This window comes from Bacillus sp. ES1-5 (assembly GCF_022487605.1).
In the GTDB taxonomy this organism is placed as follows: Bacteria; Bacillota; Bacilli; order Bacillales; family Bacillaceae_G; genus Bacillus_A; species Bacillus_A wiedmannii.
Genome location: NZ_JAKVPU010000015.1, coordinates 1 through 56,612 on the forward strand (window position 1 = coordinate 1; position 56,612 = coordinate 56,612).

Here is a 56,612-nt window from a genome sequence, read left to right on the forward strand (position 1 = left end):
CAAAGAACTACTTAGCCGCTCATTTGCGACTTCCTTATGTTAACATCTTCGTTTTTCGATGTCAACTAAGTTTTTCATTTTCTTTTTTGTCGTTTTCTGCGTTTCCGCATCAGCGACGCTTATTAATTTATCATATAATAACCATTAACGTCAACACTTTTTAATAAAAAGTTCTTTTCCTTACATAACGCATACATTCTTCTGCATTAGCGACTCTTCGAAACAAACAAAAAATGATTTTATATCTTTCTTCCATCGCCTTTTTTACAACGTCATGAATACGTTCATCTTCAAAATCAAATAAAAGTTCTTCTAACTCTCTCTTCAATATATATTCCATTTCTTTTTTCTCTTCTTTCGTTAACATAAACCCAAGCAAATCATCACCTCAATCATTTCTTACAAAGCAATAAACGTTCCGCTCATTTTCACTTATTAAAATCCTATCATTCATTATATCCACTGCTTACGATATTAATCCTTTGTTCTCTTTTTAATATATAAAGCATATATGTAACTGAAAAGGATTGGACAAAGGGGCGTAATATTATGTTTTTCTTTTTTATTACGAGTAAACGAGCTTTTAAACACATTAGCTTAATAGTGATACTTTCCTTATTTACAGCATGGCTTCTCTTTTTGAAAACATATTCACATGAATCTGCTTTTTCAACTGCGACAGGACCTAAAGTTATTTACAAAGGAGACATCTCTAAAAAACAAGTTGCATTCACGTTTGATATTAGTTGGGGAGACAAAAAAGCAATTCCAATCCTTGATACACTTAAAGAACGAGACATTAAGAATGCAACCTTCTTCCTTTCTGCTGCATGGGCAGAAAGACACCCTGATGTTGTTGAACGCATCATAAAAGATGGACATGAAATCGGTAGTATGGGTTATAATTACACGTCCTACACTTCTCTAGAGACAAATGAAATACGAAGAGATCTTTTACGAGCACAGGATGTTTTTACAAAACTCGGTGTGAAACAAGTCAAACTATTACGTCCACCTAGTGGAGACTTTAACAAAGCAACACTTAAAATAGCAGAATCACTCGGATACACCATCGTCCATTGGAGTAATAACTCAAACGACTGGAAAAACCCAGGTGTAAACAATATCGTTTCCAATGTCTCTACTAATTTAAAAGGTGGAGATATCGTCTTATTACATGCATCCGATTCTGCCCTCCAAACAAATAAAGCTTTACCACTGCTTCTGCAAAAATTAAAGAGTGACGGATATGAGCAAATATCGGTATCACAACTTATTTCTAACACAAGTACAAAAAGTGAAGATGTAAGGTAATTCTTTTCCCTCGTGCCTTCACACATAAAAAGCTCTACTACCTATCATTAAGGTAATAGAGCTTTTTTCATCCCGATATTTGCATTCGTACAACTACCCTCTGTATAAAAAAACCAAAACCTCTCTTACTTAAGCCGACTTACTCGTCTTTCCAATTAAACGATGTAATATAAGTAACTGATATGCATTACACAATAAAAGTGGTATCACCATTAAATACAACCAATCTGTATCATTAATACGAAGCGCTGGTACCCACTCAAGAATTGTTACAACAACCATAAAGAACAAAGCGGGCACAAATGCCTTTCTATTTGTTTCTTTGCTTTTTATGTAAGCAACAATCGCCCCAAACACAAATAACACACCAGCAACAAGTATGTTATTCCCTAATGAAACTTCCCCATTTGCAATCAATACGGATCTTAAATACACGAAATCAAATAAAACGAATGCAATAAAGAAGACCTGGACTGCATTCCATAAAGAAGGTGACCTGAACATCCCCAGTCCAAAACGATGGATTGTTAAATAGGCAAAGAACCCCATTTGACTTATAACACTAAAAATAAATCCTACACCCATCAACCAGAAGGAAACTGCTAAAATCTCCTTTCCGTCTAAATTTTGAAAAAATTTAGCGTACTTGTCCCACTCCAAAACAAATCCAATAATGACCGTGCTAATCCCACCAAGAAACAACGTCGTAAAAAACAGTCGTACCCACTTGCGGCTATTCACAACACATCCCCCATTATCCTTATATTTCTAATTAAATTGTATCAATGACAATTTCAAAAAGCTAGCCATGTTCATGTATAAATTCCTTAAAGATATTTATATTAAAAAGAGAGAACTGTGTTGAAAGGAGTTCCAACTTATGAAACGGATGCTGCTCGTTTTGACTTCTTCTTTTCTATTTCTTGTACTTGTAGCATGTGCACAAGGAAAAGAAGCAAAGTCCGAACTTGATTATGACCAAACGAAGAAAATGATTGTTGATATTTTAAAAACCGATCAAGGTAAGAAAGCCATTCAAGATGTGTTAACTGATGAAAAAATGAAACAAGCACTCATACTAGATGAAACAGTAGTAAAGAAAACGATTGAAGATGCAATGGTATCCGACAAAGGGCAACAATTCTGGGAAAAGCTCTTTAAAGACCCTGAGTTCTCATCGAAATTCGCTAAAAGTATGGGAAAAGAACAAACAACCTTAATGAAAACATTACTAAAAGACCCTGAATACCAAGCAGGCGTTATAGAAATTATGAAAAACCCTGAAGTAGAAAAAATGATGTTACAAACAATGAAGAGCAAAGAATACCGCCAATATTTACAACAAGTACTAACAGAAACTGCTGAAAGCCCACTCTTCCAAGCTAAGATGATTGATATTATTAGTAAAGGTGTACAAAAGGCCGAAAAAAGTGGATCTGATAAAAAAGAAGCAGGCGGTGAAGGTGGTTCCCAAGACGGTAAAAAGGAGCAACAGTAAAAATAATAATTATAATAATGAGTGGACAATATATATATCGTCCACTCATTATTATTTTATTTTTGCGTGACAGCTATTTTATCAATTACTGTCTCAGCTATCGTGCGATAAATAAGACCCGTCGTATGTGTATCTTCATATACTGAAGGCGCAAAGTCATCTTTATTCCAATCAGGTTGTTGAAGCGGGATTCGGCCAAGTACTTCTGTTTGAAGTTCTGTAGCTAATTTATCTCCTCCACCTCTTCCAAACACATATTCTTTTTCACCAGTTGTTTTACTTTCAAAATACGCCATATTTTCAACAACACCAAGAATACTATGTTCTGTACGTAAAGCCATGGCTCCAGCACGCGCTGCCACAAATGCCGCTGTTGGATGTGGCGTTGTTACAATAATCTCTTTACAAGCTGGCAACATTGAATGTAAGTCTAGCGCAACATCACCTGTACCCGGTGGTAAATCTAAAACTAAATAGTCTAAATCGCCCCACTCTACTTCTGTAAAGAAGTGATTTAACATTTTCCCAAGCATAGGGCCTCTCCAAATAACCGGTGCATTATCTTCTACAAAGAATCCCATTGAAATTACCTTTACACCTAGACGCTCCACTGGAATGATTCTATCCCCTCTTACAACAGGACGTTTTTCTATCCCCATCATATCCGGTACGCTAAAACCATAAATATCAGCATCAATGATACCAACCTTTTTACCTAGACGAGCTAAAGCAATAGCAAGGTTAACAGAAACTGTTGATTTTCCGACTCCACCTTTTCCACTCGCCACTGCTAAAAATGTTGTTTTTGAATTTGGTGACAATAAAGATTCATTTTGCTCTTCTTCCTGTTCCGGTGCAAACTGAGCTAATTCCTCTTCTGTAAATTCTGCAAAGCGAAGTCCTACTGTTGCTGCTCCTAGTTCTTTTACTAACTTTACAATTCCAGATTGCAATTGCATTTGTTCCGCTGTACCAGTTTTTACGATTGTAATTTTAACACTTACATGTTCCTTCTCAGGCTTAACTGTTACCTCTTTAATTGCACCTGTTTCTTTTAACGTTTTATGTAAAAACGGATCTACAATCCCTTCTAACGCTTCCACTACTTGCTCTTTCGTTACCATAGTTAGCCCAGCCCCCTGTATGAAAAATAACGTAATGTTAATTAAATGTATCTCTCTTTTTTTTTGAAATAAATGCGTTTACATTTCCAGTATAACATATTTTCGGAAAACTTCGTTAACGAGAGAAACTCAAAAAATCCTCCTTATTCTGGAGGATTCCCTTTTTCCGTGAAATAACGTAATATACCACGATATACTGCAGCCGCTACCTTTTGCTGATATTTCTCCGAATTTAACATATACCTTTCGTTTACATTCGATAAAAAGCCAGCTTCAATTAAAGCACCTGGTGTCTTCGCATACTTTAATAAATACACATGAGAAATTGTTTTAGCAGAACGATTCGTATTCTCTAAACTCGTTCTCAATTCAGCTTGTATAAATTTCGCAGCACGTTCATTTTCAACCGAAGAACGGTAGTAGAACGTTTGTGCGCCTTTCGATCCACTGCTAGTTAAAGCATTTAAATGAATACTCGCAAAAAAGTCTACATCAGGCTTATTAATAATCTCTACACGCTTTTTTAAATCCTCTGCTTTACGTCTACTATATGATTTTGTATCTTTCTGAGCTAAATCATAATCTCCCTCACGTGTTAAAATAACTAGTGCCCCTTGTTCTTGTAAATAATCTTGTACCTTCTTTGTAATCTCAAGCGTAATATCTTTTTCTATAATATCTTTTCCACCAACAGCCCCTCCGTCTGGCCCACCATGCCCAGCATCCAATACAATCACTTTCCCCGATAAGGGTAAATTCCAAGCTCGCCACGATTTTGTAATTTGAAATTCTTGTTTAACTAAAAAAAACAAAACAACCGCAGCGAGTGCAAAAGAGATAATTCGAATTCTCTTCATACCTTTCCTCCTCCAGCTAGTCCCTCTAATTACTTATATGGGACAAGAGGAAAGTTTATGCTTGTCTTAATGAAGCTTTAATCGATATCTTCTTTCACCTTTTTCATATCCTTCCTGCCACCATAAGCCTATAAACTGCTGGCAAGATTCAAAAAGTAATTCCTCATCTTGTAACTTAATTTCCCGCATAGTCATGCTCGTTAAAAATTGAAATAGTGTTTCCGTTAATTGTTGCTCTTCTTCTAAGGCTCTATATTTCACATCAAAGAATGATTCACCATAATAACCAAACTTACTGTATCTCGCTCCTAATAAATACGATTCTATCCCTAATTCAATACAGTAATCTTCATACTGACGATGAAGTTCCTGCATCTGAAAGGCATCCCTAATATTTGAACGTAATGTTTTTAATGATAATTCTCGCAGCATCTTCCGTTCATATTTCAACTGCTTTTCTTTTTGTTTTTCTTGTAAGCTGACAATGACATTCATAGTACTTATAAACCTCCCTAATACGTATTAGTCTAAACTTCTAAAGAAGAAGCATACGCGCGAGAATAGCACTAAAATATTCCAAACTACAAAAATTACAAAAGAGGAATGAAACATAAAAAAACCCCAACCAAAATGGTTGGGGTTTGTAGTTCGCAAAAATTAACGTTTTGAGAACTGAGGTGCACGACGTGCGCCTTTAAGACCGTATTTTTTACGCTCTTTCATACGTGCGTCACGAGTTAATAGACCTGCACGTTTTAGTGTTAGACGGTATTCTGGATCAGCTTTTAATAAAGCGCGAGAAATACCGTGACGAATAGCACCAGCTTGACCAGTGTATCCACCACCATTTACGTTTACAAGTACATCGTAGTTACCTAAAGTTTCTGTTGCAACTAGAGGTTGTTTCACTACTTCACGTAATGCAGCAAATGGGATATAGTTTTCAAAATCACGACCGTTAATGATAACGCGTCCTTCGCCTGGAACTAGGCGTACGCGCGCTACTGAACTCTTACGACGTCCAGTGCCATAGTATTGAACCTGTGCCAAAGTAAGCCCTCCTTTAATTGATTATCCGCGAAGTTCGTAAACTTCTGGTTTTTGTGCTTGGTGTGGATGCTCTGCTCCAGCATACACGTTTAATTTCTTAGATACTTGACGTCCTAAACGTCCTTTTGGAAGCATCCCTTTAATTGCAAGCTCTAACATTTGTACAGGGTAGTTTGTACGCATTTCTAGAGCTGTTCTTTGTTTAAGTCCACCTGGGTGGTTAGTGTGACGGTAGTAAATTTTATCGTTTAATTTATTACCTGTTAAATGAATTTTTTCAGCGTTAATAATAATTACATGATCACCCGTGTCAACGTGTGGTGTAAATGTAGGTTTGTTTTTACCGCGTAAAATAGATGCTACTTCAGTAGATAGGCGACCTAAAGTTTGACCTTCAGCATCAACCACATACCATTTACGCTCAACTTCGTTAGCTTTTGCCATAAAAGTCGTACGCATGTGTTTCCCTCCTCGTTATCTTTTCCATAGAAAAAATCTATTGTTTATCTTAAACACGATTTCCTTCCGGGGCTAATCGTGGTTTTAGAAACAATACCATATGTTATGATATACTTTTGAGTTTCTAATGTCAAGCAAATGTTACACCAGGATTAGTTGTTATAGTTTACCTGCCATAAGTAAAGTCCATGACCTGGAGCCATCTTTCCAGCAAACTGACGATTTTGTTTCGCTAAAATCTCTGGAATGCTATCAGGATCAAGCTTTCCTTGCCCTACGCTAAGTAACGTACCAACAATAATTCTGACCATATTATATAAAAATCCATTACCTACAAAACGAAAAATTAATTCATCGCTTTGCTCAATTAACTCAATTTCATAAATCGTTCGCACTTTATCTTTTTTGTCAGTTTTTGCCGAACAAAAAGAAGTGAAATCATGCGTTCCAATAAAATAAGGAATCGCTTTTCTTATAGAGCTTATTTCGAGCGGGTATGGATATTGATATACGTAATTTCTACGGAATACATCCGCAGTCTTTGATAATAATACACGATAACGATATTCTTTTCTCTCGACACCGTAACGCGCATGAAATTCTTCTGTTTTTTTCTCTACCTGTCTGATAACAATATCATCTGGCAACATTGTGTTTAATGCATTACTCCATTGCCACTCTTCAAGAGACAACGGTGTATCAAAGTGTATGACTTGTCCTTTAGCGTGAACGGTAGAATCCGTTCTGCCCGATGCCTGAACACGAACAAGTTCTCCTTTATGCAATTTCTGCAAAGCTTTCTCAATCTCTTGTTGAACAGTACGTTGCTGCGGCTGAATTTGATAACCACAAAAATGCATGCCATCATATGCAACCGTACATTTTATTCTATCCATTTCTCTATTCTCCATTACGATCGCACCCATGCCAAAATACAAGCTAAACAAAGTAAGCTTATAATTGTTACTGTATCGCTTGTTTTCCAGCGTAGTTGCCTAAATTTAGTACGTCCTTCGCCATTTTGATATCCACGTGCTTCCATAGCAATTGCTAAGTCCTCAGCACGCTTAAAAGCACTGATAAATAGAGGAACGAGTAGTGAGATAATAGCTTTTATCCTATCTTTTATCGGTCCTCCTGCGAAATCAATACCACGTGAAGCTTGTGCCTTCATTATTTTACTCGTTTCATCCATTAATGTCGGAATAAAACGAAGAGAAATTGACATCATTAATGCGATTTCATGAACAGGAACTTTTATACGTTTCAACGGCTTTAATAACGTCTCCAAACCATCTGTAATCTCAATGGGTGTCGTCGTTAACGTTAATAATGTCGTCATTAAAATAATAACGAAGAATCGTATAGAAATGTATATCCCTTGCTCTAATCCTTTTTCATGTATCGAAAACCAACCAAGCTGGAATAGTACTTCCCCTTCTTTATTTGTAAAAATATGCAGGAAAAATGTAAAAAGAAAAATCCATAGAATTGGTTTTAAGCCCGAAAGTACATAACGAATCGGCACTTTTGCAAAAAATAAAGCAATGAGTGCATATAAAAATAAAAATCCATATGAAATCGCATTATTTGCTAAGAAAACAACAAATACATATAAAAAGACAATCAGCAGCTTCGTACGTGGATCAAGTTGATGAATAAGAGACTTCCCTGGAATATACCTTCCAATAATCAACTGCTGCATGATTCATGACCACCTTTTCGTAACACCTGCACAACTTCATGAGTAAGATCCTCTAAAGATAAGGTAGCCTTTGGGATTGAAATGCCAAACTTCTCTTCAATTGCACGTTTATACTTTAAAGACATAGGAAGATCCACGCCGATTTTCTCTAGTTCATCAGCATGTGAAAATACTTCCTCTGCACTTCCTTGCAAAAAGACCGTTCCTTTATGCATGACTACAATCTGCTCCGCATACTTAGCAGCATCCTCCATATTATGTGTTACTAGGATAACTGTAAGACCTTTTTCCTTATGCAGCTTATAAAACATCTCCATAAGTTCATTCTGCCCTTTTGGATCTAGTCCTGCTGTAGGTTCATCTAATACAAGCACTTCGGGTTCCATCGCCAATACACCCGCTATCGCAACACGCCTCATTTGCCCACCACTTAACTCAAACGGTGAACGTGTTAACAGTTCTGGCTCTAATCCTACAAGTTCAATTGCCTCTCTTGCCTTTTGCTTCGCTTCTTCTACAGATACCCCAAAATTAGTAGGGCCGAAACAAATATCCTTCTCCACAGTCTCTTCAAACAACTGATGTTCTGGAAATTGAAAGACAACCCCTACCTTTTTACGTAGTGGCTTTAGCTTTTTTTCTTTCTTTCCTGCCGAAATGAAATGTTCACCAATTTGAACTGTGCCATTCGTCGGCTGCAATAAACCATTTAAATGTTGAATCATCGTCGACTTACCTGAACCAGTATGACCGATAATGGCATAATAGCCCCCACTTGGAAACGACACGTCTACATCATAAAGTGCGCGTCTTTCAAATGGAGTTTTATATTGATAACGATGTTCTACTTTTTGGAATGTAATCTCCAAAGTTCGTTCACCAAGCTTTCCATTGTAAGATGCGTATTTTGCAAGAGAATTTCATTTCTTTTTAATAATTCTGCTATTTTCACTGAAAATGGTACATCTAATCCAATTTCTTGGAGCATATGAGAGGACTTGAAGATTTGCTTTGGAGTCCCTTCCTCTAATATTTCTCCCTTATTTAAAATAATGACACGGTCTGATTGCGCCGCTTCTTCTAAATCGTGCGTAATTGATAACACGGTAATACCTTTTTGATTAACAAGTTGTCTAACCGTTTCTACTACTTCACGTCTCCCTTGAGGATCTAGCATTGACGTTGCTTCATCTAATATCAAAATAGATGGCTGAAGTGCTAAAACGCCTGCTATTGCCACTCGCTGCTTTTGCCCACCAGATAACGAATGAGGTTCATCATTAAGAAAATCTTCCATACGGACAAGTTTGAGGGCCTGATCTAATCTTTCTACCATTTTCTCTCTTGGCATTCCGATATTCTCTAAGCCAAAAACAACGTCGTCTTGCACTGTCGTTCCAACAAATTGATTATCTGGATTTTGAAATACCATCCCAATTTGTTTTCGAACATCCCATACCGTTTCCTCTGATAAAACCATTGTATCATTTACTGTAATAGTCCCTGCTTCCGGCAAAAACAAACCATTCAATAATTTTGCAAGTGTAGACTTCCCTGAACCGTTTTGTCCAATAACAGATACCCATTCTCCCTCATACAAGGAAAATGAAACATCTTTTAATGCATAAGTGGCTGCCCCAGGATATTGAAATGATATATTCTCTGTCCGAAGTTTCTCTTTTTTCAATACAAGGCACCCTTTCCTTCGCCAAGTTAGCCTATTTTTATATTTAAAAAAAAGGGCCATGACCAGTTTCTTGAAAAGAACTGTCCTGCCCTTTTAATTATCATTATACTAACTCGATAATTACCATTGGTGCTGCGTCTCCGCGACGTGGACCAATTTTTGCAATACGAGTGTATCCGCCTTGGCGCTCAGCATAGCGTGGAGCTACATCAGCGAATAATTTTTGAAGTGCATCTTGACCAGTCTCAGCGTTAGCTACTTCATTGCGAATGAAAGCTGCTGCTTGACGACGAGCGTGAAGATCTCCGCGTTTACCTAAAGTGATCATTTTTTCCACTACAGAACGAAGTTCTTTTGCACGAGTTTCTGTCGTTTGGATGCGCTCGTTGATAATTAAATCAGTAGCTAAATCACGTAACATAGCTTTACGTTGCGCACTTGTACGGCCTAATTTTCTGTATGCCATTCGTAGTTCCCTCCTTTGTTGATGGGTTTAAATCCTCAGTCGTCTTTACGTAAACCTAAACCTAATTCCTCAAGTTTGTGTTTAACTTCTTCTAAGGATTTACGTCCTAAGTTACGAACTTTCATCATATCTTCTTCTGTTTTGTTCGCAAGCTCTTGTACAGTATTAATTCCTGCACGTTTTAGGCAATTATAAGAACGAACAGAAAGATCTAGTTCTTCGATAGTCATCTCAAGAACTTTCTCTTTTTGATCTTCTTCCTTCTCGACCATAATCTCAGCATTTTGTGCTTCATCAGTTAAACCAACAAAGATATTTAAATGCTCAGTTAAGATTTTGGCACCTAAAGAGATAGCTTCTTTTGGCCCGATGCTTCCATCCGTCCATACATCAAGCGTAAGCTTATCATAATTAGCCACTTGTCCGACACGTGTCTTTTCCACTTGGTAAGTCACACGTGATACTGGAGTATAAATAGAATCAATAGGAATTACTCCTATTGGTTGATCTTCGCTTTTATTTGCATCAGCTGGCGTATACCCACGGCCACGCTTTGCAGTTAAACGCATGCGGAAATGCGCATTTTTTGCTAACGTTGCAATGTGTAAATCTGGATTTAAGATTTCTACATCACTATCATGAGTAATATCAGCAGCTGTGACAATACCTTCGCCCTGCACATCAATTTCCAACGTCTTCTCTTCTTCAGAGTAGATTTTAAGAGCTAACTTTTTCAAGTTTAAGATGATCGTCGTAACGTCTTCTACTACGCCCTCAACTGTTGAAAATTCATGTAATACGCCATCGATTTGGATAGCAGTAACAGCGGCACCAGGGAGTGAGGATAAAAGAATACGACGTAAGGAGTTACCCAAAGTAGTACCATATCCACGCTCAAGCGGTTCAATTACGAATTTACCATATTTAGCATCTTCGTTAAGTTCAACCGTTTCGATTTTCGGCTTTTCGATTTCAATCATTAACTAAACCCTCCTTCAAAACGTCGAAACCCCGGTTAAACAAAGGGATACCCCCTGTCTAACCGAAAGTCCCCCTTAGGCAGTTCCCGATTGTGCACAACAAGCGATGTTTCTGTACGAAATTTCTCGATAATGCATCATATCCATTATAGACAAAAGGGAAAATTCTATACAGAAAAATTACACACGACGACGTTTTGGTGGACGACATCCATTATGAGGAACTGGAGTAACATCTCTAATTGCTGTTACTTCTAGACCTGCAGCTTGAAGAGCACGAATTGCAGCTTCACGACCAGCACCAGGACCTTTAACAGTAACCTCTAAAGTTTTTAAACCGTGCTCCATTGCAACTTTAGCAGCAGCTTCAGCAGCCATTTGCGCAGCGAATGGAGTAGACTTACGAGATCCACGGAAACCAAGTGCACCAGCACTAGACCAAGAAAGTGCGTTACCATGAGTATCTGTAAGTGTTACGATTGTGTTGTTGAAAGTAGAACGAATATGAGCTATACCAGCTTCAATATTCTTTTTCACACGTTTTTTACGAGTGTTTGTTTTACGTGCCATTGTTAGTTCAACCTCCTTTACTTATTATTTCTTTTTATTTGCTACTGTACGACGTGGACCTTTACGTGTACGAGCATTGTTTTTAGAGTTTTGACCACGAACTGGTAAACCACGACGGTGACGAAGACCACGGTAAGAACCGATCTCCATTAGACGTTTAATGTTAAGAGATACTTCACGACGAAGGTCTCCCTCAACTTTAATACGATCGATGATATCACGGATACGTCCTAGTTCGTCTTCCGTTAAATCACGAACTCGTGTTTCTGAAGAAATACCAGCTTCTGTTAGAATTTTTTCAGCAGTTGTGCGACCAATGCCGAATACGTAAGTTAAAGAAATAACAACGCGTTTGTCTCGAGGAATATCTACACCTGCGATACGTGCCATTCTGAATGCACCTCCTTCTGATTAACCTTGTTTTTGTTTATGTTTAGGGTTTTCACAAATAACCATTACTTTTCCACGTCTACGAATAACTTTACATTTTTCGCAGATTGGTTTAACTGACGGTCTTACTTTCATGTCTCGAACCTCCTTAAAGATTACGGAGTGCTATATTATTTAAAACGGTACGTAATACGACCACGATTTAAATCGTACGGAGATAATTCTACCGTAACTTTGTCTCCTGGTAAAATACGAATGAAGTTCATACGGATTTTACCAGAAACGTGAGCCAATACGACATGCCCATTCTCTAATTCTACTTTGAACATAGCATTTGGCAACGTTTCAAGAACGGTACCTTCGACTTCAATTACATCATCTTTAGCCATTCAATAGTTCTCCCTTCTTCAAATCAGTAACATTTTACACTGCTCTGAAATCCCGGAGAGCCAGCTACTTATAAAGTGGTAAGGATTTCGTATCCTGCTTCTGTAAGAGCAATCGTGTGCTCAAAGTGTGCACACCATTTACCATCTACCGTTACCACTGTCCAGTCATCAGATAGTGTTTTTACATATCGTCTTCCTTGATTCACCATCGGTTCAACACAGATGACCATTCCCGGCTTTAATCTAGGGCCTCTATTTGGTGGACCATAGTGCGGGATTTGAGGGTCCTCATGTAAGTCTTGCCCGATTCCGTGACCAACATACTCCCTAACGATCGAGAACCCATTCTCTTCAGCATGGGTTTGAACCGCATGTGAGATATTTGATAATCTTTCGCCTGGTTTTACTTGTTCTAGACCAAGATACAACGATTTTTCTGTGACATCAAGTAGCTTTTGAACAGATTCAGAAATGTTTCCAACTGGATACGTCCATGCAGAATCTCCATGGTACCCATTGTATTTCGCACCAATATCGATACTGATGATATCGCCCTCTTCGAGCTTGCGCTTCCCTGGAATTCCGTGTACAAGCTCTTCATTTACAGAAGCACATATGCTCCCCGGAAATCCGTTGTATCCTTTAAAAGATGGCGTAGCACCATATTTTCGAATCGTCTTTTCCGCTATTTGATCGAGCTCTTTCGTTGTAATTCCTGGAGTAATATGCTGTTTCAACTCTTGATGAGTTAAAGCAACGATCCTGCCAGCTTCTCGCATGATTTCTATCTCGCGAGGAGTTTTGCAGATGATCATTACGCTAAGCCTCCGATGAGAACATCGATATCAGCAAATACTTTATTGATATCTTGCTCACCATTAATGCTTTGTAAGTAACCAAGCTCCTCGTAGAAATCAAGCAAAGGTTTTGTTTGCTTAATATTTACATCTAAACGATTTGCCACAGTTTCTTCATTGTCATCAGAGCGTTGATATAATTCGCCACCACATTTATCGCACACATCAGCTTTTGCTGGTGGATTGAATTCTAAGTGGTAAGTCGCACCGCACTCTTTACAAATGCGACGGCCTGTAAGGCGTGTTAATAACAACCCTGAATCCACATTAATGTTTAAAACATAGTCGATTTTTTTACCAAGATCTTTCATAATCTCTTCAAGAGCTGATGCTTGTGCAACAGTTCGTGGGAAACCGTCTAGTAAGAAACCTCTTACGCAGTCTTCTTGACTTAAACGTTCACGAACGATTCCGATTGTAACTTCATCTGGAACAAGTGCACCTTTATCAATAAAAGATTTTGCTTGTAGACCCATTTCAGTTTCAGCCTTCATAGCTGCACGGAACATATCTCCTGTTGAAATGTGAGGGATGTTATACTTGGCAACAATCTGTTCGGCTTGTGTACCTTTACCAGCACCAGGAAGCCCCATTAAAATTAAGTTCATCCTTGTTCCCCCTCAGAGTACATGAGCATGTAGGGAAGACAATTCTTCCCACTTACTCATTGCTTGATAAACCCTTTGTAATGGCGTTTTACCAGTTGGCTTTCTAGCTGCTTCATTGTTTCTAAAGCAACGCCGACAACGATTAACATACTCGTTCCACCAATCTGTGCAGATGGAGGAAGATTTCCCAATTTCGTAAAGATAACTGGTAAGATTGCAATCGCTGCTAGGAAAATTGATCCTACAAAGGTCAAACGATACAAGATTTTTGTTAGATATTGTTCCGTATTCTTACCCGGACGAATACCTGGAACATATCCACCTTGTTTGTTTAGATTCTCTGACATTTGCTCTGGATTAACCTGAACAAACGCATAGAAATATGTGAAGGCTACAATGAGCGCAACATATATGATCATTCCCACTGGGTGAGAATAGTTAAAGTTTGCAATGATCCACTGCGATACATCATGCTTCGGGAAGAACTGTGCAATAGTTGGAGGCGTAATTAAGAATGAAACAGCAAAAATGACTGGAATAACACCCGCACTATTTACCTTAAGCGGTAAATGTGTGTTTTGTGCTCCAGCATGATTCCCATTCCCTCCTGTTACACGCTTCGCATATTGAATTGGGATCTTTCTAACAGCCTGTTGAATGAAAATAACACCAACAATAACCGCTAGCACAGCTAGTAAGATCAATGCAACTTTAACGATACTCATGAACAATTGATCTCCGATATTTTGAAACTGTTGTTGATACACTTGAGATATAACACTTGGGATCGCTGCGGCAATACCGCCAAAGATAAGGATGGAAATACCATTACCTACACCTTTAGCTGTAATCTGTTCACCTAACCACATTAAAAATGCAGTACCAGCAGTCAGTACCGTAGCAATGTATAAATAAGTGCTCCAACCAGGATTCAAAATTAATTGCCCACCTACCATACCGTTAAAACCGATTGACATACCAAACCCCTGAATAAACGCAAGAACAATTGTAAAATAACGCGTGAATTGCGTTAGTTTACGACGGCCCATTTCACCTTGCTTCGACCATTCCGAAAATTTAGGAACAACATCCATCTGCAATAATTGCACGATGATGGATGCTGTAATATACGGCATGATTCCCATCGCGAAGATGGAGAAGTTTTTTAAGGCGCCACCGCCAAATGTATTTAGGATACCTAAGGCATTTAATTGATCTTGTGCTTTCAGTACGTCTCCATTTGTAAATGGCACTGGGATAAACGTGCCAATCCTGAATACGATTAACATCGCTAAAGTGAATAATATTTTACGTCTTATCTCAGCAACGCGCATAAAGTTGGAGATTGTACGAAACATTAGATCACCTCAACTGATCCGCCAGCTGCTTCAATTGCTTCTTTAGCACTTGAAGAGAACTTGTGCGCTTTAACAGTTAATTTTTTCTCTACTGCGCCGCTTGCAAGAATTTTAACACCGTCGTTTAACTTGCTGATAACGCCAGTTTCCAGCAATAATTCAGGTGTTACTTCTGTACCATCTTCAAAACGATTTAACGTTGATAAGTTTACAATAGTAAACTCTTTACGGTTAATGTTTGTGAAGCCGCGTTTTGGTAAACGACGGAATAATGGAGTTTGACCACCTTCGAAGCCAAGACGAACACCGCCACCAGAACGTGCGTTTTGTCCTTTATGACCTTTACCAGCAGTTTTACCGTTACCAGAACCGATACCACGACCGACACGGTTACGTACTTTACGAGAACCTTCTGCAGGTTTTAATTCATGAAGTTTCATTCCCAGGCACCTCCTTATATTAATGAGTTATCCTTAAGCTTCTTTTACAGTTATAAGGTGAGAAACTTTGTTGATCATACCAAGAATAGCAGGAGTTTCTTCCTTAACTACAGTTGAATTCAACTTTTTAAGACCTAAAGCTTCTACCGTCGCACGTTGATCTTGTGGACGACCAATTACACTACGAGTGAGGGTAATTTCTAACTTTTTCGCCATTTGTTTTCCCTCCTTAACCTAGTAGCTCTTCTACAGATTTACCGCGTAATTTTGCAACATCTTCAGCGCGCTTAAGTTCGCTTAATCCGTTCACAGTAGCGCGAATCATGTTGATTGGTGTGTTAGAACCAAGAGATTTCGAAAGAATATCTTGTACACCAGCTAATTCAAGTACCGCACGAACAGGTCCACCAGCAATAACACCAGTACCTTCAGCAGCAGGTTTTAAGAATACTTCACCAGCTCCAAAATGACCGTTGATTGTGTGTGGAATTGTTGTACCAACTAATGGTACAGCGATTAAGTTTTTCTTAGCGTCTTCGATAGCTTTGCGGATTGCGTCTGGTACCTCTTGTGCTTTACCAGTACCGAATCCAACATGACCGTTTTTATCGCCAACTACAACTAGTGCAGCAAAGCGGAAACGACGACCACCCTTAACAACTTTCGCGACACGATTTATCGTAACTACACGTTCTTCAAGTTCTAATTTACTTGGGTCAATGCGATGCATCAATTTTCCCTCCTTTGACCATTAAAATTGTAATCCAGCCTCACGAGCAGCCTCAGCTAGAGCTTTAACACGGCCATGGTATAAGTAACCACCGCGATCGAATACTACTTCTTTAACGCCTTTCTCTACAGCACGCTTAGCAACTGATTCTCCTACTTTCGTAGCAGCTTCAGTATTGCTAGTACCGTTAAGAGCAAGGTCTTTATCAAGAGTAGATGCACTTACTAACGTTACACCATTTACATCATCAATAACTTGAGCGTAAATATGTTGGTTAGAACGGAACACGTTTAAACGTGGACGTTCTGCAGTACCAGTAAGTTTAGCACGTACACGTGCATGTCTTTTCTTACGAGTCGCATTTTTATCAGCTTTAGTGATCATTCTTGTCACTCCTTTCTCTCACCTAACGGGTTTACTTAGCAGTTTTACCTTCTTTACGACGAACAACTTCGCCTTCGTAACGAATACCTTTACCTTTATAAGGCTCAGGAGCACGTACAGCACGGATGTTAGCAGCAAATTCGCCAACACGTTGCTTGTCGATACCTTTGATTACGATTTTAGTTGGTACAGGTACTTCAACTTCAAGACCTGCTTCCGGAGTCATTTCTACTGGATGAGAATAACCTACGCTTAATACAAGTTTATCTCCTTGTTTTTGAGCACGGTAACCAACACCGACTAATTCAAGTCCGCGTGCGAAACCTGTAGTTACACCTTCAACCATGTTTCCGATTAAAGCACGAGTTGTACCGTGTAATGCACGGTGTTCCTTCTGTTCAGAAGGACGCTCAACTGTTAGTGTATTTTCTTCAATTTTGATAGACATATCAGCATTGAATTTACGAGTTAATTCACCTTTAGGGCCTTTTACTGCTACAGTATTGTCTTCTGCAATTGTAATAGTAACACCTGCAGGGATTTCAAGAATCTTTTTACCAATACGAGACATGTGGTCACACCTCCGTTCGTTTTAAATATATATTACCAAACGTATGCTACTACTTCTCCACCAGTTTGTAATTGACGAGCGTCTTTGTCTGTCATTACTCCCTTAGATGTAGAAACAAGAGCGATACCTAATCCGTTAAGTACACGTGGTACTTCATCAGCTTTAGCGTAAACGCGTAAGCCAGGTTTACTGATACGTTTTAATCCAGTGATTACACGTTCATTGTTTGCACCATATTTCAGGAAAATACGAAGGATACCTTGTTTGTTATCCTCGATGTATTCTACATCACGAATGAAACCTTCACGTTTTAAAAGTTCAGCGATCTCTTTTTTGATTTTAGAAGCAGGAACCTCTAATTTCTCATGACGTACCATGTTCGCATTACGGATGCGAGTAAGCATGTCTGCAATTGGATCTGTCATCACCATGTGTTTTACCTCCTTCCCATTTGTGGGTTTTACCAACTAGCTTTTTTAACACCAGGAATTTGACCTTTATATGCAAGTTCACGGAAACAAATACGGCAAAGCTTAAATTTGCGGTATACAGAATGCGGACGACCGCAGCGTTCGCAACGTGTATACTCTTGTACTTTAAACTTAGGAGTACGCTTTTGTTTCGCTATCATAGATTTTTTAGCCACGTTTTCGCCTCCTCTACTTAGCGTTGGCTTCCATTATTTTTGGAATGGCATACCGAATTGTGTTAAAAGTTCACGAGCTTCTTCATCAGTTTTCGCTGTAGTAACGATTACGATGTCCATACCGCGGACTTTGCTTACTTTATCATAATCAATCTCAGGGAAGATAAGTTGCTCTTTAACACCTAATGTGTAGTTCCCACGACCATCGAATGATTTCTTAGAAACACCACGGAAATCACGTACACGTGGTAAAGAAACTGATACTAATTTGTCGAAGAACTCATACATTTGCTCGCCGCGTAAAGTTACTTTCGCACCGATTGGCATACCTTCACGAAGACGGAAACCAGCGATTGATTTTTTAGCACGAGTTACAACAGGCTTTTGACCTGTGATTTGTGTTAATTCTTCTACTGCATTGTCTAAAGCTTTTGAGTTAGATACCGCGTCACCAACACCAGTGTTGATTACGATCTTTTCGATTTTCGGTACTTCCATCACAGATTTATAGTTAAACTTGCTCACAAGAGCAGGAGTAATTTCCTTTTGGAACTTCTCTTTAAGGCGATTCAATGAAGTGACCTCCTTTCTTAAGAAAATTATTTATCTAATAATTCACCAGATTTTTTTGCAATACGGACTTTTTTACCATCTTCTACTTTGAAGCCTACGCGAGTAGGTTCACCTGTTTTCGGATCTAAAACCATAACGTTAGAAACGTGAATAGGTGCTTCTTTAGTAATAATTCCACCTTGTGGATTTAATTGAGATGGCTTAGAGTGTTTTTTAACGATGTTAACACCCTCAACGATAACACGGTTTTGCTTTGGGAAAGCCACAAGGATAACGCCTTGTTTTCCTTTGTCTTTTCCAGTGATTACCTGTACTTTATCACCTTTTTTTACATGCATCTTAATTCTGCACCTCCTTAGCAAGGCAATACCTTAAATTATAGAACTTCTGGAGCTAAAGAAACGATCTTCATGAAGTTGCTATCACGTAATTCACGAGCTACTGGTCCGAAGATACGAGTACCACGTGGGCTCTTATCGTCTTTGATGATAACCGCTGCGTTTTCATCAAATTTGATATAAGAACCGTCCGGACGACGAGCTCCGCTCTTCGTACGTACTACTACTGCTTTAACAACGTCACCTTTTTTAACAACGCCACCTGGTGTTGCTTGTTTTACCGTAGCAACGATAATGTCACCAATGTTAGCATATTTACGACCAGAGCCGCCTAATACTTTAATTGTTAAAAGTTCACGTGCACCAGAGTTGTCAGCAACTTTCAAACGAGATTCTTGTTGGATCATGTTATGAAACCTCCCTTCGGACTAAAAATTCCGATTCGTCTATTTAGATAATAACCGCTTCTTCAACGATTTCAACTAAACGGAAACGCTTAGTAGCAGAAAGCGGGCGAGTTTCCATGATTTTAACGATATCGCCAAGTTTCGCTTGGTTTTGCTCATCATGGGCTTTGTACTTCTTAGAATACTTAACACGTTTTCCGTACAAGGAATGAGTTTTGTAAGTTTCAACTAAAACTGTAATCGTTTTGTCCATTTTGTCAGACACAACACGACCAGTATAAACTTTGCGTTGGTTACGTTCGCTCACTATGCAAACCTCCCCTCAATTTATCGATTAATTCCGATCTCTCTTTCACGAACTACAGTTTTCATACGAGCAATTGCTTTACGCACTTCACGAATGCGAGTTGGATTCTCTAATTGTCCTGTAGCAAGTTGGAAGCGAAGATTGAACAATTCTTCCTTTAAAGCTTTAACTTTTGTTTCGATTTCGGCAGTGGTTAATTCACGAATATCATTAGTTTTCATTAGATTCACCACCATTTTCTTCACGTTTTACGAATTTACATTTCACAGGTAACTTGTGAGCTGCAAGACGTAATGCTTCGCGTGCTACCTCTTCAGATACACCCGCGATTTCGAACATAATTTTCCCAGGTTTTACTACTGCTACCCAGCCTTCTGGTGCCCCTTTACCGGAACCCATACGTACTTCTAGAGGTTTTGCAGTGTAAGGTTTAGAAGGGAAAATTTTAATCCATACTTTACCGCCACGTTTCATGTAACGAGTCATTGCACGACGAGCAGCTTCGATTTGACGGTTTGTAATCCATGAAGCAGCTTGTGCTTGTAAACCGAATTCACCGAAAGCAATTTCAGTTCCACCTTTTGCACGACCACGCATTTTACCACGATGCTCTCTACGATATTTTACGCGTTTTGGCATTAACATATTATTTTCCTCCTTCCTCAGAAGCTTTCTTTTTTGTAGGAAGGACTTCTCCACGGTAGATCCATACTTTTACGCCTAATTTACCGTATGTTGTATCAGCTTCAACTGCTGCATAGTCAATATCAGCGCGAAGTGTATGAAGTGGAACAGTTCCTTCACTGTAAGATTCTGCACGAGCGATATCAGCTCCGCCAAGACGACCAGAAACCTGTGTTTTAATACCTTTAGCACCTGCACGCATAGCACGTTGAATAACTTGCTTTTGTGCACGACGGAATGATACACGGTTTTCTAATTGACGAGCAATGTTTTCGCCTACTAATTTAGCGTTAAGATCAGCTCTCTTAACTTCTAAAATGTTGATGTGTACACGCTTGCCTGTTAATTGGTTAAGAGCTTTACGAAGTGCTTCAACTTCAGTACCACCTTTACCAATTACCATACCAGGTTTTGCAGTGTGAATTGTAACATTTACACGATTTGCTGCACGTTCGATTTCTACTTTAGCAACAGCAGAATCTTTTAAGCGTACAGTAATGTACTCACGGATTTTGATGTCTTCATGTAATAATGTAGCATAATCTTTTTCTGCGAACCAACGAGATTCCCAGTCACGGATAACGCCGACACGAAGACCAATTGGATTAACCTTTTGACCCATCGATTATCCCTCCTTCTTTTCTGATACCACAACTGTGATGTGGCTTGTGCGTTTGTTAATTTGGCTTGCACGACCCATTGCACGTGGACGGAAACGTTTCAACGTTGGACCTTCGTCAACGAAAACTTTTTCAACAACTAGGTTGTTAATATCCATCTCATAATTGTGCTCTGCATTTGCGATTGCAGATTTTAAAACTTTCTCTACAACTGGAGAAGCAGTTTTTGGTGTGTGGTTAAGGATAGCAATCGCTTCACCCACTTGCTTACCTCGGATTAAGTCTACTACTAAACGAACTTTACGAGGAGCAATACGAACTGTTCTCGCTACTGCTTTAGCTTGCATTGAAGTGCCTCCTCTCATTATCTTCTAGTTTTCTTATCGTCAGCAAGGTGACCTTTATACGTACGAGTTGGTGCGAATTCACCTAACTTATGGCCAACCATATCCTCAGTGATGTACACAGGTACGTGTTTACGACCATCATATACAGCGATTGTGTGTCCGATGAACTGAGGGAAGATTGTTGAACGGCGAGACCAAGTTTTAACAACTTGTTTTTGCTCAGATGCAACTAATTTTTCCATTTTGTTCATTAAGTGATCATCGACAAATGGTCCTTTTTTTAAGCTACGAGCCATTTTGGTGCCTCCCTTCGTGATTGGCGTACGGTTCTAGAAATGAACCGTACTACAATCCCATTATTTTTTACGACGACGAACGATGAATTTGTCAGACGCTTTGTTTTTCTTACGAGTCTTGAATCCAAGAGTTGGTTTACCCCATGGAGACATTGGAGACTTACGTCCGATTGGAGAACGTCCTTCACCACCACCGTGTGGGTGATCAACCGGGTTCATTACAGAACCACGAACTGTTGGGCGTTTACCTAACCAGCGAGAGCGACCTGCTTTACCGATTTTGATAAGTTCGTGCTGTTCGTTACCTACTTGACCGATTGAAGCGCGACAAGCAGATAATACAAGACGTACTTCACCAGAAGTTAAACGTACAAGTACGTATTTACCTTCTTTACCAAGTACTTGAGCAGATGTACCAGCAGAACGAACTAATTGTCCGCCACGACCAGGCTTAAGCTCAATATTATGAACAACAGTACCTACTGGAATGTTGATTAATGGTAATGCGTTACCGATTTTGATGTCAGCTTCTGGGCCAGACATAACTTCCATACCTACTTCTAAAGATTTAGGAGCAAGAATGTAACGTTTTTCACCGTCAACGTAGTTAATTAATGCGATATTCGCAGAGCGGTTTGGATCGTATTCGATCGTAGCAACGCGTCCTGGAATTCCATCTTTGTTACGCTTAAAGTCGATGATACGGTATTGACGCTTATGTCCGCCACCTTGATGACGTACAGTAATTTTACCTTGGTTATTACGACCAGCCTTCTTGCTTAAAGGAGCAAGTAATGACTTTTCTGGTCTGTCAGTCGTGATTTCAGCGAAATCATTCGTAGTCATATTACGACGACCGTTAGTAGTTGGATTATACTTTTTAATTCCCATCTCAATTTCCCTCCTTCTTTAGTAAGAATTAAACGCCTTGGAAGATTTCGATTTCTTTGCTGTCAGCAGTTAGCTTAACGATTGCTTTACGACGACGGCTAGTAAAACCAGCGTGACGACCAACGCGTTTTGCTTTCGGCTTGTAGTTCATGATGTTCACTTTTTCTACTTTAACACCAAAGATCGCTTCAAGAGCATCTTTAACTTCTGTTTTATTAGATTTAACGTCCACATCGAACGTGTATTTTTTTTCAGCCATCATTTCCATAGAACGTTCAGTGATAACTGGGCGCTTAATGATATCACGAGGATCTCTCATTATGCAAGCACCTCCTCTACTTTTTCCACTGCCGCTTTTGTCATGATTAGCTTATCATGATGAAGCACGTCTAAAACGTTTACGCCATCAGCAGTGATTACTGTTACTCCAGGGATATTGCGAGCAGATAACTCTACAGATTCGTTTGCATCAGCAGTTACGATAAGAGCTTTCTTCTCAACAGTTAATCCTTTAAGTACTGCTAGCATGTCTTTTGTTTTTGGTGCATTTAACACTAGGTCTTCAAGAACTACAATGTTGTTCTCAACTACTTTAGTAGCTAATGCAGATTTGATTGCTAAACGACGAACCTTCTTAGGAAGTTTGTACGCATAGCTTCTTGGTGTAGGTCCGAATACCGTACCACCACCACGCCATTGAGGAGAGCGGATAGACCCTTGACGAGCACGTCCAGTTCCTTTTTGACGCCATGGTTTACGACCACCACCACGAACTTCAGAACGAGTTTTTACTTTGTGTGTACCTTGACGTAAAGATGCACGTTGCATCATTACAGCTTCGAAAAGTACAGCTTCATTTGGTTCGATACCGAAAATAGCTTCAGCTAATTCGATTTCACCAACCTGTGAACCAGTTTGGTTATATACAGTAACTTTTGGCATTGGAATTCCTCCTTCCTATTGTGAATTATTTGCTAACCTTCACAGCGCCTTGAACAACTACAAGAGATTTCTTAGCACCTGGAACGTTACCTTTTACTAGTAATAAGTTGCGCTCAGTGTCAACTTGAACGATTTCTAAGTTTTGGATAGTAACTTGGTCTCCACCCATACGTCCAGCAAGTTTTTTGCCTTTGAATACACGGTTCGGAGCAACTGGGCCCATTGAACCTGGACGACGGTGATAGCGAGAACCATGAGACATAGGTCCGCGAGATTGTCCGTGGCGTTTGATAACACCTTGGAAACCTTTACCTTTAGAAATTCCTGTTACGTCAACGATTTCACCTGCAGCGAAAACTTCAACTTTTACCTCTTGACCAACCTCTAATCCGTCCACGTCTGCATCGCGGATTTCGCGAATGAAGCGCTTAGGAGTTGTAGATGCTTTAGCAGTGTGGCCTTGTTCAGGTTTGTTAGTTAACTTTTCACGTTTATCTTCAAATCCTAACTGGATTGCATTGTAGCCATCAGTTTCAGTTGTTTTCTTTTGAAGAACAACGTTTGGATTAGCAGCGATAACTGTTACTGGGATTAACTCACCGTTCTCAGCAAATACTTGAGTCATACCGATCTTTCTTCCTAAGATTCCTTTGGTCATGAGTTACACCTCCTACATTTTTAAGTTATATGAATTATAGTTTGATTTCGATATCTACACCAGACGGTAAGTCTAAACGCATTAATGAATCTACTGTTTGTGGAGTAGGACTCACGATATCGATTAAACGTTTGTGTGTGCGCATTTCGAATTGCTCACGAGAATCTTTGTACTTATGAACAGCACGAAGAATTGTGTAAATAGTCTTCTCAGTTGGTAATGGGATCGGACCAGAAACTGTTGCCCCAGAACGCTTAGCTGTTTCTACAATTTTCTCAGCTGATTGATCAAGAATACGGTGATCATAAGCTTTTAAACGGATACGAATTTTTTCTTTTGCCATTATTTTCCCTCCTTCGTTCGCCTATTTCTAAAATAGACCTTCTCCATGGAAATTTCCCCACACCATGCCATGGCAAAGCGGCCGGGTGTGTCAGCAACCTTCCACTTCATCGCAGTCAAAGACCAACATTGTCTATTATACAATGTTATTCGTCTAGATGCAAGCATCTTTTTGTTTGCATCTGCTTTTCTCTACTTTTGCTATTATACATGGCACTTTAAAGAATTTCAAGTTTTCATCTGCTCTTATTCAACTTACAGTTTATGGATGTTGCTTCTTGTTTTATATACTATAGAAGAAACTCATTCAAAGATAGGAAACACACCTCTTTCTTCTATATTAATAAACAATAAAAAAACCCAAAGGAGAATCCCTTGGGTTTTTTAATAATCTATTTAAAGATTACTCAGCAACGATTGTAGCAACTACACCGTAACCTACTGTACGTCCACCTTCACGAATAGAGAATTTAGTTCCCTCTTCGATAGCGATTGGAGCGATAAGTTCGATAGTCATTTCGATGTTGTCACCAGGCATTACCATTTCAGTACCTTCTGGTAATTGGATGATACCAGTTACGTCAGTTGTACGGAAGTAGAACTGAGGACGGTAGTTAGCGAAGAATGGAGTGTGACGTCCACCTTCTTCTTTAGATAATACGAAAACTTCAGCTTTGAATTTAGCGTGAGCTTTTACAGAGCCAGTTTTAGCAAGAACTTGTCCACGTTGGATGTCTTCACGAGCAACCCCACGAAGTAAAGCACCGATGTTGTCTCCAGCTTGAGCTTGGTCAAGAAGTTTACGGAACATCTCTACACCAGTTACAGTTGTAGAAGCATTTTCTTCAGCAAGACCGATGATTTCTACTACGTCACCAACTTTAACGATTCCGCGCTCTACACGACCAGTTGCAACTGTACCACGACCTGTGATAGAGAATACATCCTCGATAGGCATTAAGAATGGTTTGTCAGTTTCACGTTCTGGAGTTGGGATGTAAGCATCAACTTCAGTCATTAATTCAATGATTTTTGCTTCCCAATCAGCTTCTCCTTGAAGAGCTTTAAGAGCAGAACCTTTGATTACAGGAATGTCGTCGCCTGGGAATCCGTATTCAGATAATAGGTCGCGAACTTCCATTTCTACTAATTCTAATAATTCTTCGTCGTCTACCATGTCGCATTTGTTTAAGAATACAACGATGTAAGGAACACCTACTTGACGAGAAAGAAGGATGTGCTCACGTGTTTGAGGCATTGGGCCATCAGCAGCAGATACTACTAAGATACCGCCGTCCATTTGAGCAGCACCAGTGATCATGTTTTTAACATAGTCAGCGTGACCTGGGCAGTCAACGTGTGCATAGTGACGAGTTTCAGTTTCGTACTCAACGTGTGCAGTTGAGATTGTGATTCCGCGCTCTCTTTCTTCTGGAGCAGCGTCGATTTGATCGTATCCGCGTGCTTCAGCACCACCAGCTTTTGCAAGAACTGTAGTGATCGCAGCAGTTAATGTAGTTTTACCATGGTCAACGTGGCCGATTGTACCGATGTTAACATGGGGTTTAGAACGTTCGAATTTAGCTTTAGCCATTCTAAATTCCTCCTTAGTTTATATAGGTTATTTTATATTTAGACTAGAAAGCGAAACTTAAGTCTCACTTTCTAAGCTTACATAAGTAGTTATACTTGAACAATCGATAAAAATCAATTATTCACCTTTATTTTTTTTAATAATTTCTTCAGAAACAGACTTCGGTACTTCTTCATAATGATCAAATGTCATTGAGAATGTTCCGCGTCCTTGAGTGTTAGAACGTAATGCCGTTGCATAACCGAACATTTCAGAAAGTGGAACCATAGCGCGAACAACTTGTGCGTTACCACGAGCTTCCATACCTTCTACACGTCCACGACGAGATGTTACGTCGCCCATAATGTCGCCCATGTACTCTTCAGGAATTACAACTTCAACTTTCATCATTGGCTCAAGAATTACTGGGCTACATTTAGAAACCGCAGCTTTAAGTGCCATAGATGCAGCGATTTTGAACGCCATCTCAGATGAATCGACATCATGGTAAGATCCGTCAACTAACGCAGCTTTAATGTCAACTAGTGGATAACCAGCTAGTACACCATTTTTAAGTGAGTCTTCAAGACCCGCTCCAACAGCTGGGATGTATTCACGTGGAACTACACCGCCGACGATTTTGTTTTGGAATTCAAAACCTTTACCTTCTTCATTAGGTTCAAACTCAATCCAAACGTGACCGAATTGTCCACGACCACCAGATTGACGAGCGAACTTACCTTCAACTTTCGCAGCAGCGCGGAAAGTCTCACGGTATGCTACCTGAGGAGCACCAACGTTTGCTTCCACTTTGAATTCACGGCGCATACGGTCAACGATGATATCAAGGTGAAGTTCACCCATACCAGCGATGATTGTTTGGCCAGTTTCTTGGTCAGTGTGAGCACGGAATGTTGGATCTTCTTCAGAAAGCTTAGATAATGCTGTACCCATTTTATCTTGGTCAGCTTTAGATTTTGGTTCGATAGCTACAGAGATAACTGGCTCTGGGAATTCCATAGACTCAAGGATAACAAGACTCTTCTCATCACAAAGAGTATCTCCAGTAGTAGTATCTTTTAAACCTACAGCAGCAGCGATATCACCAGCATAAACTGTTGAAATCTCTTCACGGCTGTTAGCGTGCATTTGTAGGATACGACCTACACGCTCACGCTTGCCTTTAGTTGAGTTTTTCACGTATGATCCAGAGTTTAACACACCAGAGTACACACGGAAGAACGTTAGCTTACCAACATAAGGGTCAGTCATGATTTTGAATGCTAGAGCTGCGAATGGTTCTTCATCGCTAGACTTACGTTCGATTTCTTCCTCTGTATCCGGAAGAGTACCTTTAATAGCAGGTACATCTAATGGAGACGGTAGGTAATCGATTACTGCGTCTAACAGAATTTGAACACCTTTATTTTTGAATGCAGAACCACAGATTACTGGGAAGAATTCTACAGAAGTTGTAGCCTTACGGATACCAGCTTTAAGCTCTTCTACAGTGATTTCTTCACCTTCTAGGTACTTCATCATCATTTCTTCATCAAGCTCAGCTACCGCTTCGATAAGCTTTCCACGGTATTCTTCAGCTAATTCTTTGTGCTCTTCAGGAATTTCAACACGCTCGATGTCTGTTCCTAAATCGTTACCGTACATATAAGCACACTCTTCAACAAGGTCAATGATACCATTGAACTCATCTTCAGCACCGATTGGCAACTGAATTGGATGTGCGTTTGCTTGTAAACGATCGTGGATTGTTCCTACAGAGTATAAGAAATCTGCACCGATCTTATCCATTTTGTTAACGAATACGATACGAGGTACACCGTAAGTAGTAGCCTGACGCCAAACAGTTTCTGTTTGTGGTTCTACACCAGATTGTGCATCAAGTACTGCTACCGCACCATCAAGTACGCGTAAAGAACGTTCTACTTCTACTGTGAAGTCTACGTGTCCTGGAGTGTCAATGATGTTTACACGGTGACCTTTCCATTGAGCTGTAGTTGCAGCAGAAGTAATTGTGATACCACGCTCTTGCTCTTGCTCCATCCAGTCCATCTGAGATGCACCTTCATGAGTTTCACCGATTTTATGAATACGTCCTGTATAATACAGAATACGCTCAGTTGCTGTTGTTTTACCAGCATCGATGTGAGCCATGATACCAATATTACGAGTGTTTTCTAAAGAGAACTCTCTTGTCATTTGGTGTCTTGCTCCTTCCATATATGGATTGGATTTTTATTTTAAGTAGCAAAAAAGCCACTTTATATTGTTACATATGCCAGTGTCCAGTACCCTCATTATGTAAAACGAGCGCCCAACGAAAGGGAGAGGCATTCTCCCTCTCCACACTTCCATAAGCGACAAATAAAGCGGTTTATGCATACATTTATTTTACGTTGAATCCTACCAACGGTAATGAGCAAATGCTTTGTTAGCTTCTGCCATTTTATGAGTGTCTTCACGTTTCTTAACAGATGCACCAGCGTTGTTAGCTGCATCTAAGATTTCGTAAGCTAGACGCTCTTCCATAGTTTTTTCACCACGAAGACGAGCATAGTTTACTAACCAGCGAAGACCTAAAGTTGTACGGCGTTCTGGACGAACCTCAACTGGAACTTGGTAGTTAGCACCACCAACACGACGAGCACGTACTTCAAGAACAGGCATGATGTTCTTAAGAGCTTGCTCGAATACTTCCATAGGGTCTTTATCTGAACGTTCACGAACGATATCGAAAGCGTTATAAAGAATTGTTTGAGATTTACCTTTTTTACCGTCAACCATCATTTTGTTGATAAGGCGTGTTACTAGCTTAGACTTGTACATTGGATCTGGTAACACGTCACGTTTCGCAACAGGTCCTTTACGAGGCATATTGAGTTCCTCCTTTCATTATAAGTTTATTATTTTTTAGCAGGTTTTGGTCGCTTAGTACCATATTTAGAACGTCCTTGCATACGTTTGTCAACACCAGCTGTATCAAGCGCACCACGAACGATGTGGTAACGTACCCCTGGTAAATCCTTTACTCGACCACCGCGAATTAATACTACGCTATGCTCTTGTAGGTTATGACCGATACCTGGGATGTAAGCTGTAACCTCGATACCGTTTGTTAAACGTACACGAGCGTATTTACGTAACGCTGAGTTAGGTTTCTTTGGAGTCATTGTACCAACACGAGTACATACACCACGTTTTTGAGGTGCAGAGATATCAGTTGATTTTTTCTTTAAAGAGTTGAACCCTTTGTTTAACGCAGGTGATTTAGATTTCCATACTTTATCAGTACGACCATTTCTCACTAATTGGTTAATAGTAGGCATTTGATTATCCTCCCTTCGCATGTTTGTATGACCACATATCCAGGTGGTTCATTATTAGTTGAAAACAAAGTTTTTGCAAGGGAGAGCAAATGCTCTCTCCTCACAAAAACAGTTTTAACTTATTATTCCTATTGCTGAAGCTCCCACTTGAATCCCCGAAACTTTTCCAAGCTTACGAACTGATTCAACTTTGGTTATGGGTATGTTATGTTGCAAGGCGGTACGAATGATCATATGGGTTAACCGCATATCAGCATCTTCCGCAATAACAACTTCTTTAACTATACCATTTTTGATTGCCTCCAATGTGCGTTTATGACCAACGACTACATTTTCAGCATTTGACACTTTTTGATAAGACATATAAATATCCTCCAAAGCATCGTTCAGGAGCAACCTTGATTATAGTAACATTTTGACTCATACAATGTCAACTAGGATTAACTGTTTTTATACAAAATTTACGACGGAAAATTTTACTGCTCCACATAAACTTCATCGTTTTCTACATTCATGTCACCTTGTGTTGTTTTTACAAGATCCACTTTGCGATAACGATTCATACCTGTTCCAGCAGGAACAAGTTTACCGATAATAACATTTTCTTTCAATCCTAGAAGCTCATCTCGTTTACCCTTAATTGCTGCATCAGTTAAGACACGTGTCGTTTCTTGGAACGATGCTGCAGATAAGAATGAATCAGTTTCAAGTGAAGCTTTTGTAATACCAAGTAGAACAGGTCTAGCCGTTGCTGGTTGTTTACCTTTCAGTAACACCTTCGCATTCGCATCAGTAAACTGATGGATATCTAGTAGTGTTCCTGGTAATACATCTGTTTCACCCGCATCACTTACACGAACTTTACGTAACATTTGACGTACCATTACTTCTACGTGTTTGTCACCAATTTCTACCCCTTGCATACGGTATACTTTTTGAACTTCACGTAGTAAGTATTCTTGAACCGCCGTAATGTCCGTTACTTTTAGTAATTCTTTCGGATCAATAGAACCTTCTGTTAACTCTTTACCGTGGCTAATTGGCTGTCCTAAAGTTACTTTCAGACGTGCACCGTAAGGAATAGCATACGTACGAGCTTCAACTTCACCCTGTACAACTACTTCTTGGCGATCTTTAACATCGTTGATCGCTGCGATAACACCATCGATTTCACTGATAACTGCCTGACCTTTCGGGTTACGAGCTTCGAAGATCTCTTGGATACGAGGTAAACCTTGAGTGATATCATCTCCGGCAACCCCACCTGTATGGAACGTACGCATCGTTAACTGTGTACCTGGCTCACCGATAGATTGAGCTGCGATAATACCTACCGCTTCTCCTACTTCTACGTCTGTACCAGTTGCTAAGTTACGACCGTAACACTTCTTACATACACCGTGGCGAGTGTTACACGTGAACGCTGAACGAATGTTTACAGTTTCAACACCCGAATTTTCAACGATATGAGCGATATCTTCAGTAATTAGTTGGTTTTCACTAACTAATACTTCACCTGTTTCAGGATGTTTTACAGTTTTTCTTGCAAAACGTCCAACAAGACGATCATATAATGACTCAATTACTTCATTACCCTCTTTAATCGCACCAATTAATAGACCACGATCTGTTCCACAATCATCTTCACGGACAATTACATCTTGTGCAACGTCTACAAGACGACGTGTTAAGTAACCAGAATCGGCAGTTTTAAGTGCTGTATCGGCAAGACCTTTACGCGCACCATGCGTAGAGATGAAGTACTCAAGTACTGTTAAACCTTCACGGAAACTTGATTTAATTGGAAGTTCGATAATACGACCAGATGGATTGGCCATCAGACCACGCATACCAGCAAGCTGAGTAAAGTTCGATGCGTTACCACGGGCACCGGAATCACTCATCATGAAGATTGGATTGCGTTTATTCAAGGATTTCATCAGTTTTCCTTGGATAACATCTTTTGCATTACTCCAAATAGAGATAACGCGATCGTAACGTTCTTCTTCCGTGATTAAACCGCGACGGAATTGTTTAATTACATTATCTACTTTTGCTTGTGCTTCGTGGAGAATTTCATCTTTTTCGCCTAATACAAGAATGTCAGATACCCCAACTGTAATACCAGCTTTTGTAGAGTACTTAAATCCTAAGTTTTTCATGCGGTCAAGCATACGAGATGTTTCCGTAATTTGGAAACGTTTAAATACTTCCGCAATGATGTTACCAAGGATCTTCTTGCTAAATGGCGCCACTTCTTCGCGACTAGCAATAATTTCTTTAATGTTCGCACCTTTTTCAACGAAATACTCCGCTGGTGTTTCTTTTTCAAGGTTTGAGTTTGTCGGTTCATTAATATAAGGGAACGACTCTGGTAAGATTTCGTTAAATATTAATTTACCAACTGTTGTTAATAGAAGCTTACCTTTTTGCTCTTCAGTAAATGTTACGTTATTTACTGAACTTGCAGCAACTGCAACACGTGTGTGCAGATGTACATATCCATTTTGGTATGCAAGTATTGCTTCGTTTGCATCTTTGAAGACCATACCTTCACCGATTGCGCCTTCACGCTCAAGTGTTAAGTAGTAGTTACCTAATACCATATCCTGAGATGGAGTAACAACTGGTTTTCCGTCTTTTGGATTCAAGATGTTTTGTGCCGCTAACATAAGAATACGAGCTTCTGCTTGTGCCTCTGATGATAACGGTACGTGAACCGCCATTTGGTCACCGTCAAAGTCCGCGTTGTATGCAGTACATACAAGTGGGTGAAGACGAATTGCGCGACCTTCTACTAATGTAGGTTCAAACGCCTGGATACCAAGACGGTGAAGTGTTGGTGCGCGGTTTAGAAGTACTGGATGCTCTTTGATCACAGATTCTAAAACGTCCCAAACTTCAGGTTGTACACGCTCGATTTTACGTTTAGCACTCTTAATGTTGTGTGCTAAACCTTTTCCAACTAACTCTTTCATAACGAAAGGCTTAAACAATTCAAGCGCCATTTCTTTCGGTAATCCACATTGGTACATCTTTAAGTTCGGTCCTACAACGATTACAGAACGACCAGAGTAGTCAACACGTTTACCTAATAAGTTTTGACGGAAACGTCCTTGTTTACCTTTAAGCATGTGAGATAGTGATTTTAATGGACGGTTACCTGGTCCAGTAACTGGACGGCCACGGCGACCATTATCGATTAATGCGTCTACAGCTTCTTGTAACATACGTTTTTCGTTTTGAACGATGATGCTTGGTGCACCTAAGTCCAATAGACGTTTTAAACGATTATTACGGTTAATTACACGACGGTATAAGTCGTTTAAGTCAGAAGTAGCAAAACGTCCACCATCCAACTGTACCATTGGGCGTAGTTCCGGTGGGATAACTGGAAGAACATCTAGGATCATCCAAGATGGGTGATTTCCAGAGTTACGGAATGCTTCTAATACTTCTAGACGTTTAATAGCACGAGTACGTCGTTGTCCTTGTGCTGTTTTTAATTCTTCTTTTAAGAAGTCTACTTCTTTATCTAAATCGATGTCTTGCAGTAGCTTTTTAATCGCTTCTGCACCCATAGCAGCTTGGAATGTGCTACCATATCGATCACGATATGCACGGTATTCTTTTTCAGAAAGTAATTGCTTCTTATCAAGTGGTGTATCTCCACTTTCTGTTACAACATAAGAAGCGAAATAAATTACTTCTTCAAGCGCGCGAGGGGACATGTCTAAGACAAGTCCCATGCGGCTCGGGATACCTTTGAAATACCAAATATGAGATACAGGAGCAGCTAATTCGATATGACCCATACGTTCACGACGAACTTTTGCACGCGTTACTTCAACGCCACATCGATCACAAACTACACCTTTATAACGTACACGTTTGTATTTTCCGCAATGACATTCCCAGTCCTTTTGTGGTCCGAAAATACGCTCACAGAACAAGCCATCTTTTTCAGGCTTTAACGTACGATAGTTAATTGTTTCTGGTTTCTTAACTTCACCGTATGACCAAGAACGAATCTTGTCAGGTGAAGCAAGTCCAATCTTCATATATTCAAAGTTATTTACATCTATCAAGGGGCCTACCTCCCTTTTAGTCTACAGGTTATCCCAATTATTCTTTAGTTGTCTCAACTTCGACATTCAATTTATCTGCTGATTGATGATCGTCGTCATCTTCTGTATCACGCATTTCGATTTCTTTATCGTCGCTAGACATCATTTTAACGTCCATACCTAAACTTTGCAGCTCTTTAATCAATACTTTGAATGATTCAGGAACGCCTGGTTCTGGAACATTTTCGCCTTTAACAATTGCTTCATACGTCTTAACACGTCCAATAACATCATCAGACTTCACTGTTAAGATTTCTTGAAGAGTATAAGCAGCACCGTAAGCTTCAAGTGCCCAAACCTCCATCTCACCGAAACGCTGTCCACCGAACTGAGCTTTACCTCCAAGAGGCTGCTGCGTTACAAGTGAGTACGGTCCAGTAGAACGAGCATGAAGTTTATCGTCAACCATGTGCGCAAGTTTGATCATATACATGACACCAACAGATACGCGGTTATCGAATGGTTCACCAGTACGTCCGTCATACAGAATTGTTTTCGCGTCATTTGCCATACCAGCTTCTTCAATCGTGCCCCAAACATCTTCCTCACGAGCACCATCGAATACTGGTGTTGCAATGTGAATACCAAGGTATCTTGCTGCCATACCAAGATGAAGCTCTAATACCTGACCGATATTCATACGAGATGGTACACCTAATGGGTTTAACATGATATCGATTGGCGTACCGTCTGGTAAGTAAGGCATATCTTCTTCTGGTAAAATACGAGAGATAACACCTTTGTTACCGTGACGTCCAGCCATCTTGTCACCTTCAGAGATTTTACGCTTTTGAACGATATATGCACGTACAAGTTGATTCACGCCTGGTGGCAATTCATCGCCATCTTCACGGTTGAATACTTTTACGTCTAAGATAATACCGCCACCACCGTGTGGTACACGTAGTGATGTATCACGTACTTCACGTGCTTTTTCTCCAAAGATAGCATGTAATAGACGTTCTTCAGCTGTTAATTCTGTTACACCTTTAGGTGTTACTTTACCAACAAGTAAATCTCCATCTTTTACTTCCGCACCAACGCGAATGATACCGCGCTCGTCAAGGTTGCGTAATGCATCTTCCCCAACGTTTGGAATGTCACGTGTAATTTCTTCTGGTCCAAGCTTCGTATCACGAGCTTCTGACTCATATTCTTCAATATGAATAGAAGTGTACACATCGTCTTTTACAAGGCGCTCACTCATAATGATCGCATCCTCGTAGTTATAACCGTCCCAAGTCATGAAGCCAACAAGCACGTTACGTCCAAGTGCTAGTTCACCTAATTCCATAGAAGGACCATCCGCAAGGATTTCACCTTTTACAACTTCATTTCCAACACTTACGATTGGACGTTGGTTGTAGCAAGTTCCTTGGTTAGAACGAATGAATTTTTGCATTTTGTAGCGATCTAAGTCGCCTTTTACTGTTTGACCGTCAACTTCTACATAGCGACGTACCCAAACTTCACGTGCTTCTACGCGTTCAACAACACCAGGATGTTTACAGATTACTGCAGCACCTGAGTCTTTTGCTGATACGTACTCCATACCTGTACCTACAATCGGAGATTCCGGATTCATTAACGGAACCGCCTGACGTTGCATGTTCGCTCCCATAAGTGCGCGGTTAGAGTCATCGTTTTCTAAGAACGGAATACAAGCTGTCGCTGCCGACACTACTTGTTTTGGAGATACATCCATGTAGTCGATGCGTTCTTTATTTGTGACAATGTTTTCACCACGGAAACGCGCTACGATATCTTCACTAAGGAATTCTCCTTCTTCAGATAATTTCATATTCGCTTGGGCTACAACATAATTATCTTCTTCATCTGCTGTTAAGTAATCAACCTGCCCTGTTACAAGACCAGATTCTGGATCAACACGACGGTATGGTGTTTCAATGAAACCAAACTCATTTACCTTCGCGAACGATGATAATGAGTTAATCAAACCAATGTTTGGTCCCTCTGGTGTTTCAATCGGACACATACGACCATAGTGAGAGTAGTGAACGTCACGTACTTCAAAGCCTGCGCGCTCACGCGTTAAACCACCGGGTCCTAATGCAGATAGTCTTCGTTTGTGAGTTAACTCTGCTAATGGGTTTGTTTGATCCATGAACTGAGATAACTGAGAACTTCCGAAGAACTCTTTAATAGATGCAATAACCGGGCGAATGTTAATTAACGCTTGTGGTGTAATTGCATTTGTATCTTGAATCGACATTCTCTCACGAACAACACGTTCCATACGAGAAAGACCGATACGGAATTGATTTTGTAATAGTTCTCCAACAGAACGCAGACGACGGTTTCCTAAATGGTCGATATCATCTGTATCCCCTACTTTGTATAGTAGGTTGAAGAAGTAACTGATAGAAGCAAGGATATCACCTGGTGTGATGTGTTTTACATCACGAGTAATATTTGCATTACCAATTACATTAATCACTCGTTCGCCTTCTGACTCAGGAGCATAAATCTTAATAGATTGCAGCTCAACATCGCCTGCTACCACTCCACCCATTGGTTTCGCTGTTTTGAATCCAATGTTTTTCTCTAAGTAAGGTAGAATGCGATCCAGCGTACGACGATCTAAGACTGTTCCTTCTGCCGCTAAAATCTCACCAGTTTCTGGATCTACTAGTGTTTCAGCTAAACGTTGGTTAAACAATCTGTTTTTAATGTGTAGCTTTTTGTTGATCTTATAGCGACCTACATTTGCTAAATCATAGCGCTTCGGATCAAAGAAACGAGACACAAGTAAGCTCTTTGCATTTTCTACTGTTGGTGGTTCACCAGGGCGTAGACGCTCATAAATTTCAAGCAATGCTTTCTCTGTGCTATCTGTGTTGTCTTTTTCTAATGTGTTGCTTAAGTATTCGTTATCACCTAAAAGCTCGGTGATTTCTTGATCAGAGCCAAACCCTAATGCGCGTAACAAAACAGTTACAGGGAGTTTACGCGTACGGTCAATACGCACATATACAACATCCTTAGCATCTGTTTCATACTCTAACCAAGCTCCGCGGTTTGGAATTACAGTAGCAGTAAAACCACGTTTTCCGTTTTTATCCACTTTGCCACTATAGTATACGCTTGGAGAGCGAACTAACTGGGAAACGATAACACGTTCTGCACCGTTAATTACGAATGTTCCAGTCTCTGTCATGAGTGGGAAATCTCCCATGAACACATCTTGTTCTTTTACTTCACCAGTTTCCTTGTTGATTAGACGCACTTTTACACGAAGTGGTGCTGCATACGTCACATCACGCTCTTTGCATTCGTCTACAGAGTATTTAGGTTCACCTAAGCTGTAGTCGATAAATTCAAGCGATAGATTTCCCGTAAAGTCTTCGATCGGAGAAATGTCCTGGAACATTTCTCGCAAACCCTCATCAAGAAACCACTGATAAGAAGAGGTTTGAATTTCGATAAGATTTGGTAACTCTAATACTTCACTAATACGGGCATAACTTCTTCGTTGGCGGTGGCGTCCGTATTGAACTAGTTGACCTGTCAACTGCTTCACCCCTCAAATCATGAGTATTATAAATGCACAAAAAAATTTGTGCAAAATCACAAATAAATACAACTACTGCTATTAGCGTAGTTTTTTTCTCTTAAAGATAAATACGTTGAGTCTTTCTACCTGCTCAAAAAAGAAAAATGGCTTCTATAAGAAAACCATCATTCTGTTTCATAATCTGCTGATTTTACTATCTTTTCCAAGAGAAACAAAAATATACATCTTTCTCAACGCAGAAAATCATATATTGGCATTGTATAATGTTAACATAGCCAAAAATAACCGTCAACGTTTTTTTGATTTTATGATATAATATCCTTTTTTCTTTTCTACAACTTCGACTTCAGAAAATACTTCCTCTAGTTTCTTCAGCGCAGATGGTGCGCCTTGCTTCTTTTGAATAACAATCCACAACTCTCCACCTGGAACTAAATACTCTACAGCCTTTTCTAAAATCTCATGCACGATATCTTTACCTGCACGAATTGGAGGATTAGATAGAATAGCAGCATACATACCATCTACATTTTCATAGACGCTACTTTGAAAAATGTGTACATTTCCAATTCTATTGTTAGCGGCATTTTCTTTCGCAAGCTCAAGCGCCCTTTCATTCACATCCACCATGTGAACTTTACGGTCTTGAAACTCTTTCGCCAACGATAAACCCATTGGTCCATATCCACAACCTACGTCTAATATATCACCTTTAATATCTGGCACTTGAAACGCTTCAATTAAAAGACGAGAACCAAAGTCCACTTCGTTTTTCGAGAACACCCCACGGTCAGATAAGAAAGTAAATCGAGATCCACGAAGTGTAAATTCCCATCGTTTACGATCACTTTTACTAGAAGGGTCGTTAGAAAAATAATGGTCTGCCATATGGCCACCTCTTTTCTTTACAGTTAAAAAAAAAGCTCGCATGAGAGCGAGCTTTTTTTAAAGCATCAAAAGTTAATTACTTAACTTCTACAGCAGCGCCAACTTCTTCAAGTTTAGCTTTCATTTCTTCAGCTTCCTCTTTAGAAACGCCTTCTTTGATTGCTTTTGGAGTGTTGTCAACTAATTCTTTAGCTTCTTTTAAGCCAAGACCAGTGATTTCACGTACAGCTTTGATAACTTTGATTTTTTGAGCGCCAGCACTTGCAAGTACTACGTCAAATTCAGTTTTCTCAGCAGCAGCTTCACCAGCGCCACCAGCTACAGCTACAGGAGCAGCAGCAGTTACGCCGAATTCTTCCTCGATAGCTTTTACTAAGTCGTTAAGTTCTAATACAGTCATAGATTTAACTGCTTCAATGATTTGTTCTTTAGTCATTGTAAATATCCTCCCTTAAATAGGTTTGTATTGTTTTATAGATAACAAGTAATTATCTTTTAAAAAATTAAGCGCCTTGCTCTTCCTTTTGTTCTGCAACTGCTTTAGTAGCAAGTGCAAGGTTACGGATTGGAGCTTGAAGAACGCTAAGAAGCATAGAAAGTAAGCCTTCACGTGATGGAAGAGTAGCGATAGCTTTAACCTCATCAAGTGTTACAAGTTTACCTTCGATTACACCAGCTTTAATTTCTAAAGCTTCATGTTTTGTAGCGAAGTCGTTTAATACTTTCGCAGGAGCAACTACATCCTCGTTACTGAACGCGATTGCGTTTGGTCCTGTTAAGAATTCGTTTAACTCAGCCATTTCAGCAGACTCTGCAGCACGACGAGTTAAAGAGTTTTTGTAAACTTTGAACTCAACGCCAGCTTCACGTAAGTTTTTACGTAATTCTGTTACTTCAGAAACTGTTAAACCACGGTAGTCAACAACGATTGTAGATTTACTTTCGCGAAGTTTTTCAGCGATTTCAGTTACAACTTGTTGTTTAGTTTCGATTACTTTGCTCATGTTATTACACCTCCTGTAGATTATATAGAAGATGTACCGAAAGTGCACTAAAAACCTCCATGCCCAACTTGTAGACATGGAGGCATATAGTCACAGAAAAAAATTCCGTTTCGTATATTAACACCTAGGTAGGAAATTAAGTCTATTGACACCTACTGTCTACGGTACACTAATTAAATTCACAACATAAATGATTATATAAAAACTTCTTTATGAAGTCAACTTCCAATTTTTACGCTAATGTAGAAACGTCTACACGTACGCCAGGTCCCATTGTAGAAGCAACTGTTACGTTCTTCATGTAAGTACCTTTTGCAGCAGCTGGCTTAACTTTTTGTAAAGTGTCAGCAATTGTTCCGAAGTTTTCTACTAATTTAGCATCTTCGAAAGATACTTTACCGATTGGAACGTGGATGTTACCAGCTTTATCAACGCGATATTCAACTTTACCAGCTTTGATTTCGTTAACAGCTTTAGTTACATCGAAAGTAACTGTTCCAGTTTTAGGGTTTGGCATTAAACCTTTAGGTCCTAATACGCGACCAAGTTTACCAACTTCACCCATCATGTCAGGAGTTGCTACTACTACATCGAAATCGAACCAACCTTGTTGGATTTTACCGATGTAATCAGCATCGCCTACGAAGTCAGCTCCAGCAGCTTCAGCTTCTTTAGCCTTTTCACCTTTAGCGAATACCAATACACGTTGTACTTTACCAGTACCGTGTGGAAGAACAACTGCACCACGAATTTGTTGGTCAGCTTTCTTAGGGTCAACACCTAAACGGAATGCAACTTCTACAGTCGCATCAAATTTAGCTGTGTTTGTTTTCTTTACTAATTCTACCGCTTCTGTTGCAGAATAAGCAGTTGCACGATCAACAAGCTTTGCAGCTTCTACGTACTTTTTACCTCTTTTAGCCATTTTTATTTCCTCCTCGAATGTGGTTTTAGCGGAATAACCTCCCACGTTTACGCTTATTTTCAGGTATAACCTGAGGATGCGCGCCATCCATTTATTTAAAAACGATAATCATTTACGATAATAAAGGTTGCGAATTGGAATTCCAGACCCGCAACCTTTTTTAAAAACAAATCGAATTAGTCTTCGATAACGATGCCCATACTGCGTGCAGTACCTTCAACCATACGCATTGCAGCTTCTACACTAGCAGCGTTTAGGTCAGGCATTTTAGTTTCAGCGATTTCGCGTACTTTATCACGCTTAACAGTTGCCACTTTATTACGGTTTGGTTCACCAGAACCAGACTCAATACCAGCTACTTTCTTAAGAAGAACAGCAGCAGGAGGAGTTTTAGTAATGAAAGTGAATGAACGGTCCTCAAATACCGTAATTTCAACAGGGATGATAAGACCAGCTTGATCAGCTGTACGAGCGTTAAACTCTTTACAGAAGCCCATGATGTTAACACCTGCTTGTCCTAATGCTGGACCAACTGGTGGAGCTGGGTTAGCTTTACCTGCAGGAATTTGAAGCTTTACCATTTTAATTACCTTTTTAGCCACGAGACACACCTCCTTAAGTCCGTGATGTGGTCAATTGGACAGTGATTTGCCCTCCCACGTCATATTTTATCTGTAAGGATAAAATCTTTCAAAAAACGTCTCCGATAACGAAGACGTACTGACTTAAAAGATATTATCACTTTTTACAATTCATTTCAAGTTTCATTTTATAATTTTTCAATTTGATGGAAGTCAAGCTCAACTGGAGTCTCGCGACCAAACATGTCCACAAGCACGCTAACCTTTTTCTTCTCCACATCAATTTCTTCAATAGCACCTGTATAATCTGCGAATGGTCCCTCATTTACACGCACTGTCTCATGAAGTTCAAAGTCGAAATCAACCACTTCGTTATCCATTCCCATATGCTTCATAATAGTAACAACTTCCTCTTCTAATAGAGGTGATGGTTTAGATCCAGAACCAGAAGAACCAACGAACCCAGTTACACCTGGCGTGTTACGTACAACATACCAAGAGTCATCAGTCATGATTAATTCTACTAATACATAACCTGGGAACACTTTTCTTTTCATTAATTTTTCTTTACCGTTTTTCATTTCTACTTCTACTTCTTCCGGGACAACAACACGGAAAATTTTATCTTGCATACCCATTGATTCTACACGTTTCTCTAGGTTTGCTTTTACTTTATTTTCATATCCAGAATAAGTATGGACAACATACCAACTTTTTTCCATTCATTTAGGACGAGCGTCCTTCCCTCCCTGACGTACATTTTTTTGCGCAAATGAAAAAACCCGTTCACCGGGCTTTTACACAGTTCTTATAAATAACATTATATCATGGATAAGTGCTTCTTATTCAAGAATTAACCAAGAATTAACCGAATTAAAGAAGAAATGCCCATATCAACCACTGCGAAGAAAATCGCAAAGAAGACAACTGTAGCGATAACAGTCGCTGTTGAACGGAGTAATTCATCTTTTTTAGGCCAACTTACTTTTTTCATTTCGCGACCTACATCGCCGAAAAAGTTCGTTAAACGCATCTACGGGACCTCCAGTGTATTATTTCAATTATTTATTTTGTTTCCTTGTGAACTGTATGCTGATTGCATGTTTTACAAAACTTCTTTATTTCAAGTCGCTCTACTGAGCTCGTATCTTTCATCGTAGAGTAGTTTCGATTTTTACACTCTTCACATGAGAGTACAACTTTTTTCCTCATTAGTTACACCAACCTTGTAACATTATGTCCCTAAAAATGTATCATACAACAAAAGACAATGTCAATGACATGCCTTTTGTACTCTCTACAAAAAAGAAAACAGGTGATTTTTTACACCTGTAGCATTTGTTATGAATTTAAAGTGGTACTCTCTCTCATTTCCATATATCGTTCCAATTTCCGCTTCACCCTCTGTAAAGCGTTATCAATAGATTTCACATGTCTATTTAACTGTTCGGAAATCTCTTGATAAGAACGACCATCTAGATATAAAGAAAGCACCTTTCTTTCTAAATCGCTTAATAATTCAGATATTTTAGATTCTATGTCTGTATATTCTTCCTGACTTATAATCATTTCTTCAGGATCTGTTACCTTCGCTTCCGAAATAACATCTAATAATGTCCGATCAGATTCCTCATCATAAATCGGTTTATCTAGAGACACATACGAATTTAACGGAATATGTTTTTGCCTTGTTGCTGTTTTAATAGCGGTAATAATTTGCCGAGTGATACACAGTTCAGCAAATGCTTTGAATGAAGACAGCTTGTCCTCTTTATAATCACGAATCGCTTTAAACAATCCAATCATACCTTCTTGAACAATATCTTCTCGATCGGCACCCACTAAGAAATAAGATCTTGATTTCGCGCGAACAAAGTTCTTATATTTGTGAATCAAATATTCTAGAGCGTCAGTATTACCTTTTCGAACTAACTCAACGATTGCCTCATCCTCTAAATCACGAAATGTAACGTCGCCTACACTTACGAAGCCTGCTTCCACCTTGATCCCTCCGACCGCTATTTATTTAGCAATATTATACAGTAAAAAGATAAAGAGCGTCAATGCTTCAACGCTCTCCTCTTCTTAATTTTTCTAATTTTTCTGTAATATCTTTACTGAATATCTTTCGCATGGCGGGTTGCTTTTCTTTTGTGTCTTGTGTACGCCTTCTTACTTGTTGCTCCATCGCTTGTACTTCCAACTCTAATTCACGCGCAGATTTCCGAAGAGCACCTTGCGCAAATATCACCCATTGTTCCGTATAATCAGAAGTCGCAACATATATTTGCGTATTTATATTTCTAAGCTCAATCGCTAGTTGCTCTATCTTTTCATCTGCAGTTTGATTCTTCCTCGTGAATATGACTTCCACACGCGATTGTTTCATCTTTTTTTCAATACCTTGGACCGTATAAGCATCAAAGACTATCATTACCTTTGTACCTGTGTAACCTTGGTAATCCGCCATCTTATCAATCAGTGCATCCCTTGATGATTGCAAATCTACATCCCGTAGTTTCTTCAAGTCTCCCCAAGCTCCGATAATGTTGTAACCGTCAACGATTAAAATATCGTTCATTTTTTATTTACCAATTTCGTGACGCTTACGATATACCTCATACATTAACAAACTTGCGGCTACTGAAGCATTTAAGGATGTAACTTTACCGACCATCGGTAAAGTAATTAGGAAATCACATTTTTCACCAATAATACGACTCATACCTTTTCCTTCACTTCCAATTACTAATCCAATTGGCATTTTACCATCTAAATTGCGGTAATCCGTTTTCCCTTTTGCATCTGTACCAGCAATCCAAAGTCCACGTTCTTTTAATTCATCGATTGTACGAGATAAATTCGTTACACGTGCAACAGGAATATATTCAATCGCTCCAGTCGATGCTTTCGCAACTGATGCAGTAAGTCCCACAGCTCTTCTTTTCGGAATAATAATTCCATGAGCTCCCGTTGCATCCGCAGTACGCATAATAGAACCTAGGTTATGCGGGTCTTCAATTTCATCTAAAATTAGGAAGAACGGATCTTCGTTACGCTTCTCTGCTACTTTAAATAAATCTTCTAGCTCAGCGTATTGATATGCAGCCACTTGAGCAATTACACCTTGATGGTTCCCCTCAACTAATTGATCTAACTTCTTCTTTGGTGCATGTTGTAAAATAATCTTATTTTCTTTCGCTAGTGCTAGTACAATTTGTATTTGTCCTTTGGCAGCACCTTCCGCGATCCAAATTTTATTAATATCTCTTCCTGAGCGTAACGCTTCAATTACAGGGTTACGTCCGATAATATATTCACTACTCATGATGATGTGCCCCCTTCCTTCTCTTCTAAAACATCAATTGCCTTATATACAATTTCGTCTAATCTTTCACGATTATTTAATAAGTGATGATAGCCAATTAGCGCTTCAAAGGCTGTACTATATCGATATGTTTGTACATCAGTATTCTTCGGGACAGTACCTGAATTTGCATTACGCCCTCTTCTTAGTACCGCCTCTTCTTCCTCTGTTAAAAATGCCGTCTCTAATAAATGATAAACAACTTTCGCCTGTGCTTTTGCCGAAACAAAGCTTGTCCCTAATCGATGCAATTGATTAGGACGAACTTTCCCTTTTTGAAGTAGGTGATAGCGGATATATTGTTCATATACCGCATCACCCATATACGCTAACGCTAAGCTGTTTAATTGCTTTGCATCAATCATTCTTATCCTCTTTTCCATCTTGTACCTTGAGCGGTATCTTCTAAAATAATATTACGGTCTTTTAAATCATCGCGAATTTGATCTGATAATGCAAAATCACGATTTTTACGAGCTTCAATGCGCTTTTGAATAAGTACCTCAATTTCTTCATCAAGCAACTCTTCTTGCGCTAATTCTAACCCTAAAATATCAAATAATGTTTCAAGTTGTTTTACGTATGCTTCAATTACAACTGTAGACGTATGTTCTTCCAGTAAATATTGATTTGCATGATTTGCTACATTATATAACTCCGTGATTGCATTAGCAGTGTTGAAGTCATCATTCATTGCTTCTTCAAATGCAATCTGGAATTTTTCCAATTCCGCTAACCATTTCTCATTATGATCTGTTAAATCAGTACTACTTTCCATACGGTGTTTTAAGTTACCGTAAGCCGTTTTAATTCTTTCCAGTCCGTTATTTGTACTTTGTAATAAATCTTCACTGAAATTAATTGGGTGACGGTAATGTACCGATAGCATAAAGAATCTAATTAACTGTGGATCATATTGCTTAATGATATCGTGAACTAAAATGAAGTTCCCCAGTGACTTAGACATCTTCTCATTATTAATATTAATATATCCATTGTGCATCCAATAACGTGCAAATGTTTTTCCTGTTAACGCCTCAGACTGCGCAATTTCATTTTCATGATGAGGAAATGCCAAGTCTTGACCACCAGCATGAATATCGATTGTATCTCCTAAGTATTTACGCGCCATTGCCGAGCATTCAATATGCCAGCCTGGACGCCCTTTCCCCCAAGGGCTTTCCCAGAAGATTTCTCCTTCTTTCGCAGTTTTCCATAAAGCAAAATCAAGAGGGTCTTGTTTCTTTTCTCCTACTTCAATGCGCGCACCGTGACGTAAATCTGCGATTGGTTGATGCGATAATTTACCGTATCCTTCAAATTCCTTCGTTCTAAAGTACACATCACCTTCTGATTCATATGCATATCCTTTATTCACAAGTTCTTGAATAAATTCAATAATGATATCCATATTTTCCGTTACACGCGGATGAACTGTTGCATGTTTGCAACCTAGTGCCGTTACATCTTCAAAATACGCTTCAACGAAACGGTCAGCAATTGTCGGCACATCTTCACCTAATTCATTTGCTGCTTTAATTAATTTATCATCTACGTCAGTAAAGTTAGATACATACTGCACATCATACCCTTTATATTCTAAATAACGGCGTACCGTATCAAATACCATAGGTGGTCTTGCATTCCCAATGTGAATATAGTTATAAACTGTAGGTCCGCACACATACATCTTTACCTTATTTTCTTCTAATGGAGTAAACTCTTCCTTTTGACGCGTTAACGTATTATAAATGTGAATAGTCATTTTTATCCTTCCTTTCTACCTTTACTTCAAGTTGTTTTTTCAATTTATCAAGTTCTACTTCCATGATCTTTAACTTATCAAAAATTGGGTCTGGAAGGTCAGAATGATTTAATTCTTGACCGATTTTTACTCCATTTTGAATAACGACTCGGCCAGGTATACCTACAACTGTAGAATGTGCAGGCACTTCTTTTAATACGACAGACCCTGCTCCAATTTTAGAATTCTCTCCGACTGTAATAGAACCTAGTACTTTAGCACCTGTTGCAATTAATACATTATCCTGAATTGTAGGATGCCTCTTCCCCTTTTCTTTACCCGTACCACCTAATGTAACACCTTGATAGATCGTTACATTATCACCAATTTCGCACGTTTCTCCAATTACAACCCCCATTCCATGGTCTATGAAAAAACGACGACCAATTGTTGCTCCTGGATGAATCTCAATACCAGTAAAGAAACGACTAACTTGTGAGATCCAACGTGCAATAAAGAAGAAATTCTTTTTATAAAAAGCATGTGCAATTCGATGGGCCCAAACTGCATGTAATCCAGAGTAAGTCAAAATGACTTCGAAATAACTTCTTGCCGCTGGATCCTGTTCAAAAACGACTTCAATATCTTCCCGAAGCCTCTTAAACATCGATGTTCCCTCCCCTTTATGGGCTGCTTTTTCGAGTGAACTAACTCCCTTTACTCCCTACTTATCCTCCTAAATCTTTATACACAGGGATAAAACTTATACTCATATCCACTTTTACGGTATAAAAAAAGACGCCTCTGTCATATTGACAGAGACGCCTTATAAGCGCGGTTCCACTCTGTTTAGGCTAAAAAAAGCCTCAAACTCATCTCTGATAACGGTGTACACCGCTTCTGCTTACTTTACGCCCTAAGACGTTTCACAAAACAATTCGCTGTTCAGCAGAAGACTCGAAGGGGCATTTCAAAAATCCGCTTATAAACCACTTCCAGCCTAAAGGTGGTTCTCTCTGTAAAAAGCCTGATTTTCTACTTCTCCTTCTCGTCGCTTTTCCTTATTAGGTTTTAAGTATACTTATTATATTTCTAAACCTAGAAAATGTTAACCAATTACTTTTTGAAGACGATTTAAAACTTTTTCTTTCCCAAGAAGTGCAATAGCATTAGGAAGCTCTGGACCATGTGTTTGACCAGTAGTTGCAACACGGATTGGCATAAATAAGTTTTTACCTTTATGACCTGTTTCCTTTTGCACTGCTTTAATAGCCGCCTTAATTGCTGCTGGTTCCATCGCTTCTAGTGCTTCTACTTGACCAGCAAATGCACGAAGTACTTCTGGTACTTGTTCACCTTTTAATACTTCTTGTCCTTCTTCTTCATAATCAACATGATCTTTGAAGAACATTTCAGAAAGCTCTACAATTTCAGCTCCAAAACTCATTTGTTCATGATATAACGCAATTACATCACGAATCCAAGCTTGTTCTTGTTCACTTACATTTTCACCTATACGTCCAGCTTTCACTAAATGCGGTAAACTTAACTCTACCACCGTATCTAAGTCTTGCTTTTTCATATATTGGTTGTTCATCCATTTTAGTTTTTGAGAATCAAATAATGCAGGCGATTTTGATAAACGAGCTGCATCAAACATTTTGATAAACTCATCTTGAGAGAAAATTTCCTCTTCTCCTACTGGCGACCAACCTAATAGTGCAATAAAGTTAAAGATTGCTTCTGGAAGATATCCAAGCTCTTTATATTGCTCAATAAATTGAATAATAGATTCATCACGCTTACTTAACTTTTTACGGCTTTCGTTTACAATTAAAGTCATATGACCAAATTGCGGAATATCCCAACCGAAAGCTTCGTAAATCATCATTTGTTTTGGCGTATTTGAAATATGATCATCACCACGAAGTACATGTGTAATCTCCATTAAGTGATCATCTACTGCTACCGCAAAGTTATAAGTTGGAATTCCATCTTTTTTCACGATAACGAAATCACCGAAATCATTTGAATGGAATGCAACTTCATCTTTTACGATATCTTTAAACGTGTAGTCGCGATCAACCGGTACACGGAAACGAATACTCGGAATGCGGCCTTCAGCCTCAAATCCCTTCATTTGCTCCTCAGTTAAATCACGGTGGTTTCCAGCATAACGCGGTGTTTCACCACGAGAGATTTGACCTTCACGCTCTGCTTCTAGCTCTTCTTCTGTCATATAACATTTGTAAGCTAAACCGCGCTCTAATAAATCTTCATATAATTTTTTATAAATATCTAAACGCTCTGTTTGACGATATGGTCCAAATTCACCACCAACATCAACACCTTCATCCCAGTCCATACCGAGCCATTTCAAGTATTTTAATTGGCTTTCTTCTCCACCAGCAACATTACGTTTCACATCAGTATCTTCAATACGAATAATAAACTTACCATCTTGATGACGAGCAAATAAATAATTAAATAATGCCGTACGCGCATTTCCGATATGTAAGTGTCCTGTTGGACTTGGCGCATAGCGCACTCTCACTTGCTTTTCCATAATTGGTACACCTTCCATTCTTAATGTCAACACATTCTATAATTGTACACCAAAAAAATGTGATTATCCATCTTACGAATTAAAAACCATTATTTTTTCTGTAATAAAACAACTGCTTGAGAAGCAATTCCTTCTTCTCTACCTGTAAATCCTAATTTTTCTGTCGTTGTTGCCTTTACATTGATATTGTCAATAGACGTTTCTAATAGTTCACTAATACGTTTACGCATACTTTCAATATGTGGTGCCATCTTTGGCTTTTGAGCAATAATTGTACAATCTAGATTCCCTAACTCGTAACCTTGTTCACGTACAAATTCCCAAACCTTTTGCAGCAATACAGCTGAATCAGCATCTTTAAAGGCAGGATCTGTATCAGGGAAATGCTTTCCAATATCCCCAGCTGCAATTGCACCTAAACATGCATCCGCAATCGTATGTAACAATACGTCTGCATCTGAATGACCAATTAACCCTTTCTCATGAGGGATTGTAATTCCACCAATAATTAACGGTCTACCTTCCGCAAACTCATGCACATCAAAACCTTGTCCAATTCGAAACATTTTTTACATCCTCCTCAAGCTAAACTACAGAGCTTTATGATTCTATATTATATCGCTACCCTTATAAAGAAAAGCCCGGCTGTTGCCGAGCTTATTTTTCGCTATAATCATCACTGTCATTTCTTTTGAACATGAAGGAAACTTTCAGCAATTAATAAATCCTCTGGAGTCGTCACTTTAATATTATAGTAACTCCCCTCTACTACACCTACTTGCTTCCCGATACGTTCTACGAGGCTTGCATCATCTGTACCAAGGAAACAACCCTGTTTTGCACTTCTATGAGCTTCTAACAAAAGAGAAACAGCGAACCCTTGTGGTGTTTGTACAGCTTTAAGCTGAGATCTTTCTACCGTTTCGACAACGATACCCTGCTCTACTTTCTTAACTGTATCTTTCACTGGTACCGCACAAATGGACGCTCCATATTTTTCCGCTGCAGTTAATACATCTTGAATCACTTTATTCGTTACAAATGGACGCGCGCCGTCATGTACAAGAACATACTCAACATCACTAGTATGCTGAATGGCGTTATATACACTATCTTGTCTTTCGGCTCCGCCCTGAATAAATTGTACTGGCTTTTCAATCGGATATTTCTGCATTAATCCTTCAAAATACGGACGTTCTTCTTCGTTAATTGCCATAATAATACTTTTGCACGCTTTATCTTTTTCAAAAGCACGTAACGTATGCACAATAATCGGTACTTCATTAATAAGTAAGAACAACTTGTTTTTACCAGCACCCATCCGCTTACCTTGACCAGCTGCTGGAATAATTAATGTATACATATTAATAATCCTCTACTTATAATGCTTTTTCTAATAATTTACGTTTGGCGAAAATCATACGCCCAGCCGATGTTTGTAACACACTAGTAACAAGCACATTGAGTTGTGAACCTACATATTCTCTACCATCTTCTACTACAATCATCGTGCCATCATCTAAATATGCAACACCTTGATTTTGTTCTTTTCCATCTTTGACAACATAAACACTCAGTTCTTCACCTGGGAGTACAACAGGTTTAATTGCATTAGCTAAATCGTTAATATTTAACACCGTTACCCCTTGTAATTCAGAAACTTTGTTTAAGTTGAAATCATTCGTTACTACCGTTCCACCAGTGATTTTCGCCAACTTTACAAGTTTGCTATCCACTTCTTGAATATCATCGAAATCGCCTTCATAAATTTCTACCGGAATCGGCATCTCTTTTTGAATACGATTTAAAATATCTAATCCTCTGCGACCACGATTACGCTTTAAAGCATCAGAAGAATCGGCAATGTGCTGAAGTTCTTCTAACACGAATTGTGGAATCACAATTGTTCCTTCTAAAAACTTTGTTTGGCAAATATCAGCAATACGCCCATCGATAATTACACTCGTATCGAGAATTTTCCAATGAGTTGTAGATTCTTCTACCTCAGTTTCTTCATTCTCACTATTATTATTTTTCTTCTTCCCACGTTGTGGTAATGTAAATAATCCTAGCAATTCATTCCTCTTTTTAAACCCTACTTGGAATCCTAAATATCCAAGTAAAAGAGTAAAGAACACTTGCAACACTGTACTAATAACTGGAATTGTAAATTCACGAATTGGTATTAAAATTAAATATGCAACAATAAGACCAGAGATTAACCCTAATGTACCAAATAAAACATCCGCTACAGGCGCCTTTACAAGAGCCTCTTCAATATGCTTAATAAGTTGAACAATATAATCTACAAGCCAAAATGTTGTTAAAAATAAAATAATTGCACCAATAATCGCACGAACATACGATCCTTCCAATAAAGGAACAGCACCGATGTCTAATACATTAATAACTTTTGGGATTAAGTAAATCCCTAACGCTCCGCCAATTACTAGAAAGAAGAGCTGTACAATCCGTTTTAACATCCAACCACCTCCTACTCATTATTAACCATTGTTTCGCTAATCAAAACGCCGAATGCAAAAGCGGACGTGTTTTTTTTTATAAATAGTTTTATTTACCAATATACCATATCATATACTAAAAATGTTCTAGTGTCGTTATATTATGGAATCAATGTAATATTCTTAATTGTGTCTACTCATATAGAGATGCTCTTGGATTCTTTTTAGGCCTTCTCGTATTTTCTTCGCCCTGACTTCTCCAATTCCTTCCACATCATCCAATTCATTAATAGTTGCTCGACAAACACCTTGCAAAGTCTTAAATCGATTAATTAAATTTTCAATGATAAGTGGCGGAACGCGCGAAATTTTGCTTGTGATTCGGTATCCTCTCGGCGTCACACTTTCTTCTAAACTCATTTGTCCTGGATAGCCAAGCAATTTAACTAAATCGCTATCCTCTAGAAGTTGTGTATTCGCAAGATCTTGTAACTTTTTCAAAATTTGATGATGGTCTTGTGTTTTTTCTTGATAATAATCTTTAATTAATAACGCTGCCTCTGCCTCTAAATCAGCTAGTAGTTCTGTAAGTTGTAAACGAATTAACCTACCTTCCGTGCCTAGCTCATGAATATAGCTCAATATTTCATTTTTAATCCGCAGTACCATTTCAACACTATGTAACACATGAACCACCTCGGACATTGTAACGACTTCTTCAAATTCTAGAATGCCCAAATTCGTAATACCATCATTCCATACAGCCTTATATTTTTCTAACGTTTGAATAGCTTGGTTTGCCTTTGTTAAAATAACACCTATATCCTTTAGTGTATAACGTAAATTCCCTTGATATAGTGTAATTACGTTACGTCTTTGTGAAATAGCCACAACGAGACTACCTGTCTGCTTTGCTACACGCTCTGCCGTCCGGTGGCGCATACCTGTTTCAATAGAATCAATAGATGCCTCTGGAACTAACTGTGCATTTGCAATTAAAATTTTACTTCCAGTTTCATTTAAAATAAGTGCCCCGTCCATTTTTGCTAATTCGTATAAACTAGCAGGAGAGAATGCACAATTAATGTGAAATCCCCCATCAACAATACTTTTAATTTGTTCATTATATCCAAGAACAATTAGTCCCCCTGTTTGTGCGCGAAGCACATTATCTATCCCTTCGCGCAGTGGTGTTCCTGGGGCCACGAGCTGTAAAATATTAATCATACTTTTGACACGTTGCTTGTTTTCTTCCATAGCCTAGCCTCCTAATGTCAAACGAAGCGCTTCCCCTAAATTAGATACACCTACTACCTCAATCCCATCCGGAATTGTCCATCCCCCCAAATTTTTTCTAGGAATAATAGCACGTTGAAATCCTAATTTAGCCGCTTCTTGTACACGTTGTTCAATTCTTGATACTCTTCTTATTTCTCCAGTTAATCCTACTTCTCCTATTACTGCATCAGTTGGTGTCGTAGATTTATCTCTAAAACTTGAAGCAATACTTAAAGCCACAGCTAAATCAATTGCCGGTTCATCTAATTTCAAACCACCTGCTACTTTTAAATATGCGTCTTGGTTTTGCAATAATAAACCTGTTCGTTTTTCTAGCACTGCCATAATAAGCGATACACGGTTATGATCAATTCCCGTCGCCATTCTTCGAGGATTTCCAAAACTAGTAGGGGAGATTAATGCTTGTATTTCTACTAAAACCGGTCTTGTTCCTTCCATTGAGGCAACTACTGTTGATCCTGCGACTCCAACGGGTCTTTCCTCAAGAAAAATTTCAGAAGGGTTTAAGACTTCCGCAAGACCAAGCTCTTTCATTTCAAAAATACCCATTTCATTCGTGGAACCAAAACGATTCTTCACAGCTCGCAAGATACGATATGTATGATGACGATCTCCTTCAAAGTAAAGAACTGCATCGACCATATGTTCTAACATACGAGGTCCTGCAATTGCCCCCTCTTTTGTTACATGTCCGACGATAAAAATAGGAATTCCTTTCGTTTTTGCAAGTTTCATTAATTCCGCTGTACATTCACGTACTTGCGCTACACTTCCTGGGGCTGACGTTACTTCAGGTAAATGTATCGTTTGAATAGAGTCAATAACAACAAAAGCTGGATTCATCTCTTCAATGTGCGCTGCAATTCGCTGTAGATCAGTTTCTGCTACAACAAATAGATTACTACCCTTTACATGCAAACGATCTGCACGAAGTTTAATCTGCTTTGCTGACTCCTCACCTGATATGTATAGTACATCATATGAAGAATCTGCTAATTGCGATGAAATTTGTAATAACAATGTTGATTTCCCAATCCCAGGGTCTCCACCAATAAGTACTAAGGATCCATCTACAATCCCCCCACCAAGTACACGGTTAAACTCTTGGAATTTCGTTTCAATACGTGCCTCAGATTTTGTTTCTACTTCTGTTAGGCGTCTTGGTTTTGTTACTTCCGATTGAATTGCATTGGCATAATTAAGGCGTCTTGATGATACAACCGGTTCCATCTCTTCAACAAGCGTATTCCATTGACCACAACCAGGGCATTTCCCCATATATTTTGGTGACTGATAACCACACTCTTGACATGTGAATTTTGTTTTCTTTTTAGCCATATCGTTTTATATTTCACTTCACTTTCATCTATAAACAGTTTATCCTTCTCGTACAAGAAAGAGGGCTATCTCGTAGCCCTCTTAGTTTGTCTATACTTATTTTACCTTTTCAGCACTATGAATGACAAATGATTCCCCTTCAACATCAAAGATAACTTTTTGTCCTTTCTCAATAGCACCTTTTAAAAGTTCTTCCGATAGTCTATCTTCTACATGTTTCTGAATTGCTCTACGCAGCGGACGAGCACCGTATTCTCGGTCAAATCCTTTATCAGCAATGGCAGAAATCGCTCCTTCTGTTAAATGCAATTCAATCTCTTGCTCTTTTAAGCGCTTCACTAACTGATTCACCATAAGTGTTACAATCTCTTGAATATGTTTTTTCTCAAGCATATGGAACACGATAATTTCATCAATACGGTTTAAGAATTCTGGACGAAATGCCTTTTTCAGTTCATCCATTACTTTACCTTTCATATCTGAATAATCGCGGCTCTCATCTTGTACGTTAAATCCAAGATGTTTATTACGTTTTAACGCATCTGCACCAACGTTAGATGTCATAATAACAATTGTATTACGGAAATCAACTGTACGCCCTTTAGAATCCGTTAAGCGACCATCTTCTAATACTTGTAGTAAAATGTTAAACACATCAGGATGAGCTTTCTCTACTTCATCTAATAGGACAACTGAATATGGCTTACGGCGAACCTTTTCTGTTAATTGTCCACCTTCTTCATATCCAACATATCCTGGAGGAGATCCAACTAAACGAGAAGTCGAATGCTTCTCCATGTACTCAGACATATCGATGCGAATCATTGCATCCTCATCACCGAACATAGATTCTGCTAATGCTCTTGCTAGTTCCGTTTTACCTACACCTGTTGGTCCTAAGAAAATAAATGAACCAATCGGACGTTTCGGATCTTTCAATCCTGCTCTAGCACGACGAACAGCTTTTGCTACAGCTACTACCGCTTCATCTTGACCAATAACACGGTTGTGAAGAATGGATTCTAAGTTTAATAATTTATCAGTCTCTGTTTGTGCAAGTTTAGAAACCGGTATACGAGTCCACGTAGAAACGACATTTGCAATATCTTCTACTGTCACTTCTGAGTTTTCTTTTCCTTGTTGCTCTTTCCATTGACGCTTCGTATCTTCTAACTTCTCACGTAAGCGTTGTTCCATATCACGTAAGGAAGCAGCTTTTTCAAATTCTTGACTTTGCACAGCTGCATCTTTTTCTTTTCTAATTTCCTCAAGCTTTACTTCAAGCTCTTTTAGATTTGGTGGTGTTGTATAAGAGCGTAAGCGAACCTTTGAAGCAGCTTCATCAATTAAATCAATTGCTTTATCTGGTAAGAAACGATCTGTAATATAGCGGTCCGAAAGCTTTACAGCTGCATCAATTGCATCATCTGTAATAGATACACGGTGATGCGCTTCGTAACGATCACGTAAACCTTTCAAAATTTGAGTTGATTCGTCTAAACTTGGCTCATCAACGTGAATTGGTTGGAAACGTCTTTCTAAAGCCGCGTCTTTTTCAATATATTTACGATATTCATCTAAAGTTGTCGCCCCAATACATTGTAACTCTCCGCGTGCTAAAGATGGTTTTAAAATATTCGATGCATCAATTGCACCTTCTGCTCCACCTGCACCAATTAATGTATGAAGTTCATCAATAAATAGAATAATGTTTCCAGCTTGACGGATTTCATCCATAACTTTCTTTAAACGATCTTCAAATTCACCACGATATTTCGTTCCAGCTACAACTGTACCCATATCTAGTGTCATAACACGCTTATCTCTTAATGTTTCAGGAACTTCATTATTTACAATTTGTTGTGCTAATCCTTCTGCAATTGCCGTTTTACCTACACCAGGTTCTCCAATTAATACAGGATTGTTTTTTGTTCTACGGCTTAAAACTTCAATTACACGTTGAATTTCTTTACCACGACCGATAACAGGATCTAGACGATTTTCACGTGCAACAACTGTTAAATCACGTGCTAAGCTATCCAGTGTCGGTGTATTTGCATTCGTTGAAGAACCACCTTGGTGACCTGAACTTGCTTCATTACTTCCAAGAAGTTGCAATACTTGTTGTCTTGCCTTATTTAAGCTAACACCTAAGTTATTTAAAACACGTGCTGCTACACCTTCACCTTCACGAATTAAGCCAAGTAAGATATGTTCTGTTCCAACATAAGAATGACCTAATTTACGAGCTTCATCCATAGACAACTCAATAACCTTTTTAGCACGCGGTGTATAATGTACAGTTTGAGAAGCTTCTGTTCCGCGTCCAATTAACGCTTCTACCTCTTTTTGAACCTTCTCTGGACTTAATCCAAGAGCAATTAACGCTTTTGCTGCAATTCCTTCCCCTTCGCGTACAAGCCCAAGTAAAATGTGTTCTGTTCCAATATTATTATGCCCAATACGAATTGCTTCCTCTTGAGATAAAGCTAATACTTTCTGTGCTCTTTCTGTAAATCTTCCAAACATCATAGAAATCGCCTCCTACTTGCGCTTAGTTTTTTTCAATACGTAATCGCTCACGGATTAAGGTTGCTCTTCGATAATCTCTTTCTTCTGGTCCTAAAGGTCCACCTGCATATTGTTGCAAAATGCCTGGTTGTGTAAGAACCATTAGCTCAGTCAAAATATTTCTCGATACACCTTTTATATATCCTAAATCAATACCAAGTCGTACATCTGATAAGCAAGTGGCCGCTTCTGCAGATTGAATTAACCGACTGTTTGCTAGTATGCCATAAGAGCGATAAACCTTATCTTCAAGCTCAATACTTGAATTTTGTACAATTAATTCTCTAGCCATTTTTTCTTGCTGTATGATTTGTTGAATGACACTCTTTAAATCTGCAATAATATCTTCTTCAGATTTTCCTAGCGTCATTTGATTTGACACTTGAAATATATTACCTAACGCTTCGCTACCTTCACCGTATATTCCTCTTACTACTAACCCTAATTTTTGAATTACTTGTATAATGCGGCTAATTCTTTTCGTTAAAACGAGTCCCGGTAAGTGAATCATTACGGAAGCCCTCAATCCTGTACCAACGTTAGTAGGGCAGCTCGTTATATATCCAAGTGATTCATCAAAAGCATATTCAACCTCTTCCTCTATCCAATTATCTATTTGATTGGCACTTTGAAGGGCCTCTGATAATTGCAACCCTGAAAATAAGCACTGTATCCTAATGTGGTCTTCTTCATTAAGCATAACACTAATATGTTCGCTTTCTGATAATAGACATGCTCCATATTCTGTTCCTGCAAGGTTAGGACTAATTAAATGCTTTTCAACTAATACTCTCCTTTGA

The 56,612-nt window shown here is 39.0% G+C and carries 72 protein-coding genes and 2 other annotated features (1 of these 74 running past the window's edge); of the genes, 2 read left to right on the forward strand and 70 right to left on the reverse strand.

Going from position 1 to position 56,612, the window contains the following annotated elements; genetic code table 11:
• Positions 1-160 precede the first annotated feature (160 nt).
• Positions 161-379: a hypothetical protein gene (locus MKO96_RS27935; protein ID WP_000900298.1), complete on the reverse strand. Its 219-nt coding sequence runs from the start codon at positions 377-379 to the stop codon at positions 161-163.
• A gap of 170 nt (positions 380-549) precedes the next feature.
• Here MKO96_RS27935 and pdaB point away from each other — a divergent pair, with 170 nt between their 5' ends.
• On the forward strand, positions 550-1,314 hold the full coding sequence (gene pdaB / locus MKO96_RS27940; protein WP_098275280.1) for a polysaccharide deacetylase family sporulation protein PdaB: 765 nt from the start codon (positions 550-552) through the stop codon (positions 1,312-1,314).
• Between the two features lie 129 nt (positions 1,315-1,443).
• On the opposite strand, the gene kbaA is transcribed toward pdaB, so the two are convergent.
• Positions 1,444-2,055 carry a KinB signaling pathway activation protein KbaA gene (gene kbaA / locus MKO96_RS27945; RefSeq protein WP_240589283.1) on the reverse strand — a complete coding sequence of 204 codons (612 nt, stop codon included), beginning with the start codon at positions 2,053-2,055 and terminating at the stop codon, positions 1,444-1,446.
• Between the two features lie 139 nt (positions 2,056-2,194).
• On the opposite strand from kbaA, the gene gerD reads away from it, so the two are divergent.
• Positions 2,195-2,812, forward strand: coding sequence for a spore germination protein GerD (gerD, locus tag MKO96_RS27950; RefSeq protein WP_000827523.1), 618 nt, complete (start codon positions 2,195-2,197; stop codon positions 2,810-2,812).
• Between the two features lie 56 nt (positions 2,813-2,868).
• On the opposite strand, the gene MKO96_RS27955 is transcribed toward gerD, so the two are convergent.
• The 68 genes from MKO96_RS27955 to mcsB form a co-directional block, all read right to left on the reverse strand.
• Positions 2,869-3,936 (reverse strand): Mrp/NBP35 family ATP-binding protein, encoded by a 1,068-nt coding sequence (locus MKO96_RS27955; RefSeq protein ID WP_240589284.1) that lies wholly within the window; start codon positions 3,934-3,936, stop codon positions 2,869-2,871.
• A gap of 143 nt (positions 3,937-4,079) precedes the next feature.
• On the reverse strand, positions 4,080-4,793 hold the full coding sequence (gene cwlD / locus MKO96_RS27960) for an N-acetylmuramoyl-L-alanine amidase CwlD (RefSeq protein ID WP_000822446.1): 714 nt from the start codon (positions 4,791-4,793) through the stop codon (positions 4,080-4,082).
• Between the two features lie 66 nt (positions 4,794-4,859).
• On the reverse strand, positions 4,860-5,288 hold the full coding sequence (locus tag MKO96_RS27965; protein WP_001101006.1) for a YbaK family protein: 429 nt from the start codon (positions 5,286-5,288) through the stop codon (positions 4,860-4,862).
• Positions 5,289-5,450: 162 nt separating this feature from the next.
• A complete protein-coding gene (gene rpsI / locus MKO96_RS27970; RefSeq protein WP_000079986.1) occupies positions 5,451-5,843 on the reverse strand; it encodes a 30S ribosomal protein S9 in 393 nt (130 codons plus the stop codon).
• A gap of 21 nt (positions 5,844-5,864) precedes the next feature.
• Complete coding sequence (gene rplM, locus MKO96_RS27975; RefSeq protein WP_001260795.1) at positions 5,865-6,302, reverse strand: 50S ribosomal protein L13; 438 nt, start codon at positions 6,300-6,302, stop codon at positions 5,865-5,867.
• A 152-nt stretch (positions 6,303-6,454) separates the two neighbouring features.
• Positions 6,455-7,198, reverse strand: a complete 744-nt coding sequence (gene truA, locus MKO96_RS27980; protein WP_369294531.1) for a tRNA pseudouridine(38-40) synthase TruA — start codon at positions 7,196-7,198, stop codon at positions 6,455-6,457.
• Between the two features lie 14 nt (positions 7,199-7,212).
• Positions 7,213-8,007 (reverse strand): energy-coupling factor transporter transmembrane component T family protein, encoded by a 795-nt coding sequence (locus tag MKO96_RS27985; protein WP_001186519.1) that lies wholly within the window; start codon positions 8,005-8,007, stop codon positions 7,213-7,215.
• Positions 7,995-8,876 carry an energy-coupling factor ABC transporter ATP-binding protein gene (locus MKO96_RS27990; RefSeq protein WP_000406519.1) on the reverse strand — a complete coding sequence of 294 codons (882 nt, stop codon included), beginning with the start codon at positions 8,874-8,876 and terminating at the stop codon, positions 7,995-7,997. Before MKO96_RS27990 ends, MKO96_RS27985 begins: the two co-directional genes overlap by 13 nt.
• Positions 8,852-9,694: an energy-coupling factor ABC transporter ATP-binding protein gene (locus MKO96_RS27995; protein WP_000711780.1), complete on the reverse strand. Its 843-nt coding sequence runs from the start codon at positions 9,692-9,694 to the stop codon at positions 8,852-8,854. Before MKO96_RS27995 ends, MKO96_RS27990 begins: the two co-directional genes overlap by 25 nt.
• A gap of 103 nt (positions 9,695-9,797) precedes the next feature.
• A complete protein-coding gene (rplQ, locus tag MKO96_RS28000; protein WP_000331490.1) occupies positions 9,798-10,160 on the reverse strand; it encodes a 50S ribosomal protein L17 in 363 nt (120 codons plus the stop codon).
• Positions 10,161-10,195: 35 nt separating this feature from the next.
• On the reverse strand, positions 10,196-11,140 hold the full coding sequence (locus MKO96_RS28005) for a DNA-directed RNA polymerase subunit alpha (protein WP_000569644.1): 945 nt from the start codon (positions 11,138-11,140) through the stop codon (positions 10,196-10,198).
• A gap of 180 nt (positions 11,141-11,320) precedes the next feature.
• Complete coding sequence (gene rpsK, locus MKO96_RS28010) at positions 11,321-11,710, reverse strand: 30S ribosomal protein S11 (RefSeq protein WP_000101797.1); 390 nt, start codon at positions 11,708-11,710, stop codon at positions 11,321-11,323.
• A 24-nt stretch (positions 11,711-11,734) separates the two neighbouring features.
• Positions 11,735-12,100: a 30S ribosomal protein S13 gene (rpsM, locus tag MKO96_RS28015; protein ID WP_000090790.1), complete on the reverse strand. Its 366-nt coding sequence runs from the start codon at positions 12,098-12,100 to the stop codon at positions 11,735-11,737.
• 21 nt (positions 12,101-12,121) lie between these two features.
• A complete protein-coding gene (rpmJ, locus tag MKO96_RS28020; RefSeq protein ID WP_000868344.1) occupies positions 12,122-12,235 on the reverse strand; it encodes a 50S ribosomal protein L36 in 114 nt (37 codons plus the stop codon).
• 35 nt (positions 12,236-12,270) lie between these two features.
• Positions 12,271-12,489: a translation initiation factor IF-1 gene (infA, locus tag MKO96_RS28025; protein WP_001029884.1), complete on the reverse strand. Its 219-nt coding sequence runs from the start codon at positions 12,487-12,489 to the stop codon at positions 12,271-12,273.
• Between the two features lie 68 nt (positions 12,490-12,557).
• A complete protein-coding gene (map, locus tag MKO96_RS28030; RefSeq protein WP_000582542.1) occupies positions 12,558-13,304 on the reverse strand; it encodes a type I methionyl aminopeptidase in 747 nt (248 codons plus the stop codon).
• On the reverse strand, positions 13,304-13,954 hold the full coding sequence (locus MKO96_RS28035) for an adenylate kinase (protein ID WP_001048998.1): 651 nt from the start codon (positions 13,952-13,954) through the stop codon (positions 13,304-13,306). The genes map and MKO96_RS28035 overlap by 1 nt, the downstream gene beginning before the upstream one ends.
• Positions 13,955-14,010: 56 nt before the next feature.
• Positions 14,011-15,312, reverse strand: a complete 1,302-nt coding sequence (secY, locus tag MKO96_RS28040; RefSeq protein WP_000490118.1) for a preprotein translocase subunit SecY — start codon at positions 15,310-15,312, stop codon at positions 14,011-14,013.
• Positions 15,312-15,752: a 50S ribosomal protein L15 gene (rplO, locus tag MKO96_RS28045; RefSeq protein WP_000766083.1), complete on the reverse strand. Its 441-nt coding sequence runs from the start codon at positions 15,750-15,752 to the stop codon at positions 15,312-15,314. Before rplO ends, secY begins: the two co-directional genes overlap by 1 nt.
• Positions 15,753-15,785: 33 nt before the next feature.
• A complete protein-coding gene (rpmD, locus tag MKO96_RS28050; protein ID WP_001085231.1) occupies positions 15,786-15,968 on the reverse strand; it encodes a 50S ribosomal protein L30 in 183 nt (60 codons plus the stop codon).
• A 13-nt stretch (positions 15,969-15,981) separates the two neighbouring features.
• Positions 15,982-16,482: a 30S ribosomal protein S5 gene (rpsE, locus tag MKO96_RS28055; RefSeq protein WP_000554646.1), complete on the reverse strand. Its 501-nt coding sequence runs from the start codon at positions 16,480-16,482 to the stop codon at positions 15,982-15,984.
• A gap of 21 nt (positions 16,483-16,503) precedes the next feature.
• The gene (rplR, locus tag MKO96_RS28060) at positions 16,504-16,866 is read right to left on the reverse strand and encodes a 50S ribosomal protein L18 (protein ID WP_000628818.1); all 363 of its coding nucleotides are present in this window, start codon (positions 16,864-16,866) and stop codon (positions 16,504-16,506) included.
• A gap of 31 nt (positions 16,867-16,897) precedes the next feature.
• Positions 16,898-17,437: a 50S ribosomal protein L6 gene (gene rplF, locus MKO96_RS28065; protein ID WP_000086550.1), complete on the reverse strand. Its 540-nt coding sequence runs from the start codon at positions 17,435-17,437 to the stop codon at positions 16,898-16,900.
• Positions 17,438-17,469: 32 nt separating this feature from the next.
• Positions 17,470-17,868, reverse strand: coding sequence for a 30S ribosomal protein S8 (rpsH, locus tag MKO96_RS28070; RefSeq protein ID WP_000245511.1), 399 nt, complete (start codon positions 17,866-17,868; stop codon positions 17,470-17,472).
• 29 nt (positions 17,869-17,897) lie between these two features.
• A complete protein-coding gene (rpsN, locus tag MKO96_RS28075; RefSeq protein ID WP_001085700.1) occupies positions 17,898-18,083 on the reverse strand; it encodes a 30S ribosomal protein S14 in 186 nt (61 codons plus the stop codon).
• A gap of 33 nt (positions 18,084-18,116) precedes the next feature.
• On the reverse strand, positions 18,117-18,656 hold the full coding sequence (rplE, locus tag MKO96_RS28080) for a 50S ribosomal protein L5 (protein WP_076542645.1): 540 nt from the start codon (positions 18,654-18,656) through the stop codon (positions 18,117-18,119).
• A gap of 26 nt (positions 18,657-18,682) precedes the next feature.
• The gene (gene rplX / locus MKO96_RS28085; protein ID WP_000558201.1) at positions 18,683-18,994 is read right to left on the reverse strand and encodes a 50S ribosomal protein L24; all 312 of its coding nucleotides are present in this window, start codon (positions 18,992-18,994) and stop codon (positions 18,683-18,685) included.
• A gap of 38 nt (positions 18,995-19,032) precedes the next feature.
• Positions 19,033-19,401 (reverse strand): 50S ribosomal protein L14, encoded by a 369-nt coding sequence (rplN, locus tag MKO96_RS28090; RefSeq protein ID WP_000615912.1) that lies wholly within the window; start codon positions 19,399-19,401, stop codon positions 19,033-19,035.
• A gap of 43 nt (positions 19,402-19,444) precedes the next feature.
• Positions 19,445-19,708, reverse strand: a complete 264-nt coding sequence (rpsQ, locus tag MKO96_RS28095; protein ID WP_000004106.1) for a 30S ribosomal protein S17 — start codon at positions 19,706-19,708, stop codon at positions 19,445-19,447.
• A 20-nt stretch (positions 19,709-19,728) separates the two neighbouring features.
• Positions 19,729-19,929: a 50S ribosomal protein L29 gene (rpmC, locus tag MKO96_RS28100; RefSeq protein ID WP_000855718.1), complete on the reverse strand. Its 201-nt coding sequence runs from the start codon at positions 19,927-19,929 to the stop codon at positions 19,729-19,731.
• On the reverse strand, positions 19,919-20,353 hold the full coding sequence (gene rplP / locus MKO96_RS28105; RefSeq protein WP_000928969.1) for a 50S ribosomal protein L16: 435 nt from the start codon (positions 20,351-20,353) through the stop codon (positions 19,919-19,921). The genes rpmC and rplP overlap by 11 nt, the downstream gene beginning before the upstream one ends.
• A gap of 1 nt (position 20,354) precedes the next feature.
• Entirely contained in the window at positions 20,355-21,014 is a 660-nt protein-coding gene (gene rpsC / locus MKO96_RS28110) for a 30S ribosomal protein S3 (RefSeq protein ID WP_000529958.1), read from the reverse strand.
• 3 nt (positions 21,015-21,017) lie between these two features.
• Entirely contained in the window at positions 21,018-21,359 is a 342-nt protein-coding gene (gene rplV / locus MKO96_RS28115; protein ID WP_001148024.1) for a 50S ribosomal protein L22, read from the reverse strand.
• Positions 21,360-21,376: 17 nt separating this feature from the next.
• The gene (gene rpsS, locus MKO96_RS28120; RefSeq protein WP_000124452.1) at positions 21,377-21,655 is read right to left on the reverse strand and encodes a 30S ribosomal protein S19; all 279 of its coding nucleotides are present in this window, start codon (positions 21,653-21,655) and stop codon (positions 21,377-21,379) included.
• Between the two features lie 60 nt (positions 21,656-21,715).
• Positions 21,716-22,546: a 50S ribosomal protein L2 gene (gene rplB / locus MKO96_RS28125; RefSeq protein WP_000511583.1), complete on the reverse strand. Its 831-nt coding sequence runs from the start codon at positions 22,544-22,546 to the stop codon at positions 21,716-21,718.
• Positions 22,547-22,574: 28 nt separating this feature from the next.
• Positions 22,575-22,865, reverse strand: coding sequence for a 50S ribosomal protein L23 (rplW, locus tag MKO96_RS28130; protein WP_001205558.1), 291 nt, complete (start codon positions 22,863-22,865; stop codon positions 22,575-22,577).
• On the reverse strand, positions 22,865-23,488 hold the full coding sequence (gene rplD, locus MKO96_RS28135; RefSeq protein ID WP_001127258.1) for a 50S ribosomal protein L4: 624 nt from the start codon (positions 23,486-23,488) through the stop codon (positions 22,865-22,867). Before rplD ends, rplW begins: the two co-directional genes overlap by 1 nt.
• A gap of 25 nt (positions 23,489-23,513) precedes the next feature.
• Positions 23,514-24,146 carry a 50S ribosomal protein L3 gene (gene rplC / locus MKO96_RS28140; protein ID WP_000160209.1) on the reverse strand — a complete coding sequence of 211 codons (633 nt, stop codon included), beginning with the start codon at positions 24,144-24,146 and terminating at the stop codon, positions 23,514-23,516.
• 34 nt (positions 24,147-24,180) lie between these two features.
• The gene (rpsJ, locus tag MKO96_RS28145; RefSeq protein ID WP_001040595.1) at positions 24,181-24,489 is read right to left on the reverse strand and encodes a 30S ribosomal protein S10; all 309 of its coding nucleotides are present in this window, start codon (positions 24,487-24,489) and stop codon (positions 24,181-24,183) included.
• Between the two features lie 402 nt (positions 24,490-24,891).
• The gene (gene tuf, locus MKO96_RS28150; RefSeq protein ID WP_001029616.1) at positions 24,892-26,082 is read right to left on the reverse strand and encodes an elongation factor Tu; all 1,191 of its coding nucleotides are present in this window, start codon (positions 26,080-26,082) and stop codon (positions 24,892-24,894) included.
• Positions 26,083-26,199: 117 nt separating this feature from the next.
• Positions 26,200-28,278, reverse strand: a complete 2,079-nt coding sequence (gene fusA, locus MKO96_RS28155; RefSeq protein WP_076542643.1) for an elongation factor G — start codon at positions 28,276-28,278, stop codon at positions 26,200-26,202.
• Between the two features lie 204 nt (positions 28,279-28,482).
• Positions 28,483-28,953: a 30S ribosomal protein S7 gene (rpsG, locus tag MKO96_RS28160; RefSeq protein WP_001137489.1), complete on the reverse strand. Its 471-nt coding sequence runs from the start codon at positions 28,951-28,953 to the stop codon at positions 28,483-28,485.
• A gap of 29 nt (positions 28,954-28,982) precedes the next feature.
• Positions 28,983-29,405, reverse strand: a complete 423-nt coding sequence (gene rpsL / locus MKO96_RS28165) for a 30S ribosomal protein S12 (RefSeq protein ID WP_001142341.1) — start codon at positions 29,403-29,405, stop codon at positions 28,983-28,985.
• Between the two features lie 114 nt (positions 29,406-29,519).
• A complete protein-coding gene (locus MKO96_RS28170) occupies positions 29,520-29,768 on the reverse strand; it encodes a 50S ribosomal protein L7ae-like protein (RefSeq protein WP_000121828.1) in 249 nt (82 codons plus the stop codon).
• A gap of 113 nt (positions 29,769-29,881) precedes the next feature.
• Positions 29,882-33,493, reverse strand: coding sequence for a DNA-directed RNA polymerase subunit beta' (gene rpoC / locus MKO96_RS28175; protein WP_000567948.1), 3,612 nt, complete (start codon positions 33,491-33,493; stop codon positions 29,882-29,884).
• Positions 33,494-33,530: 37 nt separating this feature from the next.
• Positions 33,531-37,064, reverse strand: coding sequence for a DNA-directed RNA polymerase subunit beta (rpoB, locus tag MKO96_RS28180; RefSeq protein WP_076542641.1), 3,534 nt, complete (start codon positions 37,062-37,064; stop codon positions 33,531-33,533).
• A gap of 291 nt (positions 37,065-37,355) precedes the next feature.
• Positions 37,356-37,955: a class I SAM-dependent methyltransferase gene (locus MKO96_RS28185; protein ID WP_087979120.1), complete on the reverse strand. Its 600-nt coding sequence runs from the start codon at positions 37,953-37,955 to the stop codon at positions 37,356-37,358.
• A gap of 76 nt (positions 37,956-38,031) precedes the next feature.
• On the reverse strand, positions 38,032-38,391 hold the full coding sequence (rplL, locus tag MKO96_RS28190) for a 50S ribosomal protein L7/L12 (protein WP_000159737.1): 360 nt from the start codon (positions 38,389-38,391) through the stop codon (positions 38,032-38,034).
• Positions 38,392-38,458: 67 nt separating this feature from the next.
• Complete coding sequence (gene rplJ, locus MKO96_RS28195) at positions 38,459-38,959, reverse strand: 50S ribosomal protein L10 (protein ID WP_000048724.1); 501 nt, start codon at positions 38,957-38,959, stop codon at positions 38,459-38,461.
• A 39-nt stretch (positions 38,960-38,998) separates the two neighbouring features.
• Positions 38,999-39,142 (reverse strand) — a sequence feature (ribosomal protein L10 leader region).
• A gap of 49 nt (positions 39,143-39,191) precedes the next feature.
• Positions 39,192-39,884, reverse strand: a complete 693-nt coding sequence (gene rplA, locus MKO96_RS28200; protein ID WP_002096939.1) for a 50S ribosomal protein L1 — start codon at positions 39,882-39,884, stop codon at positions 39,192-39,194.
• 176 nt (positions 39,885-40,060) lie between these two features.
• Entirely contained in the window at positions 40,061-40,486 is a 426-nt protein-coding gene (rplK, locus tag MKO96_RS28205) for a 50S ribosomal protein L11 (RefSeq protein ID WP_001085872.1), read from the reverse strand.
• A 167-nt stretch (positions 40,487-40,653) separates the two neighbouring features.
• Positions 40,654-41,187 carry a transcription termination/antitermination protein NusG gene (nusG, locus tag MKO96_RS28210; protein WP_000415794.1) on the reverse strand — a complete coding sequence of 178 codons (534 nt, stop codon included), beginning with the start codon at positions 41,185-41,187 and terminating at the stop codon, positions 40,654-40,656.
• A 131-nt stretch (positions 41,188-41,318) separates the two neighbouring features.
• Positions 41,319-41,498 carry a preprotein translocase subunit SecE gene (gene secE / locus MKO96_RS28215; RefSeq protein ID WP_001241321.1) on the reverse strand — a complete coding sequence of 60 codons (180 nt, stop codon included), beginning with the start codon at positions 41,496-41,498 and terminating at the stop codon, positions 41,319-41,321.
• A 32-nt stretch (positions 41,499-41,530) separates the two neighbouring features.
• Positions 41,531-41,677: a 50S ribosomal protein L33 gene (gene rpmG / locus MKO96_RS28220; protein WP_002070160.1), complete on the reverse strand. Its 147-nt coding sequence runs from the start codon at positions 41,675-41,677 to the stop codon at positions 41,531-41,533.
• A gap of 129 nt (positions 41,678-41,806) precedes the next feature.
• Complete coding sequence (locus MKO96_RS28225) at positions 41,807-42,466, reverse strand: RNA polymerase factor sigma-70 (protein WP_000387198.1); 660 nt, start codon at positions 42,464-42,466, stop codon at positions 41,807-41,809.
• 67 nt (positions 42,467-42,533) lie between these two features.
• On the reverse strand, positions 42,534-43,046 hold the full coding sequence (locus tag MKO96_RS28230; RefSeq protein WP_000997888.1) for an NYN domain-containing protein: 513 nt from the start codon (positions 43,044-43,046) through the stop codon (positions 42,534-42,536).
• 3 nt (positions 43,047-43,049) lie between these two features.
• A complete protein-coding gene (gene rlmB, locus MKO96_RS28235; protein WP_000093757.1) occupies positions 43,050-43,793 on the reverse strand; it encodes a 23S rRNA (guanosine(2251)-2'-O)-methyltransferase RlmB in 744 nt (247 codons plus the stop codon).
• Positions 43,790-44,197 (reverse strand): Mini-ribonuclease 3, encoded by a 408-nt coding sequence (locus tag MKO96_RS28240; protein ID WP_087979119.1) that lies wholly within the window; start codon positions 44,195-44,197, stop codon positions 43,790-43,792. Before MKO96_RS28240 ends, rlmB begins: the two co-directional genes overlap by 4 nt.
• A 2-nt stretch (positions 44,198-44,199) precedes the next feature.
• Positions 44,200-45,597, reverse strand: coding sequence for a cysteine--tRNA ligase (gene cysS, locus MKO96_RS28245; protein WP_240589286.1), 1,398 nt, complete (start codon positions 45,595-45,597; stop codon positions 44,200-44,202).
• On the reverse strand, positions 45,578-46,243 hold the full coding sequence (gene cysE, locus MKO96_RS28250) for a serine O-acetyltransferase (RefSeq protein WP_076542633.1): 666 nt from the start codon (positions 46,241-46,243) through the stop codon (positions 45,578-45,580). The genes cysS and cysE overlap by 20 nt, the downstream gene beginning before the upstream one ends.
• A gap of 147 nt (positions 46,244-46,390) precedes the next feature.
• Positions 46,391-46,637: a binding site (T-box leader), on the reverse strand.
• Between the two features lie 47 nt (positions 46,638-46,684).
• Positions 46,685-48,142: a glutamate--tRNA ligase gene (gene gltX, locus MKO96_RS28255; RefSeq protein ID WP_240589287.1), complete on the reverse strand. Its 1,458-nt coding sequence runs from the start codon at positions 48,140-48,142 to the stop codon at positions 46,685-46,687.
• An 89-nt stretch (positions 48,143-48,231) separates the two neighbouring features.
• The gene (gene ispF / locus MKO96_RS28260) at positions 48,232-48,708 is read right to left on the reverse strand and encodes a 2-C-methyl-D-erythritol 2,4-cyclodiphosphate synthase (protein ID WP_000488386.1); all 477 of its coding nucleotides are present in this window, start codon (positions 48,706-48,708) and stop codon (positions 48,232-48,234) included.
• A gap of 116 nt (positions 48,709-48,824) precedes the next feature.
• On the reverse strand, positions 48,825-49,505 hold the full coding sequence (gene ispD, locus MKO96_RS28265) for a 2-C-methyl-D-erythritol 4-phosphate cytidylyltransferase (protein ID WP_240589288.1): 681 nt from the start codon (positions 49,503-49,505) through the stop codon (positions 48,825-48,827).
• A gap of 16 nt (positions 49,506-49,521) precedes the next feature.
• Complete coding sequence (locus tag MKO96_RS28270; protein ID WP_000919686.1) at positions 49,522-50,625, reverse strand: PIN/TRAM domain-containing protein; 1,104 nt, start codon at positions 50,623-50,625, stop codon at positions 49,522-49,524.
• Positions 50,626-50,787: 162 nt separating this feature from the next.
• On the reverse strand, positions 50,788-51,861 hold the full coding sequence (disA, locus tag MKO96_RS28275) for a DNA integrity scanning diadenylate cyclase DisA (RefSeq protein WP_000392165.1): 1,074 nt from the start codon (positions 51,859-51,861) through the stop codon (positions 50,788-50,790).
• Positions 51,862-51,864: 3 nt separating this feature from the next.
• A complete protein-coding gene (gene radA / locus MKO96_RS28280) occupies positions 51,865-53,241 on the reverse strand; it encodes a DNA repair protein RadA (protein WP_001085205.1) in 1,377 nt (458 codons plus the stop codon).
• A 96-nt stretch (positions 53,242-53,337) separates the two neighbouring features.
• A complete protein-coding gene (clpC, locus tag MKO96_RS28285; RefSeq protein WP_000971181.1) occupies positions 53,338-55,773 on the reverse strand; it encodes an ATP-dependent protease ATP-binding subunit ClpC in 2,436 nt (811 codons plus the stop codon).
• A 22-nt stretch (positions 55,774-55,795) separates the two neighbouring features.
• Positions 55,796-56,612, reverse strand: the 3' portion of a protein-coding gene (gene mcsB / locus MKO96_RS28290; RefSeq protein WP_000050830.1) for a protein-arginine kinase McsB. It continues 248 nt past the right edge of the window; the window shows 817 of its 1,065 coding nt (coding positions 249-1,065); the start codon falls outside the window, past its right edge; the stop codon is at positions 55,796-55,798.

Excerpts from the sequence above, each read along its gene's own strand:
- pdaB (WP_098275280.1), top strand. The coding sequence starts at position 550 with ATGTTTTTCTTTTTTATTACGAGTAAACGAGCTTTTAAACACATTAGC.
- rlmB (WP_000093757.1), bottom strand. The coding sequence starts at position 43,793 with ATGAGTAGTGAATATATTATCGGACGTAACCCTGTAATTGAAGCGTTA.
- rpmD (WP_001085231.1), bottom strand. The coding sequence starts at position 15,968 with ATGGCGAAAAAGTTAGAAATTACCCTCACTCGTAGTGTAATTGGTCGT.
- MKO96_RS28035 (WP_001048998.1), bottom strand. The coding sequence starts at position 13,954 with ATGAACTTAATTTTAATGGGGCTTCCTGGTGCTGGTAAAGGTACACAA.
- rpmC (WP_000855718.1), bottom strand. The coding sequence starts at position 19,929 with ATGAAAACTAATGATATTCGTGAATTAACCACTGCCGAAATCGAAACA.
- ispF (WP_000488386.1), bottom strand. The coding sequence starts at position 48,708 with ATGTTTCGAATTGGACAAGGTTTTGATGTGCATGAGTTTGCGGAAGGT.
- nusG (WP_000415794.1), bottom strand. The coding sequence starts at position 41,187 with ATGGAAAAAAGTTGGTATGTTGTCCATACTTATTCTGGATATGAAAAT.
- rplR (WP_000628818.1), bottom strand. The coding sequence starts at position 16,866 with ATGATCACTAAAGCTGATAAAAATGCGACTCGTAAGAAAAGACATGCA.
- fusA (WP_076542643.1), bottom strand. The coding sequence starts at position 28,278 with ATGACAAGAGAGTTCTCTTTAGAAAACACTCGTAATATTGGTATCATG.
- ispD (WP_240589288.1), bottom strand. The coding sequence starts at position 49,505 with ATGTATACATTAATTATTCCAGCAGCTGGTCAAGGTAAGCGGATGGGT.
- rpsC (WP_000529958.1), bottom strand. The coding sequence starts at position 21,014 with ATGGGTCAAAAGGTTAATCCAATTGGTCTTCGTGTCGGCGTTATCCGT.
- MKO96_RS28270 (WP_000919686.1), bottom strand. The coding sequence starts at position 50,625 with ATGTTAAAACGGATTGTACAGCTCTTCTTTCTAGTAATTGGCGGAGCG.
- infA (WP_001029884.1), bottom strand. The coding sequence starts at position 12,489 with ATGGCTAAAGATGATGTAATTGAAGTCGAAGGTACCGTTCTTGAAACG.
- rpsL (WP_001142341.1), bottom strand. The coding sequence starts at position 29,405 with ATGCCTACTATTAACCAATTAGTGAGAAATGGTCGTACTGATAAAGTA.
- MKO96_RS27965 (WP_001101006.1), bottom strand. The coding sequence starts at position 5,288 with ATGAATGTCATTGTCAGCTTACAAGAAAAACAAAAAGAAAAGCAGTTG.
- rplF (WP_000086550.1), bottom strand. The coding sequence starts at position 17,437 with ATGTCTCGTATTGGTAAAAAGATTCTTGAAATCCCTGCAGGTGTTACT.
- MKO96_RS27985 (WP_001186519.1), bottom strand. The coding sequence starts at position 8,007 with ATGCAGCAGTTGATTATTGGAAGGTATATTCCAGGGAAGTCTCTTATT.
- rplX (WP_000558201.1), bottom strand. The coding sequence starts at position 18,994 with ATGCATGTAAAAAAAGGTGATAAAGTACAGGTAATCACTGGAAAAGAC.
- gerD (WP_000827523.1), top strand. The coding sequence starts at position 2,195 with ATGAAACGGATGCTGCTCGTTTTGACTTCTTCTTTTCTATTTCTTGTA.
- rplO (WP_000766083.1), bottom strand. The coding sequence starts at position 15,752 with ATGAAACTTCATGAATTAAAACCTGCAGAAGGTTCTCGTAAAGTACGT.
- rpmG (WP_002070160.1), bottom strand. The coding sequence starts at position 41,677 with ATGAGGAAAAAAGTTGTACTCTCATGTGAAGAGTGTAAAAATCGAAAC.
- MKO96_RS28230 (WP_000997888.1), bottom strand. The coding sequence starts at position 43,046 with ATGAACGATATTTTAATCGTTGACGGTTACAACATTATCGGAGCTTGG.
- rpsE (WP_000554646.1), bottom strand. The coding sequence starts at position 16,482 with ATGCATCGCATTGACCCAAGTAAATTAGAACTTGAAGAACGTGTAGTT.
- rplJ (WP_000048724.1), bottom strand. The coding sequence starts at position 38,959 with ATGAGCAAAGTAATCGAAACTAAACAACAAGTTGTAACTGAAATCGCT.
- rpsM (WP_000090790.1), bottom strand. The coding sequence starts at position 12,100 with ATGGCACGTATCGCAGGTGTAGATATTCCTCGAGACAAACGCGTTGTT.
- secE (WP_001241321.1), bottom strand. The coding sequence starts at position 41,498 with ATGCGTTTAACGAACTTTTTCGGCGATGTAGGTCGCGAAATGAAAAAA.
- rplN (WP_000615912.1), bottom strand. The coding sequence starts at position 19,401 with ATGATCCAACAAGAATCTCGTTTGAAAGTTGCTGACAACTCTGGTGCA.
- map (WP_000582542.1), bottom strand. The coding sequence starts at position 13,304 with ATGATCATCTGCAAAACTCCTCGCGAGATAGAAATCATGCGAGAAGCT.
- MKO96_RS28185 (WP_087979120.1), bottom strand. The coding sequence starts at position 37,955 with ATGGCAGACCATTATTTTTCTAACGACCCTTCTAGTAAAAGTGATCGT.
- rpsS (WP_000124452.1), bottom strand. The coding sequence starts at position 21,655 with ATGGCTCGTAGCTTAAAAAAAGGACCATTTGTCGATGATCACTTAATG.
- cwlD (WP_000822446.1), bottom strand. The coding sequence starts at position 4,793 with ATGAAGAGAATTCGAATTATCTCTTTTGCACTCGCTGCGGTTGTTTTG.
- disA (WP_000392165.1), bottom strand. The coding sequence starts at position 51,861 with ATGGAAGAAAACAAGCAACGTGTCAAAAGTATGATTAATATTTTACAG.
- rpsK (WP_000101797.1), bottom strand. The coding sequence starts at position 11,710 with ATGGCACGTAAAACAAACACTCGTAAAAAACGTGTGAAAAAGAATATT.
- tuf (WP_001029616.1), bottom strand. The coding sequence starts at position 26,082 with ATGGCTAAAGCTAAATTCGAACGTTCTAAACCCCATGTTAACATCGGT.
- MKO96_RS28240 (WP_087979119.1), bottom strand. The coding sequence starts at position 44,197 with ATGATTGATGCAAAGCAATTAAACAGCTTAGCGTTAGCGTATATGGGT.
- cysS (WP_240589286.1), bottom strand. The coding sequence starts at position 45,597 with ATGACTATTCACATTTATAATACGTTAACGCGTCAAAAGGAAGAGTTT.
- rpmJ (WP_000868344.1), bottom strand. The coding sequence starts at position 12,235 with ATGAAAGTAAGACCGTCAGTTAAACCAATCTGCGAAAAATGTAAAGTT.
- MKO96_RS28170 (WP_000121828.1), bottom strand. The coding sequence starts at position 29,768 with ATGTCTTATCAAAAAGTGTCAAATGCTGAAAATGTAGTCGTTGGTCAT.
- radA (WP_001085205.1), bottom strand. The coding sequence starts at position 53,241 with ATGGCTAAAAAGAAAACAAAATTCACATGTCAAGAGTGTGGTTATCAG.
- rpsG (WP_001137489.1), bottom strand. The coding sequence starts at position 28,953 with ATGCCTCGTAAAGGACCTGTTGCGAAACGTGACGTGTTACCAGATCCA.
- secY (WP_000490118.1), bottom strand. The coding sequence starts at position 15,312 with ATGTTTCGTACAATCTCCAACTTTATGCGCGTTGCTGAGATAAGACGT.
- rplC (WP_000160209.1), bottom strand. The coding sequence starts at position 24,146 with ATGACCAAAGGAATCTTAGGAAGAAAGATCGGTATGACTCAAGTATTT.
- rplV (WP_001148024.1), bottom strand. The coding sequence starts at position 21,359 with ATGCAAGCTAAAGCAGTAGCGAGAACAGTTCGTATTGCTCCTCGTAAA.
- MKO96_RS28005 (WP_000569644.1), bottom strand. The coding sequence starts at position 11,140 with ATGATTGAAATCGAAAAGCCGAAAATCGAAACGGTTGAACTTAACGAA.
- rplQ (WP_000331490.1), bottom strand. The coding sequence starts at position 10,160 with ATGGCATACAGAAAATTAGGCCGTACAAGTGCGCAACGTAAAGCTATG.
- MKO96_RS27955 (WP_240589284.1), bottom strand. The coding sequence starts at position 3,936 with ATGGTAACGAAAGAGCAAGTAGTGGAAGCGTTAGAAGGGATTGTAGAT.
- rplD (WP_001127258.1), bottom strand. The coding sequence starts at position 23,488 with ATGCCAAAAGTTACTGTATATAACCAAACTGGTTCACAGGTTGGTGAA.
- gltX (WP_240589287.1), bottom strand. The coding sequence starts at position 48,142 with ATGGAAAAGCAAGTGAGAGTGCGCTATGCGCCAAGTCCAACAGGACAC.
- cysE (WP_076542633.1), bottom strand. The coding sequence starts at position 46,243 with ATGTTTAAGAGGCTTCGGGAAGATATTGAAGTCGTTTTTGAACAGGAT.
- rplW (WP_001205558.1), bottom strand. The coding sequence starts at position 22,865 with ATGAGAGATCCTCGTGATATCATTAAGCGCCCAGTTATCACTGAACGT.
- truA (WP_369294531.1), bottom strand. The coding sequence starts at position 7,198 with ATGGATAGAATAAAATGTACGGTTGCATATGATGGCATGCATTTTTGT.
- rplM (WP_001260795.1), bottom strand. The coding sequence starts at position 6,302 with ATGCGTACGACTTTTATGGCAAAAGCTAACGAAGTTGAGCGTAAATGG.
- rplL (WP_000159737.1), bottom strand. The coding sequence starts at position 38,391 with ATGACTAAAGAACAAATCATTGAAGCAGTTAAATCTATGACTGTATTA.
- rpsH (WP_000245511.1), bottom strand. The coding sequence starts at position 17,868 with ATGGTGATGACAGATCCAATTGCAGACATGCTTACTCGCATCCGTAAT.
- rplP (WP_000928969.1), bottom strand. The coding sequence starts at position 20,353 with ATGTTAATGCCAAAACGCGTAAAATATCGTAGAGAGCATCGTGGTAAA.
- rplA (WP_002096939.1), bottom strand. The coding sequence starts at position 39,884 with ATGGCTAAAAGAGGTAAAAAGTACGTAGAAGCTGCAAAGCTTGTTGAT.
- clpC (WP_000971181.1), bottom strand. The coding sequence starts at position 55,773 with ATGATGTTTGGAAGATTTACAGAAAGAGCACAGAAAGTATTAGCTTTA.
- rpsJ (WP_001040595.1), bottom strand. The coding sequence starts at position 24,489 with ATGGCAAAAGAAAAAATTCGTATCCGTTTAAAAGCTTATGATCACCGT.
- rplB (WP_000511583.1), bottom strand. The coding sequence starts at position 22,546 with ATGGGAATTAAAAAGTATAATCCAACTACTAACGGTCGTCGTAATATG.